Source organism: Anabaena sp. UHCC 0204, assembly GCF_009711975.1.
Classification (GTDB): domain Bacteria; phylum Cyanobacteriota; class Cyanobacteriia; order Cyanobacteriales; family Nostocaceae; genus Dolichospermum.
Genome location: NZ_VIKW01000009.1, coordinates 115343 through 165565, shown reverse-complemented (window position 1 = coordinate 165565; position 50223 = coordinate 115343). Strand labels below are relative to the sequence as shown.

At 37.7% G+C, this 50223-nt stretch carries 45 protein-coding genes and 1 pseudogene (1 of these 46 running past the window's edge); 28 read left to right on the top strand and 18 right to left on the bottom strand.

The features are described 5' to 3' along the window. Positions 1–128: 128 nt before the first annotated feature. On the top strand, positions 129–278 hold the full coding sequence (locus tag FJR04_RS25875) for a hypothetical protein (RefSeq protein ID WP_217359292.1): 150 nt from the start codon (positions 129–131) through the stop codon (positions 276–278). 66 nt (positions 279–344) lie between these two features. On the opposite strand, the gene FJR04_RS09885 is transcribed toward FJR04_RS25875, so the two are convergent. Next, the gene (locus FJR04_RS09885; protein ID WP_168494103.1) at positions 345–1052 is read right to left on the bottom strand and encodes a DUF6338 family protein; all 708 of its coding nucleotides are present in this window, start codon (positions 1050–1052) and stop codon (positions 345–347) included. 192 nt (positions 1053–1244) lie between these two features. Between FJR04_RS09885 and FJR04_RS09880 the strand changes: the two genes are divergently transcribed. Beyond that, entirely contained in the window at positions 1245–1721 is a 477-nt protein-coding gene (locus FJR04_RS09880) for a DUF29 domain-containing protein (RefSeq protein WP_168494101.1), read from the top strand. Between the two features lie 262 nt (positions 1722–1983). Here the strand turns inward: FJR04_RS09880 and FJR04_RS09875 are convergent, their stop codons facing one another. After that, complete coding sequence (locus FJR04_RS09875) at positions 1984–3396, bottom strand: glycosyltransferase family 2 protein (protein WP_168494099.1); 1413 nt, start codon at positions 3394–3396, stop codon at positions 1984–1986. A 205-nt stretch (positions 3397–3601) separates the two neighbouring features. Between FJR04_RS09875 and FJR04_RS09870 the strand changes: the two genes are divergently transcribed. Continuing rightward, positions 3602–3919 (top strand): hypothetical protein, encoded by a 318-nt coding sequence (locus FJR04_RS09870; RefSeq protein ID WP_168494097.1) that lies wholly within the window; start codon positions 3602–3604, stop codon positions 3917–3919. After that, positions 3916–4284, top strand: a complete 369-nt coding sequence (locus FJR04_RS09865) for an aspartyl protease (RefSeq protein WP_168494095.1) — start codon at positions 3916–3918, stop codon at positions 4282–4284. Before FJR04_RS09870 ends, FJR04_RS09865 begins: the two co-directional genes overlap by 4 nt. A gap of 208 nt (positions 4285–4492) precedes the next feature. On the opposite strand, the gene FJR04_RS09860 is transcribed toward FJR04_RS09865, so the two are convergent. From FJR04_RS09860 to FJR04_RS09840, 5 genes are all read right to left on the bottom strand, one after another. Further along, complete coding sequence (locus tag FJR04_RS09860) at positions 4493–5842, bottom strand: TldD/PmbA family protein (RefSeq protein WP_168494093.1); 1350 nt, start codon at positions 5840–5842, stop codon at positions 4493–4495. Positions 5843–5845: 3 nt separating this feature from the next. Continuing rightward, positions 5846–6568: a Uma2 family endonuclease gene (locus FJR04_RS09855; protein ID WP_168494091.1), complete on the bottom strand. Its 723-nt coding sequence runs from the start codon at positions 6566–6568 to the stop codon at positions 5846–5848. A 172-nt stretch (positions 6569–6740) separates the two neighbouring features. Then, positions 6741–8177, bottom strand: coding sequence for a TldD/PmbA family protein (locus FJR04_RS09850; RefSeq protein WP_168494089.1), 1437 nt, complete (start codon positions 8175–8177; stop codon positions 6741–6743). A gap of 76 nt (positions 8178–8253) precedes the next feature. Then, positions 8254–9711 carry a cysteine--tRNA ligase gene (gene cysS, locus FJR04_RS09845; RefSeq protein ID WP_168494087.1) on the bottom strand — a complete coding sequence of 486 codons (1458 nt, stop codon included), beginning with the start codon at positions 9709–9711 and terminating at the stop codon, positions 8254–8256. 142 nt (positions 9712–9853) lie between these two features. Beyond that, positions 9854–10444 (bottom strand): transposase, encoded by a 591-nt coding sequence (locus tag FJR04_RS09840; RefSeq protein WP_168494085.1) that lies wholly within the window; start codon positions 10442–10444, stop codon positions 9854–9856. A gap of 227 nt (positions 10445–10671) precedes the next feature. Between FJR04_RS09840 and FJR04_RS09835 the strand changes: the two genes are divergently transcribed. Beyond that, positions 10672–11775 carry a GTP-binding protein gene (locus FJR04_RS09835; protein WP_168494083.1) on the top strand — a complete coding sequence of 368 codons (1104 nt, stop codon included), beginning with the start codon at positions 10672–10674 and terminating at the stop codon, positions 11773–11775. A gap of 124 nt (positions 11776–11899) precedes the next feature. Here the strand turns inward: FJR04_RS09835 and FJR04_RS09830 are convergent, their stop codons facing one another. Further along, a complete protein-coding gene (locus FJR04_RS09830) occupies positions 11900–12835 on the bottom strand; it encodes an NAD-dependent epimerase/dehydratase family protein (RefSeq protein ID WP_168494081.1) in 936 nt (311 codons plus the stop codon). A gap of 206 nt (positions 12836–13041) precedes the next feature. Between FJR04_RS09830 and FJR04_RS09825 the strand changes: the two genes are divergently transcribed. The 5 genes from FJR04_RS09825 to FJR04_RS09805 all read left to right on the top strand — a co-directional run bounded on the left by FJR04_RS09825 (position 13042) and on the right by FJR04_RS09805 (position 18199). After that, positions 13042–14169: a glycosyltransferase gene (locus FJR04_RS09825; RefSeq protein WP_168494079.1), complete on the top strand. Its 1128-nt coding sequence runs from the start codon at positions 13042–13044 to the stop codon at positions 14167–14169. Positions 14170–14297: 128 nt separating this feature from the next. Then, a complete protein-coding gene (locus FJR04_RS09820; protein ID WP_168494365.1) occupies positions 14298–15056 on the top strand; it encodes a sugar transferase in 759 nt (252 codons plus the stop codon). A 379-nt stretch (positions 15057–15435) separates the two neighbouring features. Then, on the top strand, positions 15436–16515 hold the full coding sequence (gene gmd / locus FJR04_RS09815; RefSeq protein ID WP_168494077.1) for a GDP-mannose 4,6-dehydratase: 1080 nt from the start codon (positions 15436–15438) through the stop codon (positions 16513–16515). An 18-nt stretch (positions 16516–16533) separates the two neighbouring features. Next, entirely contained in the window at positions 16534–17478 is a 945-nt protein-coding gene (locus FJR04_RS09810) for a GDP-L-fucose synthase (protein WP_168494075.1), read from the top strand. A gap of 157 nt (positions 17479–17635) precedes the next feature. After that, entirely contained in the window at positions 17636–18199 is a 564-nt protein-coding gene (locus FJR04_RS09805; protein WP_168494073.1) for a 5-formyltetrahydrofolate cyclo-ligase, read from the top strand. A 442-nt stretch (positions 18200–18641) separates the two neighbouring features. Here FJR04_RS09805 and FJR04_RS09800 read toward each other — a convergent pair. After that, positions 18642–19119 (bottom strand): annotated as a pseudogene (locus FJR04_RS09800) (DUF2887 domain-containing protein). A gap of 178 nt (positions 19120–19297) precedes the next feature. Here FJR04_RS09800 and FJR04_RS09795 point away from each other — a divergent pair. After that, positions 19298–20908: a GspE/PulE family protein gene (locus FJR04_RS09795; RefSeq protein WP_168494071.1), complete on the top strand. Its 1611-nt coding sequence runs from the start codon at positions 19298–19300 to the stop codon at positions 20906–20908. Between the two features lie 499 nt (positions 20909–21407). Here FJR04_RS09795 and FJR04_RS09790 read toward each other — a convergent pair whose 3' ends face one another. Further along, positions 21408–22247: a prephenate/arogenate dehydrogenase gene (locus tag FJR04_RS09790; RefSeq protein ID WP_168494069.1), complete on the bottom strand. Its 840-nt coding sequence runs from the start codon at positions 22245–22247 to the stop codon at positions 21408–21410. 85 nt (positions 22248–22332) lie between these two features. Here FJR04_RS09790 and FJR04_RS09785 point away from each other — a divergent pair, with 85 nt between their 5' ends. From FJR04_RS09785 to FJR04_RS09775, 3 genes are all read left to right on the top strand, one after another. Next, positions 22333–23883 (top strand): pentapeptide repeat-containing protein, encoded by a 1551-nt coding sequence (locus FJR04_RS09785; protein WP_168494067.1) that lies wholly within the window; start codon positions 22333–22335, stop codon positions 23881–23883. Positions 23884–23954: 71 nt separating this feature from the next. Continuing rightward, positions 23955–24545, top strand: coding sequence for a DUF1517 domain-containing protein (locus tag FJR04_RS09780; protein WP_168494065.1), 591 nt, complete (start codon positions 23955–23957; stop codon positions 24543–24545). Between the two features lie 49 nt (positions 24546–24594). Then, positions 24595–25461 (top strand): DUF1190 domain-containing protein, encoded by an 867-nt coding sequence (locus FJR04_RS09775; protein ID WP_168494363.1) that lies wholly within the window; start codon positions 24595–24597, stop codon positions 25459–25461. A gap of 257 nt (positions 25462–25718) precedes the next feature. Here FJR04_RS09775 and aroF read toward each other — a convergent pair whose 3' ends face one another. Beyond that, a complete protein-coding gene (gene aroF / locus FJR04_RS09770; RefSeq protein WP_168494063.1) occupies positions 25719–26759 on the bottom strand; it encodes a 3-deoxy-7-phosphoheptulonate synthase in 1041 nt (346 codons plus the stop codon). 229 nt (positions 26760–26988) lie between these two features. After that, positions 26989–27960, bottom strand: a complete 972-nt coding sequence (locus tag FJR04_RS09765; protein WP_168494061.1) for a hypothetical protein — start codon at positions 27958–27960, stop codon at positions 26989–26991. A 268-nt stretch (positions 27961–28228) separates the two neighbouring features. Between FJR04_RS09765 and FJR04_RS09760 the strand changes: the two genes are divergently transcribed. From FJR04_RS09760 to FJR04_RS09740, 5 genes are all read left to right on the top strand, one after another. Continuing rightward, positions 28229–28678 (top strand): DUF29 domain-containing protein, encoded by a 450-nt coding sequence (locus FJR04_RS09760; RefSeq protein WP_168494059.1) that lies wholly within the window; start codon positions 28229–28231, stop codon positions 28676–28678. Positions 28679–28809: 131 nt separating this feature from the next. Further along, complete coding sequence (locus FJR04_RS09755) at positions 28810–31599, top strand: CHAT domain-containing protein (protein ID WP_168494057.1); 2790 nt, start codon at positions 28810–28812, stop codon at positions 31597–31599. Positions 31600–31602: 3 nt separating this feature from the next. Next, on the top strand, positions 31603–31977 hold the full coding sequence (locus FJR04_RS09750) for a hypothetical protein (protein WP_168494056.1): 375 nt from the start codon (positions 31603–31605) through the stop codon (positions 31975–31977). Continuing rightward, complete coding sequence (locus tag FJR04_RS09745) at positions 31974–33350, top strand: hypothetical protein (protein ID WP_168494054.1); 1377 nt, start codon at positions 31974–31976, stop codon at positions 33348–33350. The genes FJR04_RS09750 and FJR04_RS09745 overlap by 4 nt, the downstream gene beginning before the upstream one ends. Then, positions 33329–33703 (top strand): type II toxin-antitoxin system HigA family antitoxin, encoded by a 375-nt coding sequence (locus FJR04_RS09740; RefSeq protein WP_217359290.1) that lies wholly within the window; start codon positions 33329–33331, stop codon positions 33701–33703. Before FJR04_RS09745 ends, FJR04_RS09740 begins: the two co-directional genes overlap by 22 nt. A 247-nt stretch (positions 33704–33950) precedes the next feature. Here FJR04_RS09740 and FJR04_RS09735 read toward each other — a convergent pair whose 3' ends face one another. The 4 genes from FJR04_RS09735 to FJR04_RS26470 form a co-directional block, all read right to left on the bottom strand. Next, positions 33951–34421: a PAM68 family protein gene (locus tag FJR04_RS09735; RefSeq protein WP_168494050.1), complete on the bottom strand. Its 471-nt coding sequence runs from the start codon at positions 34419–34421 to the stop codon at positions 33951–33953. Between the two features lie 12 nt (positions 34422–34433). After that, positions 34434–34703, bottom strand: a complete 270-nt coding sequence (gene rpsO / locus FJR04_RS09730; protein ID WP_168494048.1) for a 30S ribosomal protein S15 — start codon at positions 34701–34703, stop codon at positions 34434–34436. 157 nt (positions 34704–34860) lie between these two features. Continuing rightward, on the bottom strand, positions 34861–35337 hold the full coding sequence (locus FJR04_RS09725; protein WP_168494046.1) for a hypothetical protein: 477 nt from the start codon (positions 35335–35337) through the stop codon (positions 34861–34863). A 439-nt stretch (positions 35338–35776) separates the two neighbouring features. Further along, a complete protein-coding gene (locus tag FJR04_RS26470; RefSeq protein ID WP_256366792.1) occupies positions 35777–35905 on the bottom strand; it encodes a hypothetical protein in 129 nt (42 codons plus the stop codon). A gap of 104 nt (positions 35906–36009) precedes the next feature. Here FJR04_RS26470 and FJR04_RS09715 point away from each other — a divergent pair, with 104 nt between their 5' ends. Beyond that, entirely contained in the window at positions 36010–37077 is a 1068-nt protein-coding gene (locus FJR04_RS09715; protein ID WP_168494044.1) for a glycosyltransferase family 1 protein, read from the top strand. Positions 37078–37123: 46 nt separating this feature from the next. Here the strand turns inward: FJR04_RS09715 and FJR04_RS09710 are convergent, their stop codons facing one another. Beyond that, entirely contained in the window at positions 37124–37975 is an 852-nt protein-coding gene (locus FJR04_RS09710) for an Rpn family recombination-promoting nuclease/putative transposase (RefSeq protein ID WP_168494042.1), read from the bottom strand. Between the two features lie 142 nt (positions 37976–38117). On the opposite strand from FJR04_RS09710, the gene rfbC reads away from it, so the two are divergent. The 7 genes from rfbC to FJR04_RS09675 all read left to right on the top strand — a co-directional run bounded on the left by rfbC (position 38118) and on the right by FJR04_RS09675 (position 46219). Further along, a complete protein-coding gene (rfbC, locus tag FJR04_RS09705) occupies positions 38118–38663 on the top strand; it encodes a dTDP-4-dehydrorhamnose 3,5-epimerase (RefSeq protein ID WP_168494040.1) in 546 nt (181 codons plus the stop codon). Continuing rightward, on the top strand, positions 38656–39543 hold the full coding sequence (rfbD, locus tag FJR04_RS09700) for a dTDP-4-dehydrorhamnose reductase (protein ID WP_168494038.1): 888 nt from the start codon (positions 38656–38658) through the stop codon (positions 39541–39543). Before rfbC ends, rfbD begins: the two co-directional genes overlap by 8 nt. Continuing rightward, positions 39540–40616, top strand: coding sequence for a glucose-1-phosphate thymidylyltransferase (locus FJR04_RS09695; protein ID WP_168494036.1), 1077 nt, complete (start codon positions 39540–39542; stop codon positions 40614–40616). The genes rfbD and FJR04_RS09695 overlap by 4 nt, the downstream gene beginning before the upstream one ends. A 184-nt stretch (positions 40617–40800) precedes the next feature. Next, a complete protein-coding gene (locus FJR04_RS09690) occupies positions 40801–41100 on the top strand; it encodes a 30S ribosomal protein PSRP-3 (RefSeq protein ID WP_104389365.1) in 300 nt (99 codons plus the stop codon). Between the two features lie 361 nt (positions 41101–41461). Beyond that, on the top strand, positions 41462–44608 hold the full coding sequence (locus tag FJR04_RS09685) for a GAF domain-containing protein (RefSeq protein WP_168494034.1): 3147 nt from the start codon (positions 41462–41464) through the stop codon (positions 44606–44608). A gap of 48 nt (positions 44609–44656) precedes the next feature. Next, positions 44657–45946 carry a response regulator gene (locus FJR04_RS09680; RefSeq protein ID WP_168494032.1) on the top strand — a complete coding sequence of 430 codons (1290 nt, stop codon included), beginning with the start codon at positions 44657–44659 and terminating at the stop codon, positions 45944–45946. Positions 45947–45976: 30 nt separating this feature from the next. Continuing rightward, positions 45977–46219, top strand: a complete 243-nt coding sequence (locus FJR04_RS09675; RefSeq protein ID WP_168494030.1) for a hypothetical protein — start codon at positions 45977–45979, stop codon at positions 46217–46219. 38 nt (positions 46220–46257) lie between these two features. On the opposite strand, the gene FJR04_RS09670 is transcribed toward FJR04_RS09675, so the two are convergent. Continuing rightward, positions 46258–48915, bottom strand: coding sequence for a DUF3536 domain-containing protein (locus tag FJR04_RS09670; RefSeq protein WP_168494028.1), 2658 nt, complete (start codon positions 48913–48915; stop codon positions 46258–46260). Positions 48916–49163: 248 nt separating this feature from the next. Here FJR04_RS09670 and cax point away from each other — a divergent pair, with 248 nt between their 5' ends. After that, a protein-coding gene (gene cax / locus FJR04_RS09665) for a calcium/proton exchanger (protein WP_168494026.1) crosses the window boundary here: on the top strand, positions 49164–50223 show its 5' portion. Its footprint extends 62 nt past the window's final position; the window shows 1060 of its 1122 coding nt (coding positions 1–1060); its start codon is at positions 49164–49166; its stop codon lies off the right edge, out of view.

The following is a 50223-nucleotide window of genomic DNA, read 5'->3' as shown; positions in this document are numbered from 1 at the left end:
GGTATTGAGAAAGGTATTGAGAAAGTTGCTAAAGCTTTGAAAGAGCAAAATATAGCTATAGAAATTATTGCAGAATCAACTGGCTTATCATACGAAGCTATTCAAAGAATTTGAGCGAATAATGCCAATTGATAGACTTTGCGATCGCATTACCGACTTTAACCCCACGGAAGGCGATCGCTCTCAGCTTTGAGTTAATTTCAGCGAGCGATCGCAATTTAGTTTTTAGTCTTTTTCAGTCTTCTTCTGTGGTTGTGGAGGAGGTGCTGGAGGTCTAGGAGTCACAGGCTGAGACTTAGCTTTCGCACTATCTAAGTTTATCTTATCACTATTCTTTTCATCACTCATAATTGAGTATCTTCCTTTTTTGAACTTAATGCTGGTTCATTAACAATGATATCGTCATTCATAGTTGTAGTAAACTCCCAAGACGGAAATTCAATATTTAAATTATCTTGACTAAATGCTAGATAAATTCTAGGAACAGAATAAAAATATGTACCATCTGAATGTCTGTAAACCTTTACATCTCTAAGCAAGATATCATGAATATCTAAACCATCAGAAACAGACTCAATCCAGCCTTGATAAATAAGATCCTTCTGATTATCTCTGATAATAACCCAATGATTTGATGAAGAGTCAAAAGCAGTGTTCCATACGCCTATATCATCAACTTTATCAGAAATCTTCAATTTGTTTGCCATTTTATATAGAACTTTGTGATTTATCAATGCTGATAAACCTAGTCCGATAGGAACTGCAAGTAAAGTTACTAGAACTATTTCCTGGAAGTTTAACTTTGCCTGAGAATTCGTTAACATTTCGGCAAAGTAGAAAGTTGATATAGGCAAATGCAAAAACTTACTAGGTATAAAATTGAAGAAGAAGTAATAGACTAAATAGCAGATAAATCCATAAGTTAACGAGTTGGAAATTATATTTTGTGTTGTAGCTTCTTTATGGAAAGTAAGTTTATCAACTATATTGAATGCTATCAAGCCAGGAATAAAAATCAAAATCATTCTAAATGCAAATTCTGACAAATTCATAATTTACTTTGGAGGACAAAAATTTCTTCAGCACTTAAAATAGAGTCAAGCAAATCTAGAACAATAGATAGGTTGACTTCAGCAACTCTTATATTCAGTATAAATCAGGTCTGTCATCCTTGCAAGTTAAGTCAGTATATTTAAAACTCAATTAAGCTAAAATAAAAGAAATAGAAAAATCCTCACCAGTATATGGTTACATCAACACAACCCACAACTCAAACCTTATACGATCAAGATTATTACCTGTGGATAAGAACAACCATTAACCAACTCCGCACAGGACAATTTTCTGCTGTTGATTTAGAGAATTTATTAGAAGAATTAGAAACTATAAGTAGAAGTCAAAAACGAACAATTACAAATTTATTAATTAAGCTGTTTGTCCATCTACTAAAACTCAAATATTGGGATAGTGAAAGAGAACGCAATCAAGGACATTGGCTAGGGGAAATTAGGACATTTCGCAGAGATATAAAAGATGAACTTAAAGATAGTCCAAGTTTAAAACCTTACATTTTAGAAATATTTGATGAATGTTATCAAGATGCTAGATTAGAAGCATCAGATCGCTCTCAACTTCCTCTTGATATATTTCCCGTTATACCCATTGGTTCATTAGAACAAATTTTAGATGATTGGTTGCCGATACAAAAAAATGAAGGATGAAATTTTTTATATTTCACCCTTCCAACTCTGTTCATAATACAGGTTTATTTGTAATTGAGTCAATGTAAGTAATTGGACAAAAATATTTACAGTCATTGCGAGCGAAGCGAAGCAATCCCAACCCTTGCGATTGCTTCATTCCACTTCGTTTCATATGGCTAACGCCACGCTCCGCGAACGCAATGACATTGTGTAATTAATTCTGTCTCACTACTTACATGAAATGGGCGCAGACCCTGCGCCCCTACGGTTGATTGTTTCCTTATTTCTCAACGCCTGTATGGACAGTTTTTACCCATTTGAGGCGTTTTGGTCGGAAAGACATTCGAGCCGTCGTGCTACCCATAACTACTAACCAATGCAACATATATAAACTGCCGCGGAGGGTTTGTAAAAGTAACATTAAATAGGTAGATGGTTTAAATTGTTGATCTGAACGAACGTGCTTTAAACCAGCAAACATTCCTACTACTGACATCCCAATGGATAAGCTAGTTACAGGAGTTAAGACAGGGGGACGATGACGAGCGATCGCCATTAATATATCTGGTATTGCTGCTGTTGGTAAGATATACATTGTTACCATAAATATCAACAAATCCCAAGTTTTTTTTGTCCCCATCCGGTTTTCCAGAATGAGATCCCAGTAGTCTAAATAACGTTGATAACCACCTTCTGCCCACCGGTTACGTTGATGCCAAAGGGCTGTAGCATTGGTGACCCCTTCTTCTTCGACGGGAGGATGAAAAACACATTCAATATCCCATTTATCTAGATGTAACCGAATAGTTAAATCTAGATCATCGGTGATAGTTTCCTCATTCCAACCACCACAACTTGCTAATGCTTGACGACGGACAAATTGACCATTACCCCTAAGTTCACCAATGCCACTAATGGCTGTGCGCTGTTGTTGAAACCAGATATCCAACAACATTTCCGCCATTTGTCCCTTAGTCCAAAAATTTTCTTTAGCATTGGCGATCGCTTTCCGCATTTGTACCGCCCCTACTCGTTCTTTTTGAAATAAAGGAACTATTTGTAATAGCAAATCTGGTGTAACTTGGGCATCAGCATCAAATACAGCAATTATGTTTCCCTTTGTTAAAGGTAGCACTTGATTTAATGCTCCTGATTTGCCACCACTAGCTTCAGGATCACGTCTAAATACATTTAGTTGTTGATATTCTTGCTTGAGTTGGGCTAGTAATAGGGGTGTATTGTCTGTACTGTTATCATCAATAATCCAGACTTCATATTGTCCATTACCGTATTCCAAATTACACAGATTCTTGACTAATCTGCTAATTACGGATTCCTCATTTTTAGCAGCCACTAATATAGAAACAAAAGGTAAATCTCCCTCTATTTCTTGAGAATGGTGACGAGGTTTTGCAAAAATAATCCTCAAAGCATGAATGCCTAACATTGTTGTTAATCCCAGGATAAATATTGAACCCCAGGAAACTAAATGTAGGGCAATAGTGCCACTCCAGACTATAGTTAAAACTAGCGCCGCTTTACCTCTCCGTCCCTTAAATCGGGATGGTGGTAGAAACACGGAATCTGTGTTTACTTCTGATTCCTCATCTACTGATAGGTCAGATAAGATGGAGTCAAGGGGATCAGAGATTCCGTCATAAGCATCATTTTCAGGCCAGGAATTCGCTGGCATAGGTTATATAATTCAAAAAACAGCTATGCTATGTAGCTTTTAATTACAGACTGATCCTGTAACAGATTACTAGCTACTTAATTAATATAGTTCTAAAGAGTGCCAAAGGGAATAGATGATGGGAAGATAAAAAGAGCGATGCTCTAAAATCACCCAAGTATTTTATCATAAGATATAGGAAACAACTTTTAATGAGTTCAAAAATATGACACAATCTTCATCAGAAAGAATTGTCAGACGTGGAAGAGTATTTCCAGAAATTCAATGGACCCCAGCCCAAAAAGCTGAAGAAAAAGCTAGAAGACAGGCATTTTATGAGCGTTGTTGGCTGATTTTTGAGCGTTTAAAACCAGAAATACTGGATAAATACTATGGTTGGTATATTGCCATTGAACCTGATAGTGGAGATTATTTTATTGATCAGGATAAAGAAGTAGCAAGTAAAATGGCTAGAGAAAAATATCCTACGGTGATTCATCATATTTTTGGCATTAATGAAACGGGAGTTAGTGGCAGAATATGATTGAGGGAAGATTTGGAGAAAATGGACAAATTTATCTGGAAATTGATTTAATTGGTGGGGATGATTTCAGTTTTCCTGTAGAAACAATGTTAGATACAGGATTTACTGAATTTTTAGCCATGAACAAACAAGATATACAAACTCTTGATTGGCCTTTTTTAAATCAAGATAAATTAAGAACTGCTCAAGGAGAAACTGAATTTGATGTTTATAGCGGTAGGGTAATAATAGATGGACAAGAGTGGGAAATTCCTGTATTTGCTGGAGATGAAATACAGGAAATTTTACTAGGTTCTAGATGGCTAAAATTATTTATTCTCATCGCTAATTATGCAGAAGATAGGGTGAGTTTAGAGTTAATTTAATCATCATTTACACCCACAATTTTCTCTGGTTTCACCCAAATATCAAGAAGTTCAGGACTTACGCACAAGTCACGAAGGAACGAACCACGAAGGAACGTTCGCGGAGCGTCTCGAAGAGATAGGACACGAAGAAAAGAAAGTTTCAGAGATATTTTGCGTAAGTCTTAAAGTTAAAAGATCGAATTTTCGATTTGTTAATGTTAGTTGACTATAAGGTATATGTGAAATCTTTTACCAACATACCAGGAACTAAACTGCCTCCTAATTGCCGATTTTCATAAGTTCCGACTTCGGGAATAAATTCTTGAAAGTTGGTTAAATCAACGAGATTTTCTCCTCCCCAAAAGCGATAGAGACTTTCATCAAAGCGCAGATTAGCAATGGGGGCAACTATTTCGCCATTTTCTACCCAAAAGCAAGCATAACGAGTCATACCTGTAATTCTCCCAGATGGGCGATCGCTCCAATTCAAATAATGTAAATTAGAAACATATAACCCTGTATCTAAACTTGGTAAAATCTCTGCAAATGCTAAATTACCAGGATTGATTTCTGGAGAACGTAATGTTTCTGAACTATTTGCACCATTAGCTAATTTATTATATTCCTTGGCTGTGCGAGAATTAACTAAGCTATTAACTAAAATTCCTTTTTCAATTAAATTTAATTCCGGTGCAGCCATTTCTCCCAAATTATTAAATCTCGGAACTAAACCACTTTGAAAATTTTCTTTTAAAGTGAATTTTGGAGAAAGTTGTTTTTCTTGACGTGATAAAGCAGCTAAAGCACTATTACCTTGTTGAATATCGGCTTCACTGATAGCACCCCAGGAAAGCATAGCTAATAAATCAGCTACAGCAGCAGGAGCAAAATAAGTTTTATATTGTCCTTTTGGTAATTCTTTCACTGGACGAGATAGCATTTCTAGTTGCTGTTTCCCATCATTTATTTTAGCTAAATAAGCAGCTTCATTCCATTCACTTCCAGCAAAAGTTCCTTTTACAGCTTGTCCTGATGCCATAAATAAGGAATAATCTAAATTAAAGGAATCAGTCGCAAACCAATGTTTTTGTCCGTTAGAATCACCATAACCTCTGATAACAATTCCCCCAGCATACATACCAGTAAAATCTAAATTTGCCACAGTTTCCAGAATACTAGGAATTAATATATCTGGAGTTAATAATTTACCAATATTAATTTCTCGACTGGTATTATTTCCTGATGGTATTACTAAATAAGGATCAATTGGTAATAATGGTAATTCATCACGTAATTCTTGTAAAGCTGTGGATGCTAATTCCCAATCTATTTCCCAATTTCCAGTAAAGGGAAACTGACGGGAACTAGTGCGTTGATTAGCCATTAACGTCAATTGAATCGAACCATCATTAACATATCCTGTTTGTCTAACTTTGGCAGAATTAAAGCGGGTAAATTGACTGCTTTCGCTGCTAACTCTGACGGTAAAATGTTCATTGGCTGCTTTTTTAATCAGCAGAATTTCGACAAGTTGATTAAAGGTTTTTTCTAAGGTTGATAATTCTTCGATTTTCATTGTTTAAATAGTTTCTGGATCAATATTTAGTTCTCGCAATTTTGCTGCTAAACGTTCTGCTTTTCTCGCTTCCCGTTCTGCTCGTTCGGATTCCTGTTCGGCTCTTTTAGTTTCCTCTTCTGCGGTTTCTTCTGGTGTAGGTACTAACTCTCCTGCTGGGGTAAAATACCTTAATAATCCTTGATGAATTCCTAAATATAAACCTAATTGTTCACTCCATAAATGTCCCTTTTCATTTGGTTCTAAAGGTTGATATTTATTATCTACTAAATGAAAACCCGCAAATTCTAATGTATAAGGGTCAAACCAAAAATAGTCCGGTGTGCGGAAAGTATTTTGATAAAGTTCTTTTTTATATTCTCTATCGGTGTTAGCTGTACTTGGTGAAAGAATTTCTAAAATTACATTCGGATATTTACCGTCTTCTTCCCAAACTACCCAACTTTTACGAGTCTTGCGTTCAGTTCCTAAGACAACAAAAAAATCAGGACCTCGGAAATATTCTGATTTTTTCTGATTAGGACTATAGTAAATGCTAAGATTTCCCGCAGCATAGAAATCATATCTATCTTTCCACAACCATTTGAGACATTTGATTAAGAGCATAATTTGCTCTAGATGTAGTTCTGTTTCCACGGTCGGTTCATCACTATATAAATCACTAGGAGGAAAGATTACATCTGCGGAGATGTTTTGTTGCAATTCTAATTCTTGAGCAATGATCATATTGATATGGCATCAAGTAGTTATTTGTTTATTGTAGCATTAATACTAAGTTTAGAATTGCTGGAGAATAAGATTTCAAGAATATTTAACCGCAGATGAACGCAGATAAACGCAGATAAAGACGGATGAATTCATTGATTTCTTGATTTTGTACAGCTTTACATAAAATTCATTAACCACCACCAAAAACTTCGACGTTTGTAAATGCACAAACTGGTGAACCATGTCCTACAGAAATGGCTTGATTTGGTTCTCCTTTACCGCAGAAAGGTGTACCGTAAATTTGCCAATTAGTGTCATTTCCAACTTGAATTAAGCTATGCCAAAATTCTGGTGTGGTTGCTCGATAGTTAGGATTACGCAGGGTTTTGGTCAGTTTACCGTTTTCAATTAATTTGGCATATTCGCAACCAAATTGAAATTTATAACGTTGATCATCTATTGACCAAGAACGGTTAGATTCCATGTAAATACCATGTTCTATTCCTGAGATGATTTCCTCAAATGTGGCGTTTCCTGGTTCTAAATTTAAGTTAGCCATTCTGTCAATGGGGGGACGATTCCAAGAACAAGCTCGCGCACAAGCAACACCTGGTAAATCTGCTCTGGCTTGACTTTCTAAACTACCTAAACCACGTTGCAAAATGCCTTTTTTAATTACATATTCTTTGGTTGCTACTGCACCAGTATCATCAAAACCATAACTGGCAAATTCACCTGCTACTGTAGGATCAAAGGTGATATTCATCAGGGGTGAACCATATTCTAATTTACCAAAATCATCTTTGGTAACAAAGCTACCGCCGGCATAGTTGCGTTCATCTCCTAAAATACGGTCAATTTCTAAAGGATGTCCGATACTTTCATGAATTTGTAGCATCATTTGATCTGGTGCTAAAACTAAATTGGTGCGGGTATTTGGACATTCTGCTGCTGTTAATAATTCTAATGCTTGTTCTCCAACTTTCTGGACTTGATGCCATAAGTTATCTTGTTTGAAAAGTTCCCAACCTCCTTGATAAGAGTTTGCATGAGCGCCGTTATTGCTGCGTTGTTGGACGATTGCACCTTCTTGAGCGATCGCCCCAAAATGATGACTAAGAGATAGAATATTCTGATATACTTCTGAACCGTTGCTACTCACAAACCAAGTTTCTTTTTGATCTGTGCCGACGGTGGCTGTCGTTTGAATGATTTTATCGTTAATTTTGAGTTGCTGACAAATCCGAATTAGTAAATTGTTAATTTCTCCGGGACTAATAGCGTTAAATGGTTCTAAAAATGGTGAGTTATATTCACCTACTACTTGAGGGCGTGTATTTTCACTAATTGGATATATCCACCATTTACTGGCTGCTAATGCTTGTTTATAGGCGATTTCCGCAGCTTTTTGTAAACTAGAAATATTCAAGGAGTTGGTGGCTGCATAGCCTAAACAACCATCAACTATGACTTCTATCATTGCTCCCATTTCCAATGATTTACCGTTACTTTGGGGTAAAGCATCACGCACGGAATGATGTGTTGAGGTTGTTTTGACGGCTCTAATTCCTACCCAGTCTGCGGGGATGTTTAAATGAGAAATGGCTGTTGTTAGTTGTTTCCACATGGTATTAATTAAGAATTGAGAATTATCTTTTTTTGCACGCAGAGACGCAGAGGCACAGAGAGGAATTTTAAATTTATTATCTATGCCAGTGTGTGCCTTCTTTGCTGTCTATTAATGTGATGCCTTTTGTTAATAGTTCATCACGGATTCTATCAGATTCTGCAAAGTTTTTGGCTTTTCTTGCTGTTTGTCTTTGTTGAATTAATTCTTCAATATAAATATCACTTAAACCATCTGGTGTAGGTGTTTCTGTTTCTGGTTGGGCGGTTAAACCTAGAACGTCTGCTAATATGACTAAGGTTTGCCATTTTTGGAGTAATTCATTCGCTGGGGTTTCTGTTTTTCCTTGGTGGACAATTATGTTTCCTTCCCGAATTAGTTCTTTGGCTAATTCAAAAATTATTGCTAATCCCCCAGGAAAGTTAAAGTCATCATTAACGGCTTCTTTAAATCTCTCGATGTAGGTGTTAGAAATTAGATTATTCCCAGTCCCCAGTCCCCAGTCCCCAGTCCCCAATTTTTGACTATGTTGATAACCGAAAAGTAATCCTTCTTTGATAGTATGCCAGCCATTTGTTGCTGCTAATATGGCATCATCGGTGAAATCTATGGGTTTGCGATATTGTGCCATCATCACAAATAAACGCACCGCCATTGGGTCTACACCACGATCTAATAATTGACGAATGGTGATAAAATTACCCAAGGATTTGGACATTTTTTCACCATCTACTTTTACCATGCCGTTGTGTAACCAATAATTGGCTAAAGGTTTGCCTGTAACGGCTTCCGATTGGGCAATTTCGTTTTCATGGTGGGGGAAAATTAAGTCAGCACCACCAGCATGAATATCTATGGTATCACCCAGGCGATCGCGCACCATAGCAGAGCATTCTATATGCCATCCTGGGCGGCCTTTTCCCCAAGGAGATTCCCACGCAGGTTCACCGGGTTTTGCAGCCTTCCACAGGGCAAAATCAAAGGGGTATCTCTTCTTTTGATATTCTGCATCTTCGACATTTACCCGTTCGCTTGCGCCGGCTTGCATATCTGCTAATTTGCGTCCCGAAAGTTTGCCATATTCCGCAAAGCTTTGTACCGCATAATAGACATCACCATCAGATGGATAAGCAAAACCTTTATGTTCTAAATCGTGAATTAATCGCTGAATCCCATTCATTGTATGTGTAGCGCGGGGATATTCATCAGCTTCTTTAATTCCCAACCGCGACATATCCTCAAAATATGCCTGAATATAGCGTTCTGCTACAGCTTCCATAGAAGAATTTTCTTCTCTGGCGCGTTTGAGAATTTTATCATCAATATCGGTAAAATTCTGGATATAACGCACATTATAACCAATAAACTGGAGATAGCGGCGCACTACGTCCCAGACAATGCACGCTCTTGCATGACCCAAATGGCAGTAATCATAAACCGTCACTCCGCAGTAATACATTTTAACCTTTCCAGGTTCGACGGTGGTAAATTGTTCTTGACGACGGGTGAGAGTATTGTAAATAGATAGGGTCATAACACAGTAATGCGGCAATCTGACGATAAACAATGATAACGCAAGTTGATGACAATGGCGTAAGTGAATATTTTAGTAGCTAATAATTGGCTATAATTATTGTTAGTAATACTTCGTAATCTTATTAACATCTGGTGTAAATTTAGGGAGTGGAAACTGCGCTTCTACGGGGGTTTTTCGGGTCTTTATCCCAGCGGACAGGATTTGTGATAATATACTGACGGGCGAGGTTTAAGGCTTTTTCATTGCGGATTATCCGATCATAATAATTGCGTTGCCATATACGCAGTCCAGGGCTATGGTCAATGTTATTAATTATTTGTGTTGTTTGATATTTATAATACGCAATAATTTGCCCTAATGTCGGTTTTTTCCGTAGGGGCGGGGTTTCCCCGCCCTTCATAACATAGGTTTCCCCACCCTTCATCACAGAGGTTTCCCCGCCCTTTATAACTGTAAACTCATCATTAATCACAATAATCCCGTGAACATGATTAGGCATAATCACAAAATAATCTAATTCAACATTGGGAAAATGATTGGAGATTTGCAACCAAAATTGATCAGCAATAAAACCCCTAACTGTAAATGTCATTTCCCTATTGATTACTTCGCCTAAATTGCATTCTTGGTGTTGGGTACAAATGGTGACAAAATAGGCGTTAGGTTGCGAATAATCGTAGTCCCTTAATCGAATTGATTGGCGATGATGAATATCGGGGTTGTATTTCACGGTGTATTTGAGATAGATTATTGATAAATTGTCGGTAAATGGGCGGGGAAACCCCGCCCCTACAGTTTTTGTTGAAAGGTATGGAAATAATTTTACTGAGAAGATGACAAGGTATATTTTTATTTAGTTATTAATAAACTTAAAGTACCTATTATCGTAAAGCAGTAATGCCGAGTAGCCAAAATCAAGATAAAATTTAAAATACACCAAAATCCTACTTCATGATTATGCAAACGACAGTTAGTTCTGAATCCCCCGTCATGGAAGTTCCCAAGCAAGGTTTACCAGTGACGATTATTACAGGTTTCCTTGGTAGTGGGAAAACGACTTTACTTAACCATATCCTCACAAATCAGCAAGGTGTAAAAACTGCTGTGTTAGTGAATGAATTTGGCGAAATTGGTATTGATAATGAATTAGTTGTTTCCACTGATGAAAACATGGTGGAATTGAGTAATGGTTGTATTTGTTGCACCATTAATAATGATTTAGTTGATGCTGTTTACAAAGTTTTAGAAAGAGAAGAAAAGCTAGATTATCTAGTTGTCGAAACAACTGGTTTAGCAGATCCTCTACCAGTAGCAATGACATTTCTGGGTTCAGAATTGCGAGATTTAACCCGGTTAGATTCTATTATTACTGTAGTTGATGCGGCAAATTATAGCTTAGATTTATTCAATTCTGAAGCTGCTTTGAGTCAAATTACTTATGGTGATGTCATTATTCTCAATAAGACAGATTTGGTTGATGAAACCACTTTGCAGGAATTGGAGAAAAAAATCAACAACATCAAGGAAGGTTCACGAATTATTCGGACGACAAAATCCCAAGTTCCCCTTCCTTTAATTCTCAGTGTGGGGTTATTTGAGTCTGATAAATATTTTGATTCCCACACAGAAGAACATCATGATCATGATGATCATTCTAATTGTGAACATGATGATCATTCAAACTGTGGACATGACCACCATGATCATGAACATCATCACCATGATCATTCTAATCACTTAGAAAATGATGGTTTTATCTCTATTTCTTTCCAAAGTGATCAACCTCTTTCTATTAGAAAGTTTCAACATTTTCTAGATAATCAATTACCGACAAATGTCTTCCGTGCGAAGGGGATTATGTGGTTTGATGAAAGTCCTCAACGTCATATTTTCCATCTTTGCGGTAAACGCTTCACTATTGATGATGATCAATGGAAAGGTGAAAAGAAAAATCAATTAGTGCTAATTGGTCAGAATCTAGATAGTGAAACCTTACTTCAGCAGTTAGAAAACTGTATTTGTCTTCCTTCTACCAGCAGAGGGAAGGGGTTTGGAAAGTAGTAATTAGGAAATAGTTGCTAGGTTGGGTTAAGCGACAGCGCCACCCAACAAATTTACTAAAATTATCAGTTGATCAATTGATAATTTTCCCCTGCCACCAATAGACTTTCAACCCCGTTTCCTGCTATATATTTGCTTTGAGAATCTCATCATCTACAGAAAAATCAACTTCTGTTTTATCTGCACCAGTTGCTAAATAATCATTTTCCAAAGAATCTTTCAAACCAGAAATTAAATCATATTCAGGTTGCCAATTTAATTCTATTTGCGCTTTATTTACAGATGCGAAGAAGTGCTGTACCCGCATTGGAAAAGCTTTCCGTTTACCGAAATCAAACTGTTTGGGATCGTAATGGATAATTTTAACATCATCGGCAGATTTACCAGCAGCCACAGCACAAGCGCGAGCTAAACCATCGAAAGTCACAAAGCGATCGCCAGAAATATTATAAATCTCCCCAATAGCCTTGTCATTCCCAATTACCTGCGTCATCGCTTGAGCTAAATCCTTGACATGGCCTAGCTGGGTGATGTGCATTCCATTACCCGGAATACAAATCGGGCGATCGCGCACAATTCTATCAAAAAACCAACTTTCCAAAGGATTATAATTTTGTGGTCCGTAGATATAAGTAGGACGAATAGAAGTAAAAGGAATTCCTAATTGTTTCAGGTAAGCTTCCGTTTCATGTTTACCCTTGTGACGACTCTTAGGATCGACAGTATCCCCCTCAATATGGGGCATTTGGTCAGATTTGAGGTACACACCCGCTGAACTCATATAAACAAAGTGTTTTACCCGTCCTTGGAAAATTTCTGCCAAAGGTTGAGTATCCGTGAGTTCCCTACCATTGTTGTCAAAAATGACATCAAAGGTTTCTTGTGCTAACTTTTCTTTAAGTTGGGTTGAGTTAGTGCGATCGCCGATAATTTGTCCTACTCCTGAAGGTGCGGGATGATTACCACGATTGAACAAAACCACCTCATGTCCAGCTTTTACCAGTAGTTGAGTCAAATACACACCAATAAACCGAGTCCCACCAATAACCAAAATCCGCATAACTTCCTCATTCCTAAATAACTTGAGTGGCAAAATCACCCTTATCTTTGAGGTTATCAGGTTGCAGTATCATCTTGGAACATCTTTTGGTAGGATTATATCTTCTATTCAAGCTGGGGATTTTCCCATTGCCAGATGAGAATGAGGAATCTTTAATATCACCTCATTAAATTAGCCTAATTACTTCCCATCCATTCAAGTTAACTGTGTCTTTAAAATATGCTTTGGTTCATGAGTGGTTAACCCCTCAAGCTACAGGTGGTTCAGAACTCGTAGTTCAGGAAATATTAAATCACATAGATGCTGATTTGTACGCCCTGATTGATTTTGAATCCAGCAATCCAGAAAGTTATTTGTACAAACGTCAAATTGGCAAAACGTTTTTACAAAAATTTCCGCAAGCGCGTCAAGGAGTCCAAAAATATTTACCCTTATTACCCTTGGCGATCGAGCAATTGGATTTGCGAGAATATGAGGTTATCCTATCTTCATCTCATGCTGTAGCTAAAGGAGTATTAACCACACCTAATCAATTGCATATCTGCTATTGCCATAGCCCTATGCGTTACGCTTGGGATTTAACATTTGATTACCTGAATCAAAGCAAACTAGGTAAAGGAGCAATTGGCTGGGTAACACGCTATATTCTCCATAATTTGCGGCAATGGGATGTAATCAGTGCTAACCGTGTTGATTATTTCATTGCCAACTCACAACATACAGCTAAAAGGATTTGGCGTTGTTATCGTCGGCAAGCAACCGTCATTTATCCACCAGTTAACCTAGATGAATGTTCCTTTTCTTCAGAAAAAGAAGATTTTTACTTGATAGTGTCCCGATTAGTGAGTTATAAACAAGTTTCCTTAATTGTTCAGGCTTTTAATGAATTAAAAAAACCCTTGATAGTCATTGGTACAGGTCCAGAATTGAACAAACTACGGGAAATAGCCCAACCACATATCCAAATTTTGGGATGGCAACCTGATCATATCGTCAAGCAATACATGGCTCGTGCTAAGGCTTTTGTGTATGCAGCTTGCGAAGATTTTGGGATTGCCCTAGTTGAAGCTCAAGCTTGTGGAACTCCTGTAATTGCCTATGGTGCTGGTGGTGCATTAGAAACAGTGAGAGATATTCGGAATCATCTTGATACAGGAACTGGTATATTATTCAAAATCCAAACAGTAGGAGCTTTAATAGATGCCGTAGAAAAATTTACAGATCATCAACATTTATACAATTATCAGTATATACAAACACACGCTAATCAATTTTCTCGCCAGGTTTTTGCAGAACGTTATCTAGGTTTTGTCAGTGAATGTCGTGAAAAATGAGTTTACCTACAGTAAACATTAGCCTTTTTGTATTGATTTTCCAAGAAGACAGCAAATTTTTCCAGAAAATCACTGCCTTTTAGCCTTAAAATCGGGACTATGTGTGGTGTGGATTATAAAGGAGTATGATGACTGCCCAGAGTTCACTCCTCTCCGGCAAGCGATACCCGCGTAAGGATAACAGTACATCTATGGCTGTTTTATCGAAACGTGGTCAAAAAGTTAAACAGCCAAAGGTGAAATCCAGAAGTTTATCTTTTCAGGGTTTATACGGAGAGTTTTTTAAACGACTGTTTGATATAGTTTTTTCATTGTCGGTCTTGATTTTGTTTTCTCCAATTTACATAATACTGGCCTTATTGATAGCCATAAGCTCAAAAGGACCAATTTTTTATGTTCAAGAACGAGTAGGTAAAAACTATCAAAGCTTTAATTGTATTAAGTTTCGCACTATGGTGAATAACGCCGACGAAATTCTCCTAGAAATTATGGCAACATCACCTAACCTGCGAGAAGAATTTGAAAACAATTTCAAGCTAAAAACAGATCCTAGAATCACTAAAATTGGTCATTTTTTGCGAATTACCAGCTTAGATGAGTTTCCCCAATTTTGGAATGTTCTCAAAGGAGACATGAGTGTAGTCGGTCCACGACCTTTAGTAGCGGAAGAGTTACCAAAATATGGTGATTATATCAATCATATTTTAACAATTCGTCCCGGCATTACTGGTTTGTGGCAAGTATCTGGGCGTAATGATATTCCCTATCCTCGACGGGTGCAAATAGACCTCCACTATGTCAATTTTCGGAATTTTTGGCTAGATTTGTGGATTATTCTCAAAACAGTTAATGTTGTCATTATGCCCAAAAACAAAGGAGCATACTAAGTCAGTACGCAAATTCCCTGTTGTGGGGCAAAATCATGCCCCAAAAACTATTTTTCGGATTGCTTTAATTCTTGAAACCATTACCTTTGCGTGTGGTTAATTAATACTTCAAATAGGCAATGCCTTATTTTTGAACACTACTAAAATAAATTTTCAGTAAAGAATTATCATTAATACCCGTAAAGTTAATAATATTGACTGCATCAAACTCATAATTATTTGTTAAAGTGTTTTTGATTAAGTATATTTGTTTACAGCTAACTTTTAAGAGCAACTAATACTTGAAGACTTACTATCGGGTAGTGCTTGCACTTAACTTTTAGTTTAGATTCAGATTGTCTGTAATTATTCAACCAAAAATTCCGAGGCATCATCGAGCATGACACAACCAAAACGCGCTTTAATTACTGGTATCACAGGTCAAGACGGTTCTTATTTAACAGAGTTGTTATTAGAACAAGGTTATGAAGTACATGGGATTATTCGCCGTACTTCCACCTTTAACACAGACCGCATTGATCATATGTATGAAGACCCCCATAAACAGGGTGTGCGGTTGTTTCTTCACTATGGCGACTTGACAGACGGAACAACACTGCGGCGGATCCTAGAAGAAGTTAAACCTACAGAAATTTATAACTTGGGCGCTCAATCCCACGTCAGAGTGAGTTTTGATTCACCTGAATATACAGTAGATGCTGTAGGTATGGGTACATTAAGATTATTAGAAGCTATCCGCGACTACCAGCACCGCACAGGAATTGAAGTCCGTTTCTATCAAGCCGGTTCTTCGGAAATGTATGGTTTAGTGCAAGCAGTCCCCCAAAGTGAAACTACACCTTTTTATCCCCGTAGTCCCTACGCTTGTGCTAAGGTTTACGCCCACTGGCAAACCATAAATTACCGCGAATCTTATAATTTGTTTGCTTGTAATGGCATTCTTTTTAACCACGAATCGCCCAGAAGGGGTGAAACATTTGTTACTCGGAAAATAACTAGAGCCGTCGCCCGGATTGTCGCTGGTAAACAGAAAAATATCTACATGGGTAATTTGGATTCCAAGAGAGATTGGGGTTACGCCAAAGATTACGTAAAAGCTATGTGGTTAATGTTGCAGCAAGAAAAACCAGATGATTATGTGGTTGCAACAGGTGAAACCCATTCGGTGAAAGAGTTTCTGGAGTTAGCATTTAGTTATGTAAATCTTGATTGGCAGAAATACGTAGAATTTGACGAACGTTATCTCCGTCCAGCCGAAGTAGATTTACTAATTGGTGATCCAACTAAAGCACAGCAAAAATTAGACTGGAAACCAACGGTAACATTTAAAGAACTGGTTTCTTTGATGGTGGAAGCTGATTTACAAGCTTTGGGTTGTATTGCCACGAATGGGAATGGTGCAAAACAACCTCAAGATATTGCTACTACTCGTCAAGAATTGGGATCTCTGCATTTTTAGATCGTCAAGGATAAGAATATGACAGCCTTAGAATTAGAAAATAAACGGATTCTTGTGACTGGTGGGGCGGGTTTTCTTGGTCGTCAAGTGATAGATCAACTGTGTCAACATGGCGCAGATCGTGAGAAAATTACCGTGACGCGATCGCATGATTGTGATTTGCGTGTTTGGGAAAATTGCCAACGGGCAGTAGACCAGCAGGATGTGATCATTCACCTAGCAGCCCATGTCGGTGGGATTGGTCTAAATCGGGAAAAACCGGGCGAGTTATTTTACGATAACTTGATGATGGGAACTCAGTTAATTCATGCTGCTTATCAACAGGGCATAGAAAAATTTGTCTGTGTAGGAACTATCTGCGCTTATCCCAAGTTTACCCCTGTCCCATTTAAAGAAGATGATCTCTGGAATGGTTATCCAGAAGAAACTAACGCCCCCTATGGAGTGGCAAAAAAAGCCCTCTTAGTGCAACTGCAATCTTATCGTCAGCAGTATGGCTTTAATGGCATTTACCTCTTACCCGTGAACTTATACGGACCTGAAGATAACTTTAACCCTAACAGTTCTCACGTCATTCCCGCCTTAATTCGTAAAGTTCAAGAAGCCCAAACGAGGGGAGAAAAGCAACTTCCTGTATGGGGTGATGGTTCTCCAACCCGTGAGTTTTTGTATTCTACAGATGCAGCACGGGGGATAGTGATGGGAACTCAGCTTTATAATGATGCTGAACCCGTCAATTTAGGAACTGGTTATGAAATCTCTATCAAGGATCTCATTACCTTAATTTGCGAATTGATGGAGTATGAAGGGGAACTTGTCTGGGAAACCGACAAACCCAATGGCCAACCCCGACGTTGTTTAGATACTGAAAGGGCAAAACAGGCTTTTGGTTTTACTGCTGAAGTAGAATTTAGAGAAGGCTTGAAAAATACCATTGATTGGTGGCGCAAAAACGCTGCATAATAGTCCCGGCGAATAGAATTCGCGGCTACACAAACAAAGTCCGCCTTCGCGGACTAAAGAAAAACCAAAATTTGAACCCACGGAGGTGGGTTTTGTCTGTGTAGACGCGGTTTCTAACCGCCAATTTAATTAAAATTCAAAATAATTGCATTTGGCTTTGCAGAACATAAATTCACAACTAAGTAAAAAAGAACTGCGGCGGAATCTACTCCAAAAACGTCAGTCAATGACATTATTAGAATGGAGAGCAAAGAGCGATCGCCTCACCACCAATATCCAAAACTCAGTTATATTTAATCAGGCAAATACCATTCTGGCTTTTTTCAGTTTTCGTCAAGAACCTGATATTAGCTCGCTATATACCAACTCTGATAAACGTTGGGGTTTTCCCCGTTGTAGTGGTAAATCCCTAGTTTGGCATTCTTGGCAATCTGACGACGTAATGAATATCAGTGCTTATGGGATTACTGAACCTCACCATGAAGCACCAATAATTGAAATGGAGTCAGTAGATTTAATTCTTGTTCCCTGTGTGGGTTGTGATGTCCAAGGATACCGCTTGGGTTATGGTGGTGGATATTATGACCGTTTTTTAAATTCCCCCGGTTGGAAGACAAAATCAACCATAGGAGTAGTTTTTGATTTTGCTTATTTATCTCAATTACCAGTTGATAGTTGGGATAAGCCTTTAGAAACTGTGATTACAGAAAATGATTCTTGAATTTTCTGGAGGTTATAGAAAGTTAGTTAGACAATTTCAACCAAGTTTCTAAGTCTGTAACCCACATTCCGCAGATGTGACTCAGATTATTGATATTTTTGAAAAATCCCAGCCAGGAACATTTTATTGACTTAATTTTTTTGGTTGAGTTTAACTTTATCTACCAAAAAATAGAGAATAGGGTACAGAGGCTTTTACATTTGCATTGGAGCATTTAGCTAATAGCTAAAGTTGTAAATTAATAATGAAAGTTGCTAGTTAAAGACATTGTCAGAATCAGGTGGTTATCGAGCGAAGTCGAGATAATATCCAGGATTAAAGGATGAACAGGATGAAAAAATGAATTTTATCATCAATTACCTATTACCAATTATCCATTGGTTACTGAGCGTAGTCGAAGTACCAGCCTCAACTAGATAACTAGCAACTTGAGTTAATAAAATTATTGCTGCTGTAACCAACTTTCCAAATCTGACACAGTGGCAAAATCTAACAGGACATCACATAAATCTTCAATCTGTACCAACGATAACCCCTGAACCTGCGACAACAACTCATCAGGAATATTACCCAACCGCCGTTTTAACAAACGTAATGCGATCGCTTTTTCTCCCTCTTCTTTACCTTCTTCTTTCGCTTCCAGTATAGCCCTCGGTTCTTCTAAATCTAATCCCAACATGGTTATAATCTCCTTGCGATAAATTTTCATCTTTCTGAAATTGCACTTCTGCAAAAAACACCACTTGAGAAACCGCATTAGCTGGAGGTAGAAACACCCCATCAATTCGGAAAGCTGTTTCTTTTACTTCCACCGATTCAAATTGATAACTGTCGGCTTCTGCTGGTGGTTCATCTACTAATTAAAACAATAAACTGGGAAATTGCTTGAACAATTTATAAAAGATAGAATCCCGTCGCATTATTAATGAAAATTATCTTGTATTTATTCATTACCTCCACATAATAAATGATCAAGGTGTGTTTTTCCTAGACGAGGAGAAATTATTTTAAATCTACGTAATAATCAGGTTTTTTATGGAGGATTTTTGTAATAAAATGATAGTGTAAGCTTATAAGTAAAGTTGTTGAGTTAAAAATATGGAATATCCTTGGCAACAGCTAAAAAAGGGAGAAATTGATTGTCAACAGGCGCTCAATCTGTTAATAGATGAGCGAGGTACGGTGAATTTAGAATTATTAGATCCTGAAGTCAGTGGGCGATTTTTTCGGTTATTTTCTCATGCTCAACAATTACCTCCTGTTGTGCCTTTGTTACTATGGCGTAATTGCTATTATTTAGGTAGTCCAATTATCATTGAAGCAGATATAATTCAAAAATTGAGCGATCGCACTTTTACAGATATTAAAATTCTTTCTATTACCGAAAAAAGCTATAGTGGTTGGTATCATACTCAAAATCTTGACCTCAATAAAATCAGTGGGGATTCTTTAATTAATCCTCTTACTAAGGAACTTGAATCAGAAAATATTGCCGAACTGACAGAACTTTATCTTTCCAAAGCATCGGATCAAATTCAACGGGTAAAAACTCTATTTAGTGGTGCATTACGCAATCGTGCTAGTGATATCCATTTAGAACCAATGCCAGAAGGTTTAAGAGTCCGTTATCGAATAGATGGTGTCTTGCGACACATTACTACATTTCCTCTAGAAATCAGCCGCAGAGTAGTAGTTGCTACTAAAGTTATGTCCGATTTAGATATCGGTGAAAGCCGTCGTCCTCAAGATGGACGCATAGGCCAAAAATATGCTTTGGGAGAATCATCAGATGTGGGATTAGATATGCGCGTTAGTACCCTCCCCTGTATTGGTGGTGAAAAAGTCGTAATTCGCTTACTTCCCCAACGAAATCCGTTTAGCAATATGGGTGGACTTGGTTTTTCTGATTCGGCATTGGAGATATACAAAAGATGGTTAAGTCAACCCCAAGGGATGATTATTCTCACTGGTCCGACAGGCTCAGGCAAAACAAGTACGCTGTATACTAGTTTGCAATCAGTTGCCAAAGAATCAGTAAATGTAGTGACAGTAGAAGATCCAGTAGAATATGTTTTATCTGGGATCACTCAAACTCAGGTAAACGAAGCCGCTGGAATGACCTTTGCGGCGGGTTTAAGGGCTATTCTCCGCCAAGATCCTGATGTGATTATGGTGGGAGAAATTAGAGACAACGAAACCGCAGAAACCGCCGTCAGAGCGGCTTTAACTGGACATTTGGTATTTACTACTTTGCACACTAATGATGCTGTTGGCACAATTCCCCGCTTAAAAGATGTTGGACCAGATCCAGGTTTAATCAGTGATGCCCTCTTAGGGATTGTTGCCCAGCGGTTGGTGCGGCGAGTTTGTCCTCACTGTGCTGAACCTTACACCCCGACATCAGATGATTTACGGAAATTAGGATTAAAAGCCACACCAGAAACAACTCAATATTGGTTAAAAGGTAAAGGTTGTATTAAATGTTTTAATTCTGGTTATTTGGGAAGAGAAGCAATTGTCGAATTATTAGATGTTGATGATAGGGTGCGAGAATTGATTTATCAAGGAACAATGACGGAACTAAATCGCTATTTGAAAACAATTGATTTTACTTCTTTTAGTATGGCTGCTGCCCAAAAAGTGACCACTGGAGTCACAACTATAGAAGAAGTTTTTCGAGTATTACCTCATAGTGCTTTATGTCATTAATTCTGTTTGATTACTTGTTGAGGTGCAGCAAGAAAGAATTAATCGCAGATAGAAGATGATGAACGCGGATAAACGCAACTCTTATTTCTCGGCGTTGCTGATTGAATGTATGAATTAGCCTCACGCAAAGGCGCAAAGGCGCAAAGAATTAAGAGTTAAAGAAATCTAATTTTTAAATTTCATACTCTGATTCAGCAACGCCTATTTCTCTGTGTCCTCTGCGCCCTCTGCGGTTCGATATTCCATGACTATTGCGTAAGTCCTGTAACTAAAGCTATACCACAAGAACAAGCCGCCAATCCACAGACCACATGGATGAAGATGTGATTAATAATACTTGTAAAATCATCAGCCTGATAACTAATTGTGAAAATTTACGCATATCAGTGTGAATTTTTGATATAGCTGATATTACATCATACAAATTTAAGAATTACTATGTTAGATTTTTGTATCCAAATGAGCAGGTGCGTTACATTATTAATAACGCACTGGTAATCTATTCTACAAAATGAGGCCGCGACTGTTGATTGAATTTAAACTTTTCTTCTAACATTTCCCATTTTTCTTGTTCAATTATATGAATAAATTCGTCGAGGCTGTGGCGATATTGCTGTAATGAATGCAGTAGTGCTGGGCGATTATATTGCGCCATCATCACTCCTAATTCTGGATTTCCTCCCCCTACCCTACTAGTATCCTGAAACCCTGAACTAGCAAAATTCTGGGCTAATTTGGTGATTTCTGGATCTGTTTCACTTAAACAAGCTGCTATCAAGGAGGCGCTGACCATTACTGGTAGATGAGAAATCCAAGCAACGGCGCGGTCATGTTGTTCTGGTTGACAATGATAGATAATCGAACCGAGCGATCGCACAATTTCTTCTACAATTATTACACCATCACTAGGTGTTGTCTCTATTGGTGTTAATACATAAGGCCGATTGACAAATAAATGCGGTTGTGCTGCTTCTATTCCTACATCTGTTTTTCCGGCCATCGGATGACCACCGATAAAATTCTCCCATAAAGGGGAAATAGCCTCAACTATAGGTTTTTTTACTGAACCAACATCAGTAATAATAGTAGTCTTAGGCAAATGAGTTATTAACTCTTTGATTTGAGGCACTATTAGCCCTATAGGGGTGCAAATAAATACAACTTCGGCTGATACTAACAAGCTTAAATCTAACGACGCTTGATCAACACTACCGAGGTGAATTGCTTTTTCACAGGTTGATTGACGACGACTTACACCTAAAACATAGTGTCCTTGCGAACGTAAATCAAAACCTAAACAACCACCGATGAGTCCCAGTCCTAAAATACCAATTTTCATCGTTATCTTGAAAATTAATTTGTACTTGTTCTCTCGATACTTTACCAACTCCAACGCTCAAAGTTGGCAATAAAAAGGTAGATTCATGACTGTAGAAGCAGAATTAATCGCAAAATATGCACAGGGAGTCTTAGACTTCAGTGGTCTTAATTTAGCAGAATCAAATTTCAGTAGCATTAATCTTAGTGGTATTAATCTTAGTCACGCTAATTTGAGTGTAGCTAATTTAAGTGGTACAAATTTCAGCAAAGCTAATTTAAGTGATGCTCAACTAAATGTGGCTCGCCTCAGTGGTGCAAATCTCTCAGACGCTATTCTGAACCGCGCTAGTCTCAATGTTGCCAATTTGATGCGGGCAGATTTGAGCCGCGCTCAACTTTGTGAAGCTTCCTTAGTTCGGGGTGAGTTAGTTCGCGCTGATTTAACTCGCGCTAATCTCTCAGATGCAAACCTCAGTGGTGCTGATTTGCGGGAAGCCACACTTCGACAAGTTAATCTCCGTCGCGCTAACCTCAGTGAAGCCAACCTGCGAGGCTGTTTCCTCCGAGAAGCTAACTTGGAAATGGCCAATCTCCATGGTACAGAATTGGGCGCTTGTGACCTCAGTGGGGCTAATTTACGCAATACTGAACTCAGACAGGCTAACTTGTGTTTAGTTAACCTCACTGGTGCAGATTTACGAGGCGCTAATCTTCGTTGGGTAGATTTACGAGGCGCTAATCTTCGTTCGGTGGATTTGAGTGGAGCTAAATTAAGTGGTGCTAACTTAACAGGGGCAGATTTGACAAATGCCAATTTAACTAATACTAGTTTTGTTCACGCTAATTTAACCCAAGCAAAATTAATTAAAGTAGAATGGACTGGGGCAGATTTATCTGGAGCTACACTCACTGGCGCTAAACTGTATGGTACACCCCGATTTGGGTTGAAAACAGAGAGTATTGTTTGCGAATGGGTGGATCTTTCCTCTATGGGCGATCGCTCCATCATCCAAAATTTTACCCCAGATGAAGCCAAAGAATTCTTTAATGCCACTCCCCCAACTCTGCGGATTATTGTTGAGTCACCCCTAGACCACGAGGCTAATTTTGTTCTCGCCGGTACTTATTATCAAATTGCTCAAGAATATCCAGCACTAATACAACCCCCTAGTCTAGAAATCAGCAACCGTAGGACTATTTTAACCTTCCGCATAGAAAATGACCTAGCTTTACTTCCTATCGCCTTTATGGCAATTCTCCCCTTTCAGGATGCTACAATCACCAAAAAAAATATTTATGCTATGGCAGATATGATCCGTGCTGAAGTTATTCGTCAACAGGATCTGAAGTCTATCAAAATCGTTAGACAATTAATCATCCTTCTCGCCGAAGCCATGCGAAAAGCCAAAATAATTGAACAGACTAAAAAAAATTTAGAAGTAGCCCAAAAATTAAATTTTTTTAAAGCCCCAACCCAGACAATTTTAACAAATTCTACCGCTAACAATCTGACAATTTATGACAATAGTAATAGTAACAAGCGACTTATGAGTAATCTGCACAGCAAGAATGATATATCCAATGAATCGTATCCCCTTCCCGATTTAAACATGATTGTCGATTTTATCAAAGGATTTTACTATATTGGTCAATAGTCAATTTTCCGATAACCAAAGATAGAAGCAATTTTGAAATAATCTACTTAAAAAATTACCAGAGGAAAACAATGCGTGATACTTTTAATCGGATGATCGGCAAAACTCGCTACGTTGTCTGTCGTCTGTTTCTACATTTAAATGGAGAGGAAGTAGCGCCAATACTAGGTGTCCTCAATCGCTCCGCCAGAACAGCAATTAGTGCTGACGGGGATTTGGAAATTTTAGGAGAAGAATTGGTAGAACTATGCCAAACTTTCCTGCAATATGATGAATATTGGTTCTCGGCTGCTAATGAAGGCGATGTCTTTTGGAGTGAAGGTGAAGCTGGAGATTATGTCAATGAATTATTCACCGACTCAGCCCAAAGATATGGATCTGATCTGAATTTGAGTTCTACCACCTCCAACCAGCCCTTATCACTTCCTGTTACCCGTAATGTCGTTGTCATGATGACAGTCGCTACTGAAGGGGAAGTTCCAGATTTAGAAACAGACTTAGCTAATATCCCAGCCTTGAAAGCAGCTTTAAAAACCTTAATTAATCTACACTACAAACATAAACTCCGCGCCATCCAAGTTCATTTCTCACCCGCCCAATTAGGAGATGAACTTTCTAATGATCAACTATTGGAGTATTACCCAGAATTGATCCCATTGTAATTTATCGTTAGTCTGTAATTAGTTAGTATCCGCACAAAGCATGAACGCAATGATTATGACCATAATACGTAAATTTACAGTTGTTTGTTTAGCCTTGAGTTTGTGCTTAACAACAGTCGCCTGTGGAGGAGAAAACCAAACTACTTCTTCAACTAAGAACGTTAGCCAAACTGCTACCCCCACTAAGTTAAGTGATGGACAGTATCAAGTACAACAAGGCACATATAACGATGCCAATGGTGAATATACCCTGTTTTTACTCAACAATACACCTCCAAGCTTTGCTACAGAAAAGCTACAAATGGCACGACTGACTGATGATGAAATCAAAGCAGGTAAGAAAACTTACTTGAAAGTAGAAAATAGTCAACCAGTTTTATACATGACCGAAGACTTTAAAATTGAGTACGTCCATAACGTTACAGAGACAAGAGAAAATCCCCAAACGGGACAAAAGGAAACCGTCATTGTTCGTCAACAAAGTAGCTTTTGGGCCCCTTTTGCAGGAGCTTTAGCTGGCCAAGCTATTGGTAGTATGTTATTTAGACCTCAATATTATGTTCCTCCTGTTTATCAGCCTGGTGGTATCATGACTGGTTATGGTGGCTATGGTTCTAGTTATGATTCAGCGGTTTCTAATTACCGTTCTCGCTACAATGAACCACCCGCAGCAGTGAGAAATCGCACTACTTTCCGCACTACAGGAAACATCAGAAACTCCTCTTCCGGAAACTCAATCCGCACTACATCAAGTACCAATAAAAGCGGAAGAGCCTCCGGTTCTGGTTTTGGTAGCAGTACCCTCAAACCTTCTGGTAACTCTAGCTCTCCTCGTCGCAGTTCTGGGAGTAGTTTTGGTAGTGGTGGCCGTTCTTCTAGTCGCCGTTCCTCTGGTTTCGGTAGTAGAAGAAGATAGTTGAATTATTTCCGTTTGTCTACGTCAACATCTCGCTAGACTCCTTGACAAACGGAAAATTTTTTCTTTGTTTTTGCGTTTTAAGGAGAGGGAATTAGTTGACGGTTGATTAAAAATCTGTTATCATAAAGTTGATAAGGAAGAACTATCTTCAAATAAAAATATATTAGAGGTAAGATGCAGGTTGGGGTGAACGATCGCACAACCCGAAAAAGTCCTGCAAATATTAAGTTTTATATCAACTCAAGCGACTCACTTCACAGTGTCCAACGACCAACGGCTTGACCAATCACCGCTAATTCTGACATTAATTTATCAAAACGGTCTGGAGTTAAAGATTGGGGTCCATCAGATAGGGCTTTAGCTGGGTTGGGATGAACTTCAATCATGAGAGAATCTGTACCCGCCGCGATCGCCGCCATAGCCATTGAAGGGACAAATTCAGACCAACCCACACCATGACTAGGATCAATCATCATTGGTAAATGCGTCAATTTCCGCAACACCGGCACAACTGATAAATCGAGAGTATTCCGGGTATATTGACGGTCAAAAGTTCTAATTCCCCGTTCACACAAAATCACATTGGGATTACCCGCCGCTAAAATATATTCAGCCGCCATTAACCAATCTTCAATAGTTGCAGCCATACCCCGTTTTAACAGCACCGGCTTAGGTTGCGCTCCAACTTTTTTCAGCATGGAGAAATTCTGCATATTTCTCGCCCCCACCTGAATCACATCCGCAACTTCGCCAATTTTCTCCAAGTCTTCCGTATCCATTACTTCTGTAATAATTCCCAGTCCGCTCACTTTCCGGGCTGTAGCTAACAATTCCAAAGCACTTTCACCATGACCTTGAAAAGCATAGGGTGACGTTCGGGGTTTATACGCACCACCCCGTAAAAACTTCGCCCCCGCAGCCTTTACCCGCAGCGCCGTCTCCACAATCATCTCTTCATTTTCCACCGAACAAGGTCCAGCCACAACCACCAAAGGATGATGTTCACCAAACACCACATCCCCTTCAGGAGTATTCACTACCACCTCAGAAGCTTCTCCATGACGGAACTGGCGACTAGCTCGTTTGTAGGGTACTTCTACTCGTAATACTTGCTCAATCCATTGACTTAATTCTTGAATGCGTGGGGGATCTAAATCCGCTGTTTCACCCACTAAAGCAATGACTACTTTATGTTGGCCAATGATTTTTTCTGGTGTTAATCCCCAGCTAGATAGTTCTGTAGTAATCCGGTTTATCTCTTCCTGTGGAGAACCAATCTTCATGACGATAATCATTTACAAGTTCCTTTTTAAGTAAATTTTTTATTAACTAGGTGAACGGAAAAAAACTGTAGACGCGGAGCAGCTTCTCAAAGAGTAATATGTAACGAAAAGATTTGTGGTGATGATTGACAGGATGTAATTGTCAGAATCAGGATATCCAGGATTTAAGGATTTACAGGATAAGGATTTTGATGAACCCCCCGATTTCCTCATGATAGAAGAAATCAGGGATTAAATATCATTAATTTTCCTGTAATTCTGCATCAATTAACTTTTGAAATTCCTCCAAAGAATTAATACTAATACTCGATAACAGGAGATTTTCTAGAATAGTCATATCCTCAATTTTTGTGATGGAATCACTCATCAATTCTGGAACAGAATCAAATCTATTTGCGAGAATTTTGAGAATATTGTTTTGGCAGTTTTCTTTAGCACCTAATTGTTTACCTTTTGCTTCACCTCTTTCTTCTGCCATTTCTTCAATAGTGCTTAGGAAAGGCATATTCAACTCCTTTTCATGTTGTTCTAGTTTATCGTTGAACTCTGTTTGTAATGGTGGTGGTAAAGTCATCATTTTATCAATGAACTTGACTAAATTAATAATATCAAATCTAGTTAAGCCTTTTTGATATAATGGTCTGACTATGTTCCATTTCCATTGTTCTCTTTGGGTTAAATCTCTAGTTGTGGCTTTGGTTTTCAGATGTGCCATAACTATTATAGCAAACAATTTGTTATTTGTGGTTAGGTCTGACCATTGATAGTCTAATAGCTTTACAATACTAAATTGCATTTTTACTAAACTATCACCTAATCCATATTCATAGCTATTTGGTCGCCATTTTTTATCTTCATCTCCTAATATGGCTAAACTGATCACTGGTTTATGAAATAAATCAAAGGAACGATAGTTATAGATGTACATTCTTTGGGTAAATTCTTTATCATATTGACTTTGTACTTCTATGTGTATCAAAATCCAAATGATTTCATTGTTTAATAACCAAACTTGAAACAATTTATCCGCATAACGTTTTTTTGTTTGACTAGATGCGGTAATTTGTTCTAGTTCTTTATCTAAGGATATTGGTGTTTGACTCCAATCAATTTTTTCGTGTATTTTGGGATAAAAGAATTGGATGAATAATTCAAAATATTCTCCTATTGCTTCTTTCCATGTTTGATCGTAGTTAGCTGTTGTTTCTGTCATGTTTTTTGAGGATTTTAATCGTCTGAATCAGGATATCCAGGATTTGAGGATTTACAGGATGTGATTGTTAAATAGTAAATTACACTATATGATAGAAATTTCTTGATAATCACCAAATTCAGTTGTATTGATAATAGAACAAATTTTACCAACTTGTGTCCTAATTTTTGGACATGAAGTTGACAGTAAAACAATAATTGTAATTTGGTCTAAGATTACAAATGATTTCACTTAAAATAAAATTAGGACATTTACAGGATTTACAGCAATGACACGGACACCAATTGCAGTATCTTTGTATGAGCAAGACTATTTACTCTGGATTGAAGATATTGTTCATAAGTTACGGAATAGAGATATAGAAGGACTAGATTTTGATAATCTGATTGAGGAGATAGAGGATTTGGGGCGCTCAGATAAACGTGAACTTGAAAATCGGTTAGCAGAACTTTTAGAACATATTCTCAAGCGGAATTATGTGAACATGACTGATTGTTATCGTGGGTGGGTAGAATCAATTATTAAACAAAGAATTGGAATCAGAAAGTTACTCAAAAATTCACCTAGTCTCAAGCCTTATTTTAGCCAAGTATTTGATGAAGCTTATGCAGATGCTCTGAAAATTGTCCGCAATGGTTATCCACAGTGTGAGTTTCCTGATAAGTGGCCGTTTAGTTGTGATATTGAAGCAATGTTAAATGTTGATTTTTGGGAATAATTGTCTGATAGCGTGGCGCAAGCCATATCAGGATATCCAGGATTTGAGGATTTTCAGGATAATATTGTCCGAAATATGGGAAAATACTATTGAAGCATCATCTAAATGCTACCCTAACCCAGCCCTAATTTATGGATGAACAGCGTCTACAGGCATATCAACAGCTAATTCAACAACTGCTTAGTTGTGCAAATGGGGAAGAATTGCCAATATTACAAGCTAATACCGAATTACTCGATGCTGACTTTTTACAGTTGCTGGAGGTAGGGGTAGCAGCAATGTCTACCCAGGAAGGACAAGAAAATCGTGCTAATAAGTTGATGTTTCTAGCATCTCAACTGAGTCAAGCCTTAAATATACCCCTAGAGGAAAATACTCCAGAAACAGAAACCCAGATTAGTGAAGCAGATATAGAAACTTATTTACCATTTTTATTAAAAGTATTACAAACCACCGCAAACAGTCAAGGTAATCCCCAGGAAGTTTACCCCTTACTCAAAGCCAACACAGATAAACTCAATCTAACCTTTGCTCAAGTATTACAGCATTGGGCAACAAAAAGACTAGAGGAAGAAGAACGGGATACAGCAGAATATATTGCTACAAATATTTCGATATTTAGTAATCTAATTCAACAATTTCCTTTAAACAACAAAGCCAATAATATGGAAATTGCTATCACTGGTTATGAAATAGCTTTAACAGTTTTTACCCGTCAAACTTCCTCAAAAAATTGGGCTGCTTTACACAATAATCTAGCTGTTGCCTACTGGAACAGAATCAGGGGAGATAAAGCCGAGAATCTGGAAAATGCGATCGCTGCTTATACTGCGGCTTTAGAAGTTTATACCCACCATGATTTTCCTGTAGATTGGGCAATGACGCAAAATAATCTAGGGCTTGCATACAATGACAGAATCAGGGGAGATGAAGCCGAGAATCTGGAAAATGCGATCGCTGCTTATACTCAAGCTTTAGAAGTCAGAACCCGCACCGATTTGCCTGTAAATTGGGCAACCACGCAAAATAATTTTGGGAATGCCTACTCTAACAGAATCAGGGGAGATAAAGCCGAGAATCTGGAAATGGCGATCGCTGCTTATACTGCGGCTTTAGAAGTTTATACCCGCACCAATTTTCCTGTAGATTGGGCAATGACGCAAAATAATCTGGGGAATGCCTACTCTGACAGAATCAGGGGAGATAAAACCGAGAATCGGGAAATGGCGAACGCTGCTTATACTCAAGCTTTAGAAGTGAGAACCCGCACCGATTTTCCTTTAGATAATGCCGAAACGTTAGAAAATTTGGGTATTGCTTATCAAGAATCACAACAGTTTGATTTAGCTTACTCTACTCTTGCTGATGCCATTGCCACAGTTGAAGATTTGCGCGGAGAAATTATTTCTGGAGAAGAAAGTAAACGCAAACAAGCAGAGAAATGGAATCAACTTTTTAGACTTATGGTGGAAGTTTGTTTAGCATTGGGTAAAGAAACGGAAGCTATCACCTATATTGAACGCAGTAAAACCCGCAATTTAGTAGAACAAATTTTCAACCGGGACTTAAAAACTATTTTTCCTTCAAATGTCGTCATCCAACTAGAACAACTGCGAGATGAAATAGCGAGTGGACAGAATTTACTGCAAAATTTACTGCAAACAGGTAAAGCTGAAAATGCCACATCTTTAGCGCGACATCTCCAGAAATTACGACAAAAACGCCAAAAATTGCAAGATGAATATTTACCGATGGGTTCTAGTTTTAAATTTACATTTACATCATTAGAGAAAATAGTTGATCAGGAGACGACAATTATTGAATGGTATATTGCCATTAATAAAATTTTTGCTTTTGTGATTCAACCAGGAGGTAAAGAAATCAGAATTTGGCAATCTTCATCAGCAGATTTTGAGGCTCTACTTGATTGGGATAATAAATATGTAAATGATTATAAGCAAAACAAAGAAATATGGGAAAATGAGTTAGAGCAAAATTTACAGAACCTAGCCAAAATATTACATCTTGAAGAAATATTAAATGTAGTTCCACAAGAATGTGAAAAACTGATTTTAATTCCCCATCGTTTCTTACACCTGTTTCCTCTCCATGCTTTACCTGTGCAAAATTCCTATTTAATGGATTTATTTCCTCAAGGTGTGGGTTATGTTCCCAGTCTGCAAATATTACAACAAATCCAACAGCGTCAACGTGATGATTTTCAATCTTTATTTGCTATCCAAACACCCACAGAGGATTTATATGAAAAAGATTTAGGCGCAGTTGCAGCAATTAAACAACAATTTAATCACAGTTATGTTTTGAAAAAAGACAAAGCTAAAGAATCAGCAATTATTCAAAATCCTGAAAACCTGAAAACAGCGCATAATCTCTTTTTCTTCTGTCATGGTTCTTTCAATTCTAATTATCCCCTAGATTCGGGTTTACAATTAGCTGATGAAGTTCTCACTTTAGCGGATATTATCACTCATATTAAATTAGAAAACTGTCGTTTAGTTACTCTGGCTGCTTGCGAAACTGGCATGATAGATGGTACAAATATTAGTGATGAATATATTGGTTTACCTAATGGTTTTCTGTTAGCTGGTAGTACCAATGTGGTTGGTAGTTTATGGACTGTTAGTGCGGTGGCTACAGCTTTATTAATGGTGAAATTTTATGAGGAATTAAAACATCAAAGTAATATAGTCTTAGCTTTGCAAAATTCCCAAAGATGGTTAAGAGATACAAATATTTTAGGGTTTAGAAAATGGCTACCACAATCAAATCTGGATGAAGATTGGCAAGATGAATTAAATGATTATTTTTCAATAGAGGAACAAAAACAAGGCAGTAATATTAAAATATTTGCATCACCTTTTTATTGGTCAGCTTTTTGTGCAATTGGTAAAGGAGTTTAAACAATGTCTGCTTATCAAAGAACAATCCAAGCTTTTGTTAAATTAATCGAATCTGAGTCTAGTTTATTTTCTAGGGAAGACTGGGATAATTTAGATAAATTAGCCAGTAATTTACCAGAAAATTCAGAAGAAATATCTGGGAAAATTAGAAATTGGTTAAACTTAGAATCACGTTCTCAAATTAAACAAGCATTTGAGAAAAAAAGGCAAGAAATTCATTCTTATTTAACCAAGTCCGATAATACATTGGGTCCAGGTGGTGCTACATCTCCCACTCCAGCAAATCAACCTAGTGAATCTTCTAAGGAACTGATTCAAAATGCTATAAAATTAAATTCACCTTTATCTGATGATAAAAAATCCCAACCAAAACCATGAAGAATTTTAGTCTTACTCTCGATGCTTTCCATTTGCGACATACTCTCGCACATACACCTGATCAAGTTTTAGAAAATGCCCATCTTTTGTGGGATAATCTCTCTAAGTTAGGTGTATCTGCATTTCCTTCTACCGATTTAAAAGATTTAAAATCAAAATTGATCTGTTATGAAAATGGTAACTATAAACCTCAACAAGAAGTTGGAAGAACAACAGAATGGTTAACCGATAATGGAAAATTAGATTTAGGAAGTTTCTCAACTACAGACGGATTTAAAATTAATGGCAATTTACAACCATTTTTAGTTAATGATACCTACGCAGTTGATTTAACACTGCTGCCAGAATCAGCAAATATTGATATTAATATCCCGCAAATCCAACGTTTTAAACCTAGTTGTTTTTTACCTTCCCAAATTCAAGCATCTTTAGGACAAACTTTATGGATTTATGGAGAAGTTGACGCAAATGAAGACTGTAATTTATTAGCTGAAAAAATCGCTAATGCTTTAGTTGCTGGTACAAACTTAAATCCTGCTTTTACTGTCTCAGGAGAATTATTTGCTAGTCAGTTATTTATCTACCAAGCAAATGATCCAAATGAACCGAATAATCCTGTTAAACAATGTCAGATTTTCATATCTTTAAATAATCAACAAGCTAATACTGTCCAACTTATTGGAAATGCTTACGACTGGTTACGAGATTTATTATGCTGTTATCATAAAATCCTCTTTGTTAATTACCAAGCAAGTCAAAGTTACCAAAAGGCAAGAACAGTTTATAGTGATTTAGAGAATAAAATTAAAGAATTTCAAGATTTGATATCTAACCCTAAAACACAGATATCTGATCTAAAGAAACTCTTATCAGAAATTCCGCAAAAAAGCTTTGATTATACCCTATGTTTACAAGATTTACAATTTCATAATACATCTATTCAGACAAATATTAAAAATTACCGAATTTGCTTAAATAAAATTACAGCCATAAATAATCAAACAAGTCCCAAATTTTGGCAAGACTTCCTAGATAAAGAATGCCAAAAATGGCAAGAACAGATACAAACTTATATTAATTATCTCACACCAGGTCAAGAATTATTTGGGCAATTTATTGATATAATTCGTGGTATTGTAGAAACAAAACAAACAGAAAGAGATAGATCCTTAGAAACAACAGTCCAAGTATTAGGAATAGGTTTTGGTGGTGGTGCAATAGTTTCTGGTGTAGTAGTTCAGCACATTGATAAAATTAACCTACCTTTATTACCAAAAAATTACTTTTCAGCTTCATTAATTTTAAGCATAATTGCTACCATAGTATGTACCTTTCTAGCTATGTTGGGTGTATGGATCAAAAAACGCAAATAGTGTTTAAAGATATTCTGCATGAAGAAAAATATGAACAAGCAATTACAAAATTAAATGATTTAATTGATGAAATTGGTACTAATGAAGAACATCCTCTTTATCATTTGTTAGATACATTAGGAACGATAATTGAGGCTTACGAAACAGAACATTATCCTCTTCCTAATTGTCATGGAAGTGATGTATTAGCTTATTTAATGGAAGAACACAAACTGACTTTATCAGATTTACCTGAAATTGGTTCATCCGAAACGATAAAAGCTATTTTAAACAAAGAAAAAGCATTAACTCTCAATCAACTTCAACAATTAGCAGAACGTTTTCATATAAACATTAAAGTATTTCTGAATTAGTATCCAAGTTACCAAGTTATTAGTCCAAGGGATAAACTTTGCTGATTGTTGAACAATTTCAATGAATCAAAAATCTTAGGGATTAAACTTATGAATAAAAATATAGCGCCAGGTATTTTTTGCTGAATATTGGGTATAAACCAGAAAAATACAGTCTTTTAAACTTCAAGCTGAAGTGATCAAAATTCAACTTCAACACTCATTTTCCAATTTACCCCATATACAGTTATTACCTGGACGCTAGTTGTTAGACGTTCTTTTTCCGGGTATCACGCCAAACTTCGGCCATTCTGCCCCAATTGGTGCTAAATTCACCCAAACCTAGAATACTTCCTGGTCTATCTTCATCCCAAGAAGCAGAAAGAACACCATAGGTGATTCCGATAACTCCTAAACCAAACAATCCCATATTCACCAATAAAACGGCGATAGGAGCAAGTTGGATTTCAGCAAAGGTGACTAATAGATAGCTGACTACCAAACTAGTAATACCTAAAGCTGTGGGGATACCGCAAAAACCAGCCACTCGGCGAATCATCCGCTGGCTAACTACTTCAGGAATCGCCATTTCTTGTTTAGAATAACGACGTTGCTGTTGCGGTTTTTTGTCAGGTTCTTTGGTTTTGATAACGGGCTGACTAATAGCCTTAGCAGGTTTTTGGCGCTTTTTATTTGGCTCAAAAGGTAAGGGAGTACGTTCTGATTCTTCAGCAGCCATAAGAATTAGTTCCTAACCGCGAATACCGAGACGACCAATTAAAGCTAGATATTTTTCCCGACTATCTGCTTGGATATAGGCGAGAAGACGCTTTCTTTGGCCAATCATCTTCAATAACCCTCTTCGGGAGGAATGGTCTTTTTTATTAGCTTGCAAATGTTGACTGAGTCGGTTAATGCGGTCAGTTAGCATTGCTACTTGAACATCGGCCGAACCAGTGTCGGTTTCATGAACTTGGAAGCCAGAAATTAGTTCTTGTTTGCGCTGTTGCGTCAGAGCCATGATTGATTAAATTTTTATTGTTTCTAAATGTACCTAGCAATCTATCATGATATCACAGCCGGCAAATTCTTGATCAGTTGTCAGAAGTGGTAGGGGCAGAGGGGAAAATGACCAATCACCAATCACCAATCACCAATCACCAATCACCAATCACCCCTTACTCTGGTGATTTAAGAGCCTGATCTAAAACTTGTCTAGCTTGTTCTGCTTTGGATCTTGCTTCCTGGTAACGCAGATTCGCTTGGGCAAAGTTTTTGAGAACCTTAAAACCTTCTTTGAGATAAGTAATCTCTTCCTCAGTTACTGATTTATCGGAAAATAGTATGTCAATGGCTTTCCGAATTTCTAAGGCTTCGGTGCGTGATTCTTGCACCTTTAACTTCAGAGAAGCTAAATTACTCAGAACTTGAACCGCTTGTGTAATCTCATCTTCACGACTATGAGTATCTGTAATTGGTTCTTTGATTTCAATTAACTGTTGGGGACTAAATCCTTCTTCTAGTTCTGTTGGTAATTCTCCCGCATCCATCAGTTCCATTAGCTGATCCATTGCTTTATCACGAGCTTTAGCGGAATCTTTCCCAGGAACATTGATAATAATTTCGGGACTTTGAGCAAGACTGTACTGAACCATAGCTGTATATATATTGATCCTATCTAATTTGTGAGAAGTATTGTTGCAATTCCGAAGTGCTAAGAGAAAAAAACAAATATTGGTTCAATTATACTGAATCCCCAATTGATTACTTTGCTCTCACCTCTAATTTATCGAGCCGATCATCTTGGATTTGATTGGCACTTAACTCTTCCTGCCTGATTCACTTGATTTCAGATTCAATACCATTGAGTTTACCATCAGCCGCTTAGGACTTACGCAAGTGTCACACCAAAAATCTGTTGTAGGGTGCATCAGGTGGCATAAATCCTGCAAATAAACAGATTATTGATATCTGACGCACCCTACCAATGTGCCAGTTGTGTAAGTCCTGATCTTTTACTTTAGTATCAAATTCTTCATCTACAGGGGGTGTTAAGCAGTAGCGCGAGGCATCTGGTTTCAGTTCTGCTTCTTCTCATAATCTTCCTGCATGGCGAACTGATATACTTTCAATAATTCCTTGTTTCATAATTTCCTCTGTCAGTTCTCTGGCTGTCCAATGGCTGATTGGTCTTCCATAATCTAATGGTGGTGAACAAGCCAACGCAAACAACTGTCTCTACAAGGGTTGTAACACCAATTTATTAATAACCCAACTCACTAAAAATGCAATTATCTATTAAATTTTCTCAAAATGAATGATGAAAAATGCAATTAGTCATTAACCTTTCATTTCTCCTCACAAAACCCACAGGTACAACTACTTACGCTCTCAATCTTTTACCTCACTTACAAAAACTTGATCCAACACTTTTAACTTCACAATCTTTCCCGAACAATAATTGCTATCAAACTCCTAATAATCTAACATCAGCACAAGGTATTAAAGGACATTTAAACCGCTTATTGTGGACACAATTCCAACTACCAAAAATTTATCAAACCCTCCAATCTCAACTTTTATTTTCTCCCATTCCCGAAGCACCCCTATATACCAACTGTCGTTTTATTGTCATGTATCATGACATGATACCTCTACGCTTTCCTAAACCCTATTCACCACTCACACCATACCATCGTTACTACGTTCCCCAAGTTTGTAATCAAGCAGAACATATTATTTGTAATTCCCAAGCAACAGCTAAAGATTTAGTTGATTTTTTCCATATTCCTAGTAATAAAATAACACCAATTCCTCTGGCTGGTGATCGCTCACAATTCCAATTCCTTAACCTCCCTAAACGCAATTACTTCCTATACATCGGTCGTCAAGACCCTTACAAAAACCTGCAAAGATTAATTACCGCTTTTTCTGCACTACCTCACAGAAATGACTATGAACTATGGTTAGCAGGACCTTATGATCAACGTTACTCTCCATTATTAGAAATACAAACTCAAGAATTAGGAATTAATCATCTCGTTAAATTCCTTAACTATGTATCTTATGACGAATTACCAATAATTATTAATCAAGCGATCGCGCTAGTTTTTCCCAGTCTTTGGGAAGGATTTGGTTTACCAGTTTTAGAAGCAATGGCTTGTGGTACATCAGTTATTACTTCTAATGTTTCCTCACTTCCAGAAGTTGCCGGAGATGCGGCTATTTTAATTAATCCCTATAATACAGGGGAAATTACAGCCGCAATGCAAACGATTGCCAATGATTCAGAAACAAGAAAACAACTTTCAGAAAAAGGTCTAAAAAGAGCAAATCAATTTAGTTGGGAAAAAACCGGACTGGCTACAGTTGAAGTTTTGAAAAAATATATTTGAGGGATCTTGTCAGTTTCAGATCCCCAAATTCAATAATCATCAAGAATTAATCTTCTTGTTGATCAATATCAGTTATTTCCGTAGAAGGGGATATTGTTGACTGTTTTTGTGCTACATTCCTCACTAATTCTACATCTAAATTTAACTCAGATGCGATCGCTTCCACACTTAACCCTAAACGTAATAGCAAGGGTATAATCTCTAATTTTTCCTCGAATTTCCCTTCAACTTTCCCTTCAATTTTCCCCTCTTCCTTAACATCTTGAAAATACCGTGTTTGCTTCAATTCATCTAGTCCAAACATTGCTTCTAACTCCTGACTACTTAAGTAAGGAAACTTGTATACTAGTATCTTATCTACCAATTCTAGAACTTTTTCTTGAATTATTGGCTCTGTTAAAGATACCCGTGCTTGTTCTTTCAGTTTGATTGCTTTTTCCCTAGTTTGCGCTTGTTGCGCTACTATTAATTCTAACATTCCCAAACCAATAGAATCAGCACTTGTTTCTTCCAGTTCATCTAAGTATATACGTGAGATTCTGCCTGGATGAAATAATTCTTGATACTGAATTGGTTCAGCCGTATCAGTGCTACGATTAGGAAATATAGCGACTGCATACCAATTCTGTTGAGGACGATATAACTTCAAGTAGAGAAATATTTCTCCAAATAAGTCCCAGTAAAAATTATCTCGTTGCTGAAATTGTACTTCTACAAAATAGATTAGTTTATCATCATCTGGAGGGAAAAATATCCCATCAAAGCGAAATGCTAACTCTTTAACTTCCACTGAATCAAACTTGTACCCAATGGCATTTGATGGAGATTCTCCTAATAGTTCAAATAGGACAGTTGGTAAAGTTTGAAATATTTGATAGAAAATCGAATCTGTTTTCATCAATGGCTATATATAAAACTACAGATTAGTATACAGGAAGAGGCGATATCCTCTAGTATGGGAAAATTTCTGTGAGATCAAGTTGTAAAATTAACATTTTGTGCTATTGTCTAACTAGTTTTTATAGAAAATTGCATATTCAATGAACATTATCCCCACCTCCATTCCTGATGTACTCATCCTCGAACCCCAAGTATTCCAAGATTCACGGGGCTTTTTTTTGGAATCCTATAACCAAAAAATATTTACAGAAAAACTGGGAATCACGGTTAACTTCGTTCAAGATAATCACTCGAAATCTGAATATAATGTTTTGCGAGGATTGCACTACCAAATTATTCAACCTCAAGGTAAACTTGTCCGCGCTGTTGCTGGGACAATATTTGATGTTGCTGTAGATATTAGAAAAAACTCCCCCACATTTGGACAGTGGATAGGTTACGAAATCAGTGCTGAAAATAAATGCCAAATGTGGATACCAGCAGGTTTTGCACATGGGTTTCTCGTACTTTCAGAAGTTGCCGAAGTTATCTATAAAACTACAGATTATTATGCACCAGGAGGCGATCGCTCAATTCTTTGGAATGATCCAGATTTAGCTATAGATTGGCCTCTCGAAACAGCCCCAATTTTATCAGCTAAAGATAGTAATGCTCAAACCTTTAAAAATGCCGAAGTTTATGAATAAATCCATATTATTAATAGGTAGTAATGGACAAGTTGGTACAGAACTACAAAATACCCTTTCCTCTCACTACAACCTGATTGCAGTTAACCGTCCACAAATAGATTTAACACAACCTGATATCATCCGTTTAATTATCAGAGAAATCCAACCAGAAATTATTATCAATGCTGCTGCTTATACCGCAGTGGATCAGGCAGAAAGTGAACCAGAAATTGCTCATGTAGTTAATGCGATCGCCCCGGAAATTATCGCCGAAGAAAGTCAAAAATTAGGAAGTTTTTTAATTCATATTTCCACAGATTATGTATTTAATGGTAATAATCATTTTCCCTATCAAGAAACCGATATTACCAATCCATTGAGTGTATATGGACAGACAAAATTAGCGGGAGAAATAGCAATTCAAAAAACTTGTCCTCAACATATAATCCTCCGGACAGCTTGGGTTTATGGAACTTATGGAAAAAGCAACTTCGTGAAAACCATGTTACGAGTTGGGAAAGAAAGACCAGAAGTGAGAGTAGTTGCAGATCAAATTGGTAGTCCTACTTGGTCCCAAGATATAGCTTTAACAATTACCCAAATTATCCCCAAATTAACATCAGAAATCGCTGGTATTTACCACTATACAAACAGCGGTGTTGCTAGTTGGTACGATTTGGCGATCGCTATTTTTGAAGAAGCAGAAAAATTAGGCTTTCCCCTCACAATTGAAAACATTATCCCTATTACCACTCCCGAATATCCCACACCCACAAAACGTCCGGCCTATTCTGTCCTAGCTTGTGAGAAAATATCCAAAATCTTGGGAACTTATCCCCCTCATTGGCGACAAAGACTAAGGTTAATGTTAAAAGAATTACAGGAAACATCTCTATGAAAGCACTTATTTTATCTGGTGGAAAAGGTACTCGTTTACGTCCATTAACTTATACAGGTGCGAAACAACTTGTTCCAGTTGCTAATAAACCAATTTTATGGTATGGCATTGAAGAAATGGCTGCTGCGGGGATAACTGATATTGGTATTATTATCAGTCCAGAAACAGGAGCAGAAGTCAAAAGTAAAACCGGCAATGGCGAAAAGTTCGGTCTAAATATCACCTATATTTTACAAGAACAGCCCGCAGGATTAGCCCATGCAGTCCAAGTTGCGCGTCCTTTTTTAAAAGATTCCCCATTTGTTATGTATTTGGGAGATAACCTGATTCAACAAGGGGATTTAAAATCATTTTTGGATAAATTTACTCAACAGCAGCCCGAAGCCTTGATTCTTTTGCGGGAAGTGCCAAATCCTAGTGCTTTTGGTGTGGCTAAGGTTGATGAAAAAGGCAGAGTATTACAGTTAATTGAAAAGCCAAAAATACCCCCTTCAAACTTAGCATTGGTAGGGGTTTATTTCTTTTCACCCCTGATCCATGATGCGATTTCTCTAATTAAACCTTCAGCTAGAGGTGAACTAGAAATCACGGATGCTATCCAATGTTTAATAGATCAACAACAGCAAGTTGTCGCTTGTAATCTGGACGGTTGGTGGTTAGATACAGGTAAAAAAGATGATTTATTAGAAGCTAACCGTCTCATTCTTGATACCTGTTTGACAAAATCAATTTTAGGCGATGTTGATACTAAAACTCAGATTATTGGCAGAGTGCAAATTGGGGCTGAATCGAAAATCATTAACTGTACAATTCGTGGACCTGTAGTGATTGGTAATAATTGTTATTTAGAAAATTGTTTTATCGGACCCTATAGTAGCATTGCTGATCATTCAACACTGATAGAAACAGATTTAGAACACAGCGTTATTTTAGAAGGTGCTAAAATTACCGGCATTCAGCAACGAATTATTGATAGCCTGATTGGACAACGTGCAGAATTGACTATTGCACCCCGCCGTCCTAAAGCCTTACGCTTTTTAATTGGTGATGATTCTCAAATAGAATTAACGTGAAGCTACTAATTTTGATAAATAGTAACAATCATATCACATATTCAGCAAAAGTAGTAAAAGAATTAAGTTGCCTATTTCCCATTTTCCAGTTATCAATAGTCATTGGTCAATTGGACAGAGATTGGGTTAAAATGAGGGGTCGCAAACTGAGTAAGTAAAACCCGGATATTCCCCGGAGGTGTAATTGACCAAGTTCATTTTAAAAATTCTCTGGCTAGACGAAAACGTCGCCCTAGCAGTTGATCAGGTTGTTGGTAAAGGCTCTAGTCCCTTAACCAAATACTTTTTTTGGCCCAGAAATGATGCCTGGGAAGAGCTAAAAAAAGAGTTAGAATCCAAACACTGGATTACAGATGTTGATCGCGTGGAGTTGCTCAACAAAGCCACCGAAGTGATTAACTACTGGCAAGAGGAAGGCAGAAACCGTCCAATGGCAGAAGCGCAGTTGAAATTTCCAGAAGTTGCCTTCACTGGTAGCGCCTGATTATTTTAAGTTGGTAATGGGTAATTGGTGATTGGTAATGGGTAATTAAGTAAAATTATCACCAATCACCAGTTCCTTGTGACAATTGAGAACTAAGAACGCTTAATAACCCAGATTCAAGACTATCCTGATCTTTTTATAATTCTTCTGCGGTGAATGGGTGCAGGGACTGCGCTCCTATCTCCTGATTCCTAGCAACGAAAAGACTTTTTTTCAGCAAGCCTTAATTATTATTAAAGTGTCAAAATTTAACCTAGTTAAGATTCAGGATTTATACTAATAAATAAAGTTACTAATCCTAATTATCACTGAATGCCACTGGTTAGCATAACTGGTGGTTTTAGGTCAACAAGGTTAAATTATGGAAACTATATTGACATTATTTCCAAATCTTCTAGCGGCTAATTTCTATATACCGCACGGGCATTGCTATCTTTGGCAAAGTCCTCTAGTAGGTTTACACATACTTAGTGATGCACTAATTGCGATCGCTTATTTCTCCATTCCCACAATGCTGATCTATTTTGTCAGTAAGCGGAGTGATGTTCCCTTCTCCAATGTCTTTGTCCTGTTTGGTGCTTTCATTATCCTTTGTGGTACGGGGCATCTATTGGAAATATGGACACTGTGGCATCCAGATTACTGGTTGACAGGTATAGAAAAAGCCATGACAGCCATAGTTTCTTGTTATACTGCTTTACAACTAATAGAACTTTTACCACAATTTTTGGCATTGCAAACACCTGAACAACTCCAAATCATCAACCGAGAATTAGAAATCCAAATAGCAGAACGAAAACGCACCGAAGAAACCCTGCAAACCATTGTTAGTAGTACAGCTTCTGTGACTGGAGATGATTTTTTTCCGGCTCTAGTCCAAAATCTAGCCACCGCTCTGGATGTTGCCTATGTCATGGTGTCGGAGGTTGTTGATAATTCATTAGAAAAGCTACATACCCTGGCGCTATGGGCTGGCAATCATCTAGCAGAAAACATTGAATATGAATTGGAAGGTACTCCTTGCCAAGTGGTATTTGAGAGTAAAGTCCTGTGTTCTTATGTAAGTGATTTACAACAAATTTTTCCCCAGGCTTCATTATTGAAACAAATAGAGGCACAAAGCTATGCAGGGGTGTCATTGTTAGATATAAATCAAAGGTTAATTGGCAACCTTTGTATTATTGATACCAAACCCTTTTTTACAGACGAACGCACCAAAGCCCTGTTGAGTGTCTTTGCTGCCAGGGCTGCTACGGAATTACAACGCAAATGGGCAGAGGAAGAGAAACACCAAGCTTATCAACAACTAGAATTCCGGGTGGAGGAACGCACTGCGGAACTTGTAGCCGCCAATAACGCCTTAGAAGTCGAAGTTAGGGAACGAACAATTGCCGAAACTGCGATGAGAGTCATGGCAGAAAGAGAAAAGGCCATTAATGACGTAATTCTGCGAATGCGTCAAACCCTCAACCTCAAATCTATTTTCAATATCACTACAACTGAACTACGGCAAACTGTTGAATGCGATCGCGTTCTAATTTACCGCTTTAACCCAGACTGGAGCGGTGAATTCGTGTCCGAGTCTGTTTCCGAGCCTTGGCAGGCCTTACTTCCTCTCCGGGCAGATGATCCCCTACTCACCCAATGTGCCGTCGCTCAATCCGATTGTATTACTACTCAACTTAGCAGTACAGACGTATCCATCCGCGATACCTATTTACAAAATAACCAAGGTGGTGTTTATCGCCAAAAAAATAGCCATTGCTGTGTTAATGACATCTACAAAGCCGGATTCGATTCCTGCTATCTTCAACTTTTAGAAAATTTACAAGCACGAGCCTACATCATTAGCCCCATTTTCTGTGGTCAAAAACTCTGGGGCTTATTAGCAGTTTATCAAAATGGTAGTCATCGAGAATGGCAAACAGCAGAAGTAGGAATTGTCACCCAAATAGGTAATCAATTGGGAGTTGCCGTACAACAGGCAGAACTATTTGCCCAAACCCAGCAACAGGCAGATGAACTCAAAATAGCCAAAGAAGCCGCCGACGCTGCTAACCGGGCTAAAAGCGAATTTTTAGCCAATATGAGCCATGAATTGCGTACTCCTCTCAATGCCATTCTCGGCTTTACTCAGTTGATGCAGCAAGATCAATCTCTAACTGTTGAGTATCAAAAATATATCGAAATCATTAACCATAGTGGTGAACATTTGCTGGCATTAATTAATGATGTCCTGGAAATGTCTAAAATTGAAGCTGGAAGAATCACTCTTTATGAAACAGATTTTGATCTGTATAAGTTACTTTCCAGTCTTGAAGCTATGTTTCAAATGAAAGGACAATCTAAAGGCTTACAACTGATTTTTGAATACGATATTACTGTACCTCAATATATTAAAACCGATGAAAATAAACTCCGTCAGGTATTGATTAATTTATTAGGCAATGCCATCAAATTTACTGACCAAGGCCATATACATCTGCGAATTAAAAACACGAACGAACAACCATTTACTTCAACACAACAAAACCTAAGTTTTGAAATTGAAGATACTGGATCTGGTATCGCAGCAGCAGAAATTGGTAATTTATTTCAAGCATTTCAACAAACAAAAGCCGGTCAAAAATCCAAAGAAGGAACAGGTTTAGGTTTACGGATTAGTCAGAAGTTTGTGGAATTAATGGGGGGTGAAATTACTGTTCATAGTCAACTAAATCAAGGTAGTTGTTTTAAATTTGCCATTCAGGCTAAATTAGCAGAATTCGTCCCCATTGCCAGTCCATTGTCCATACAAGGAACAACCACTATTACTCCTGGGCAGGAATATCGTATTTTAGTTGTGGAAGACAATATAGCGAATAGATTACTATTGAGCAAAATCTTAAAAAATCTCGGTTTTGAAGTGCAAGAAGCGGAAAATGGAGAAGAAGCGATCGCCCTTTGGGAACAATGGCAACCCCAACTCATCTTTATGGATATGCATATGCCAATCCTCGATGGTTATGCAGCGACTTCGCAAATTAGGCTCAGGGAAAAATTAATATCTAACCAAGTAATTACCCCCACCAAAATTATTGCGATTACGGCAAGTGCCTTTACAGAACAACGTCAAGAAAGCTTAGATGCCGGTTGTGATGATTTCGTCAGTAAACCATTTCGTTGGGAAGAAATTCTCGAAGCCCTAGTCAAGCATCTACAAGTAGAATATTCCCACCAATCAAATTCAGATACTACAAATACCTTAAACTTAGCAGCTTATACAGCCAAGAAAACTCTTGATAGAGCCGATTTGGATATCATGCCCATTGAATGGATTGATCAATTATACTCCGCTGCCGCCCAAGGAAATGATTACCAATGTATTCATTTAATTTCTCAAATCCCATCTGAGCAAACTGAGTTGATTATAAATTTAACTCGATTAATTGAAAGCTATCAATTTGATCAACTCATGATCCTCATTAAACCAACAGAAAGGCAGTGGAAAAATAATATGTATAATTAATGGTGTACCCATACTTATTTTAAACAAGTCAAACATAAAATTCCTAATATGAATATACAAGATAGAGCATTTTTAGCAGATATCCTCATTGTTGATGACAAACTTGAAAACATTCGCTTCTTATCTGATTTTTTATCAAAACAAAATTATCAGATTCGGAAAGCAATCAGTGGACAAGCAGCATTAATGGCAGTCAAAACCCTGCCACCAGATTTAATTCTCCTAGATATTAATATGCCAACAATGGGAGGATATGAAGTATGTAAAATTTTGAAAACTGATAGCAAAACTAGTTCAATCCCTATTATTTTCTTAAGTGCTGGCAATGATATTAATGATAAAATTCAAGCCTTTCAAGCTGGAGGTATTGACTATATTACCAAACCTTTCCATCTAGAAGAAGTCCTGTTAAGAGTGCAAAATCAATTAACAGTCCAAAACTTACAAAATGAATTAAAAATTAAAAATGAGCAACTGCAAAATACGATTGTAAAATTACAAAATACTCAATATGAACTAATTCAAAAAGAAAAGCTAGTTAATGCCAGCCGAATTACAGCCGGAATTTCCCATGAAATTAACAATCCTTTGAGTTTTATTCTTGGTAATCTTAATCCAGCATTTGACTATACTCAAACGTTGATTAATTTAGTTCAACTTTATCAACAAGCATTTCCAGAAGCAACTTTAGAAATTAGCAATTTAACTAACGAAATTGATCTAGACTTCCTGATTCAAGATTTTACAAGAATTATGTATTCTATCCGCACGGGTGCAGAAAGAATTAATTCAGTTGTTTGTGCAATGCACATTTTTTCTCGTCTGAATCAATCAGGAATTAAACGATTTAATGTTTGTGATAACATAGATAGTGTTCTCATCACACTAGGTGATCAAATTACATTAAAAGATAAATCTTCACTAATTTCAGTTCGCAAAAACTATGAAGATATACCAATGTTGATGGGTCATGCAAATCTATTTAATCAGGTATTACTCAATCTTCTTCAAAATGCGATTGATTCATTTGATTCAGATTTAATTTCTATGATGGATAGTTTCTTTGAACCGACAATTTGGATTACTACAAAATTGATAGAAGAAAATCAAATAATGATTAGTGTCAAAGATAATGGGATAGGAATTTTAGAAGAGTATCAAGAGCATTTATTTGAGCCATTTTTTACTACTAAATTAGTGGGAAAAGGAGTAGGACTCGGTTTATTTACGAGTTACCAAATTATTACAGAAATTTACAAAGGTACTTTGACTTATTATAGTTGTCCTGAAGGAGGCTCAGAATTTCTAGCGAAAATCCCGTTAACACAAAATTTTTAGGCTAGAATGGATTTTGAGTTTATCATTTCTATGCCCAAAAAACTCAAGATTCAGTCCCGTAAATTCCCTAAAGCTGTAACTTTTTCTTTATATCTCTTTGGTGTTATGGCTGTTTTGATCGCTTCTTTTCCTTGGCTTTATGAGGTAAAAACCAAAGCTGGTATTAATATTTCCCAAAAGTATCATGCTGGGAGTTTGCTGGAAAAACATACTTATGGACTCTTTCGATGTGAGTGGCTGTATCCCTACCACTGTGACCGTTCCCAAGATTAAACTGTAAGATCATGGTGGGCATTGCCCACCGTCACAATTTAAGCCAATTTGTTAATAAATTGACTAACATCAACAGCTAATTTTTCGCCTAACTTCAATAATTGACGACATTGAATAGTTTCGGCTTCACTGTCAATACTGGTAATTCTTGGCAAGATTTGACTATGTAAGCAACTTAAATAAAGTTCTTGGGAATGGTTTAAACTGATGCCAAGATGTAATTCATACCCAACATCAATCAATCGTTCTAAACATTGGATATCTGCATTCAGATTACCATTGCCATCATACAAGAGTTGCCACAATAAACGGTCTATCAATTGTTCTAAGATTTGATTGCCTTCCAGGATATTTAATTGACAACGCAGATGTTTGGCTTCAGTAGCGATCGCCTCTAATTCGACAATATGATTCCAGCTTAATTGCGGTTCACTAATATCTTGTTCTAGCGATCGCAATGTTGTCATACAACGATGTCCTAAAGCAATCTCCGCGGCTGCTTGCAATTCTCGTGGAACTTCTAACCCATCTCGATGAAAAGCCATAATCACACTGTAATTATCCCGATATACTTGAGTATATATTTGGTCTAATCTTGTCAGTGTTTCTTGGCTCAAAAGTCGCATAATTCGATGACGTTCTTCCGCAAATAAAGTCTGTAAATTAAAGGCTTCACCGCCAAACATTTGAGTCATCACCAAAATAATATGAGCCACACTAGCCTGTTGTAAAGCTGCAAACAGCTTATCTTTAATTTGGCTATAGTTACGTCGTCCAGCAAACTGTTGAATACAGCAGTGAAAATCCCAACCACCCAAATGCAAAACGGCAAATATTAAATGTTCACTTTCCCAAGTAATATCTGACACTAACTGCAAATGCCCAATTGCCATGGTTAACGGACCCATGCTTTGCTTATGGTAATCTAGCTCATTGGCAGCATAGCAATAAACACGCTGATGATGACCATGAGGATGTTTGTTTTTATCTGTCTGTTGCTCTGGGGGCGAATTTTTGTGATGATTAAATAGAGAAGTAATGGCGTAATGGGTGGCAACTTGCTTAAAGCCAATTTGAGCAGTTAGTACCAATTGACGATATATTTCTGCACCATGTTTAAATTCGTCCACATTACTAGGAGCTAAACTCAGGCGCTTAATAAAGGCCTTCTCTAACTGCACACCTGCCACATCTCCTGCTAATTCTAAAGCACGGGAAGCATAGCGTAAAATTTGTGTTCCTTCTGGGCGGGAAATTTCTTCAAAAAACCAGCCGCAACTGGTAAACATGAGTAAAGAGTGACGCTGCATTTCTAACAAGCGTAAAGCTTCTACCTGTTCAGCAGCTTGGAGTTTGCGAGTTTGGTGGCGGGATAAAAAACGGCTAATATTAGTAGTAGAGCGATCGCCCATGACTTGAATATATTCGTCCCTAGCTTGCCAAGGATCACGAAATAATAAACTGCCATATTCCTCATACACCTCAGTTAACTGATCCCGCAGCCAATTTAAAGCATTTCGTAACGGCCGCCGCCATTTTTGATGCCACACACCTCCTTCACCACCGCAACCGCAATCATCTTGCCATCTATCAACACCATGAGCGCAACTCCACGCTGTAACTGATTTTAATTTTACTTCCCAAGAAGGAGTATTTAAACTTAAATAGTGGGCGAAGTTAGTCACAGTCCAACCATGACGAGGAAACTCACCAATAAAGGCATAAGCTAAAGTCTTTTCTGTTCCCTTTTTGTGATGTCCAAAGGTTTCCCCATCTGTAGCCACAGAAATTAATTGTGACTGACGATGATCCCCGCGAATAGCTGCCCCAATTCTGCCCGCAAAATGATGAGAATTGTAGACAACATCACTAAAACCCATATCCCTGGAAATCGGACCATCATAGAAAAAGATATCAATATAGGGAGTTGATTTTTTTGCCGACTCTTTGCTATCTAAATAACAGCGATAAGGACGAGTTGGATCAATCTGATTACCCCCTACCTCATGCCATTGACTATCGGAATGATCCTCTGTGGAGAGAGGACGACAACGCTGGGCTTGAGATGGAGCTAAAATGATAAACTTAATTCCTTCGGCTACTAATGCTTCTAGAGTGGCATAATCTACCGCTGTTTCTGCCAACCACATTCCTTCAGGATCACGACCAAAACGAGAACGGAAATCTTCTTTACCCCAGCGAATTTGGGTATATTTATCGCGTTCATTGGCTAGGGGTAGAATAATGTGATTATAGACTTGAGCGATCGCATTTCCATGACCATTTAGGCGATCGCAGCTTTTAGCATCAGCCTCCAAAATCCGCTGATAAAGCTCTACATCATAGCGTTCCAACCACGACATCAGTGTTGGACCGATATTAAAGCTCATGTATTCATAATTATTAACAATTTTCACAACCTCGCCTTTGTCATTTAAGACCCGTGCAAAGGCATTAGGACGATAGCATTCCCAGTGAATACGCTCATTCCAGTCATGAAAAGGAGCAGCACTAGGCTGACGTTCAATTGCATCAAGATAAGGATTTTCTCTAGGGGGTTGATAAAAATGACCATGAACTGTGACATAAATACCCTGAGCAGTTTTGAGGGGATCATGTTCAGGACTGTATTTAGACTCTTCATCAAACGGTAATATTGAGCCAGAACTACTTGGTATTTCCGCAGCAGAAGTCATATATTGTTATCCAAATAAATGTGCAATTTTGAAGAAGATTCTTGCTATATCTACCTTTCTACAATTGTTCTCTCACAAAATCAGTGATAAATAACACCTATGAAACAAAACTAAATTTTGTCACTACATAATATTTCTCGATAAGTTAAATTAACCACCCAATGACAATCCCTTACAGATATGATAGGTATTCAAATGCACATGATTTTTTAGGCATCTGTGCAAAATCCCCTGAACTAAAGGTAAAAATGTCAATCAAGAACATTATTTTCACAGTTCTGCTGCTGTTTATACCCATATCTCTCGCAGCCCATTTTTTAGAATGGGGAGACTTGATAGTTTTTATTACTGCTGGATTAGCCATACTGCCCTTAGCAGCTTGGATGGGTACAGCTACCGAAGAAATAGCCGTAGTTGTCGGTCCAATCCTGGGCGGATTTTTAAACGCGACTTTTGGCAATGCTACAGAATTGATTATTGCCTTAGTTGCCCTGAATGCAGGCTTAATTGAGGTTGTCAAAGCTAGTATTACTGGATCAATTATCAGTAACTTACTCCTAGTCATGGGTTTATCCATGTTATTAGGCGGAATCCGTTATAAAGAACAAACATTTGAGTCAGTCGTAGCGCGGGTAAATGCTTCTTCCATGAACTTGGCAGTAATTGCCATTTTGTTACCAACGGCTATGAACTATACCTCCATTGGTATTAGCGAAACAACCGTGCAGAATCTTTCCCTAGCTGTGGCTATAGTCTTAATTCTGGTTTATGGCTTAACACTGCTATTTTCTATGAAAACTCATGCCTATTTGTATGAAGTTGGTGTAGCAGAGATCGTAGATACAGCAGAAGCAACAGAAACAACAGATGTAGAAGAAGTCTCCCATGAAACACCAAATGTTTGGTTGTGGAGTGGTGTACTTTTAGTTTGTACCCTGTTCGTTGCCTTTGAATCAGAATTGCTAGTTGATTCTTTGGAAGTGGCTACATCTAAACTAGGTTTAAGCGCATTATTTACCGGGGTAATTGTAGTTCCCATTATCGGTAACGCTGCTGAACACGCCACCGCAGTCACCGTAGCCATGAAAAATAAAATGGATCTGGCCATGTCTGTCGCTGTGGGTTCAAGTATGCAAATTGCCTTATTTGTTGCCCCAGTTTTAGTTATTGCTGGCTGGGTAATTGGACAACCAATGGATTTAGATTTTAACCCTTTTGAATTAGTAGCTGTTGCTGTCTCAGTTTTAATCGCTAATAGCATTAGTTCTGATGGTAAATCTAATTGGTTAGAGGGGACATTACTCTTAG

Excerpts from the sequence above, each read along its gene's own strand:
- cysS (WP_168494087.1), bottom strand. The coding sequence starts at position 9,711 with ATGACCCTATCTATTTACAATACTCTCACCCGTCGTCAAGAACAATTT.
- FJR04_RS09870 (WP_168494097.1), top strand. The coding sequence starts at position 3,602 with ATGACACAATCTTCATCAGAAAGAATTGTCAGACGTGGAAGAGTATTT.
- FJR04_RS09725 (WP_168494046.1), bottom strand. The coding sequence starts at position 35,337 with ATGGTTCAGTACAGTCTTGCTCAAAGTCCCGAAATTATTATCAATGTT.
- FJR04_RS09755 (WP_168494057.1), top strand. The coding sequence starts at position 28,810 with ATGGATGAACAGCGTCTACAGGCATATCAACAGCTAATTCAACAACTG.
- FJR04_RS09685 (WP_168494034.1), top strand. The coding sequence starts at position 41,462 with ATGGAAACTATATTGACATTATTTCCAAATCTTCTAGCGGCTAATTTC.
- FJR04_RS09750 (WP_168494056.1), top strand. The coding sequence starts at position 31,603 with ATGTCTGCTTATCAAAGAACAATCCAAGCTTTTGTTAAATTAATCGAA.
- FJR04_RS09675 (WP_168494030.1), top strand. The coding sequence starts at position 45,977 with ATGCCCAAAAAACTCAAGATTCAGTCCCGTAAATTCCCTAAAGCTGTA.
- FJR04_RS09860 (WP_168494093.1), bottom strand. The coding sequence starts at position 5,842 with ATGAAAATCGAAGAATTATCAACCTTAGAAAAAACCTTTAATCAACTT.
- FJR04_RS09680 (WP_168494032.1), top strand. The coding sequence starts at position 44,657 with ATGAATATACAAGATAGAGCATTTTTAGCAGATATCCTCATTGTTGAT.
- FJR04_RS09810 (WP_168494075.1), top strand. The coding sequence starts at position 16,534 with ATGACAGCCTTAGAATTAGAAAATAAACGGATTCTTGTGACTGGTGGG.
- aroF (WP_168494063.1), bottom strand. The coding sequence starts at position 26,759 with ATGATTATCGTCATGAAGATTGGTTCTCCACAGGAAGAGATAAACCGG.
- FJR04_RS09795 (WP_168494071.1), top strand. The coding sequence starts at position 19,298 with ATGGAATATCCTTGGCAACAGCTAAAAAAGGGAGAAATTGATTGTCAA.
- FJR04_RS09850 (WP_168494089.1), bottom strand. The coding sequence starts at position 8,177 with ATGTGGAAACAACTAACAACAGCCATTTCTCATTTAAACATCCCCGCA.
- FJR04_RS09740 (WP_217359290.1), top strand. The coding sequence starts at position 33,329 with ATGGATCAAAAAACGCAAATAGTGTTTAAAGATATTCTGCATGAAGAA.
- FJR04_RS09875 (WP_168494099.1), bottom strand. The coding sequence starts at position 3,396 with ATGCCAGCGAATTCCTGGCCTGAAAATGATGCTTATGACGGAATCTCT.
- FJR04_RS09710 (WP_168494042.1), bottom strand. The coding sequence starts at position 37,975 with ATGAAAACAGATTCGATTTTCTATCAAATATTTCAAACTTTACCAACT.
- FJR04_RS09765 (WP_168494061.1), bottom strand. The coding sequence starts at position 27,960 with ATGACAGAAACAACAGCTAACTACGATCAAACATGGAAAGAAGCAATA.
- rfbD (WP_168494038.1), top strand. The coding sequence starts at position 38,656 with ATGAATAAATCCATATTATTAATAGGTAGTAATGGACAAGTTGGTACA.
- FJR04_RS09735 (WP_168494050.1), bottom strand. The coding sequence starts at position 34,421 with ATGGCTGCTGAAGAATCAGAACGTACTCCCTTACCTTTTGAGCCAAAT.
- FJR04_RS09835 (WP_168494083.1), top strand. The coding sequence starts at position 10,672 with ATGCAAACGACAGTTAGTTCTGAATCCCCCGTCATGGAAGTTCCCAAG.
- FJR04_RS09820 (WP_168494365.1), top strand. The coding sequence starts at position 14,298 with ATGACTGCCCAGAGTTCACTCCTCTCCGGCAAGCGATACCCGCGTAAG.
- gmd (WP_168494077.1), top strand. The coding sequence starts at position 15,436 with ATGACACAACCAAAACGCGCTTTAATTACTGGTATCACAGGTCAAGAC.
- FJR04_RS09760 (WP_168494059.1), top strand. The coding sequence starts at position 28,229 with ATGACACGGACACCAATTGCAGTATCTTTGTATGAGCAAGACTATTTA.
- FJR04_RS09855 (WP_168494091.1), bottom strand. The coding sequence starts at position 6,568 with ATGATCATTGCTCAAGAATTAGAATTGCAACAAAACATCTCCGCAGAT.
- FJR04_RS09715 (WP_168494044.1), top strand. The coding sequence starts at position 36,010 with ATGCAATTAGTCATTAACCTTTCATTTCTCCTCACAAAACCCACAGGT.
- FJR04_RS09790 (WP_168494069.1), bottom strand. The coding sequence starts at position 22,247 with ATGAAAATTGGTATTTTAGGACTGGGACTCATCGGTGGTTGTTTAGGT.
- rfbC (WP_168494040.1), top strand. The coding sequence starts at position 38,118 with ATGAACATTATCCCCACCTCCATTCCTGATGTACTCATCCTCGAACCC.
- FJR04_RS09885 (WP_168494103.1), bottom strand. The coding sequence starts at position 1,052 with ATGAATTTGTCAGAATTTGCATTTAGAATGATTTTGATTTTTATTCCT.
- FJR04_RS09785 (WP_168494067.1), top strand. The coding sequence starts at position 22,333 with ATGACTGTAGAAGCAGAATTAATCGCAAAATATGCACAGGGAGTCTTA.
- FJR04_RS09880 (WP_168494101.1), top strand. The coding sequence starts at position 1,245 with ATGGTTACATCAACACAACCCACAACTCAAACCTTATACGATCAAGAT.
- FJR04_RS09780 (WP_168494065.1), top strand. The coding sequence starts at position 23,955 with ATGCGTGATACTTTTAATCGGATGATCGGCAAAACTCGCTACGTTGTC.
- FJR04_RS09865 (WP_168494095.1), top strand. The coding sequence starts at position 3,916 with ATGATTGAGGGAAGATTTGGAGAAAATGGACAAATTTATCTGGAAATT.
- FJR04_RS09830 (WP_168494081.1), bottom strand. The coding sequence starts at position 12,835 with ATGCGGATTTTGGTTATTGGTGGGACTCGGTTTATTGGTGTGTATTTG.
- FJR04_RS09670 (WP_168494028.1), bottom strand. The coding sequence starts at position 48,915 with ATGACTTCTGCTGCGGAAATACCAAGTAGTTCTGGCTCAATATTACCG.
- rpsO (WP_168494048.1), bottom strand. The coding sequence starts at position 34,703 with ATGGCTCTGACGCAACAGCGCAAACAAGAACTAATTTCTGGCTTCCAA.
- FJR04_RS09745 (WP_168494054.1), top strand. The coding sequence starts at position 31,974 with ATGAAGAATTTTAGTCTTACTCTCGATGCTTTCCATTTGCGACATACT.
- FJR04_RS09775 (WP_168494363.1), top strand. The coding sequence starts at position 24,595 with ATGATTATGACCATAATACGTAAATTTACAGTTGTTTGTTTAGCCTTG.
- FJR04_RS09695 (WP_168494036.1), top strand. The coding sequence starts at position 39,540 with ATGAAAGCACTTATTTTATCTGGTGGAAAAGGTACTCGTTTACGTCCA.